Raw genomic sequence first — 45636 nt, forward strand, 5'->3', positions numbered from 1 at the left:
TCCTGCGATCGTGGGATATTGATATAATTTTGTTATTGGAATATCATAATGAAATTTTTCATTTAAGGAAGATATTGCTTTTTGAGCAAGCAAAGAATTTCCTCCCAGCTCAAAAAAATTATCACCTGTTCCCACCGGACTTACCTCAAGAACCTGGCTCCATACCCGCGCCATATTTTTTTCAATATCAGACCGTGGGGCTTCAAAAATATTTAATAATTCGGGACGCTCTTTCGAAGGATAAGGCAATAAATTTTTATCAATTTTTCCATTAGGGCTTATAGGTAAGGCCTCCATGATGGTAAAATGTTCGGGCACCATAAATTCGGGCAAAGATGTGCGTAACCCTGTACGCCATCCTGTTATTAACATCGGATGAGCTTTTTTGTCAATCTGATGCTTTAATGTAACATATGCCGATAAGAACAACTCTCCTGCTGTATTTTCTTTTGGAACAACCACGGCCTCTTTTACGGCAGTTTGTAATGATAGCTGGTGCTCAATTTCACCCAACTCAATTCTGAAGCCACGAATCTTCACCTGGTTATCTATTCTGCCGTGATACGAAATATTTCCATCACCTTCAAGCTTTCCAAGATCACCGCTTTTATACATAATAGCATTCCCGGCAGCACTAAACGGATCCTTAATAAACCTTTCGCTGGTTAGCTCTGGCCGGTTCAAATACCCTTTTGAAACACCGGCACCGCCGATGTAAATTTCACCGATCTCCTGGGCACCAACAGGTTTCAGGTTTTCATCTAAAAAATAAACAGGGGTCCCTTTTATGGGTTTACCGATAGTTATTTTATTATGATCTGTTATTTGAGTTAGTATACAGATAACCGTTGTTTCGGTTGGTCCATATACATTATAAAGAGATCTGCATCTTGGAATTAAATCCCGAGCCAATGTAGCCGGCAAAGGCTCCCCTGCTGAAAGTACTGTGGTATCCATTTTATTTTCCCAACCGGCATTCAGCATCAACTTATAGGTAACAGGAGTTGCCAGCATGATACTGGCCTTTTTATCAGCAATGAGCCTTAACAATAAATCGCCTGATTTTGCAGTTTCATTATCAGCAAGTATTAATTCAGCACCATGAATAAGTGATAAATAATTATCGAAACAGGAAGCATCGAACGAGATGCTGGAAACACTCAAGAACTTATCCCGGGAAGTAATATCAAATACTTCCTGCATGCCCTTTAAGAAATGGATCAGGTTACCATGAGTGACCATCGCTCCTTTAGGCTTGCCAGTAGAGCCGGAAGTATATAAAATATAGGCAAGGGCATCCCGGTTATTTTTTGACGCCAGATCTGCATCAGAATATTGCTCCAGCTCAGCTGATATTGCGTCTACCAGAATTTCATTTGTGCCGCGGCTGGCAAACCTGCCGGCAAATTTCTGGTTTGTAATATAAAATAGTGCAGCAGCATCTTCTACCATAAATGCAACCCGTTCTTTCGGATAATTCGGGTCCATAGGCACATAGCAGGCCCCACATTTTAATATTGCCAAAAGTGCAATCATAATTTCGGGGCTCCGCTCAAGAACAAGCGCTACAGACTGACCGGGTTTTAACCCTTTTTGTAATAAATAATCCGCCAACTGATTTGACTGCCTGTTCAGTTGCTGGTAGGTGATGGAGGTATTATTAAATGATACAGCTATGTTTTGAGGATATGCCCTGGCAGCATCATATATATAATCGGTAACAGTTTCATACTCTGGTAGCCGCCAATTACTCATGTCATTAATTTAAAAAATAAACGATTAGCCATAGCTGTCAAACTATCACGAATGCCTATGGTTATAGAAGGGCTGATCGAATGACAATCAAACCTTTGCAAAGGTATCATAAATAAACATATTTATAACTTTTAACCTATTTATGTTATATTACTTTTGAAAAATAAAATGTTGTCTTATGGAAGTCTGATTGCAATAATATGGAATTTTCACCCATAGTACCCCGCAAAGGTTGCAAATGCAGCAGCTTTTTTAGTGTCTACAACGGCGAATGCTTACCTAATATATTTTCCAAACTGGCTTGTAATTTAGGAATGGATACATAAATATTCTGATGTAGCGCTTTAAATAAATCGCTGCTGATATCCTTATGCGTGTCATCCCAAAATGCAGCATACTGCATATTATTTACTTTAGCCATATAGAGAAAATAATCGGGAGTCCAGCTTGTAGGGAAAAGTTCATATAAAAAAGTACCGGGCCTGCACCAGATAATATTGGCAAATGAAGCGCCATGCGGACCAATTATAAAAGACGCATTTCTGTATATATCAATTTGCTCCTTTACGCTTCTTTGCGTGTCTTCAATGATAATAAAACCCAACTTCTTTAACAGTTGAATCAATTCATCTTCATTTTCAATTTTTCTTCGCCCGTTCCTGCTGATATATATCCTGTTACCAGCCGAAGGTGTGCTATCCGAAATATTTAACCGGGCTTCAATATTCCTTTTTAATGAAAGGATCTCATTTACATTAGGCTTCCAGGTACCGGTATTTCCGAAGATTACTTTTTCAGCAGAAAGTTTATAAGTACGGCTGTCCACATAATTATCTGCGTTAAAACCTAATAATTCAATGTATTCTTTTTCATAACTCCCGCCAAATGAATGATAGGTAATATACATATCCCGGATACCATGCTCTCCGATCGCGTCTTTAATTCTGCTTAGCTTTGCAGCAACCAACAGAACAAAATCGTAATACCCTGTTAATGAGTAGAATACATGCATGTCCTGATGGTGGCTTAATAAAGGAATAACCGTTTTAACCTGCTTTGATAATCGTTTATCTTTTTTCCAGAACCCGTGCTCAAAACCCCGGTGATCCCAGTCTGTACAAAGTACTTTTTTACCGATAATAATAGAGCCATGTTTTGAAATAAACCCATTTTTAAAATCATGCCGCCATACATACACCTCCTCTGATGTAAATGTATACGCCTTGTAGATCCTGTTTTCTGGATCACTTTCATCTTTTACATCCGGCAGGTCTACCGATGATTGAGGCACTACTTTTATACAATAGGGCTTAAGCATCTGTATCGTTTCGGCAGCAGATAATAATAAAAACCCCCTAGCCCGCCAATAAGCATGGCTGATAGAGGTTATGCCTGTTATTTTTTTTATTACTTTAATTATAATTTTAAATACGCTCATTACATATTATAAATAATTAAAATATTATTGTAATGCTATTTTTTATTAGCTAGCTTTGCCTTTTACTAAAATAGCCGATAGAAATGCTATATTACAGATATAAAACGGCGCTAAGTAAAAATATACAAATTTTTGATTAACAAAACATAAAAATCATCATGATAAATATAAAATATATAATATTGTGAGAAAATATTAATTTACACGGTGCTTTTGTGCATTTCCGATTTAAAACCAGACGTAAGCTTATAAAAACATTCTCCAAAACCAATAGCCTTCTTATACATGAAAAAAAACGTCAACAACTTTTTTATTACTCAAATAGATTCAAATGACCGTGTGCCTGCAGTAGTCAATTTTGGTAATAAACTCATTAAAAAGCTTGGGTATAATTACAAAATAAAAAGAGACATAGATGCATTCCGGGATATGAACACACTAGAGCAGCGGATCAATTTTTTTCATATACTAAGCGCAGTTATAGAAAACAATGTAGAAGGGGCAATTACTGAATTCGGTTGCTTTACCGGGCAATGCGCGATACTCTTTCAAAAAATATTAGATTTTAACCAATCAGATAAAACCCTGCATCTGTATGATAGCTTTGAAAAAAAATTCAGCTACAGTGATAAGGACATTGAACAGGTTCTGATAGAAAATTTCAAGGAACAGGGATTAAAAATACCTGTTATACATAAAGGATTGTTCAGCGAAACATTACCAGGTGAGCTACCTGAACAGATTGCCTTTGCTCACATTGATTGCGGATTTGGAGGAGATAAATTTCAACATAAAGAAATTGTTCTTTTCTGTCTTGAAAACATTTATGATAAAATGACCAGGGGCGCTGTATGCATATTAATGGACTATATTAATATATCAACGAATGACCCCGGGATAGATTGCAATCCCGGGGTCAAATTAGCCTGCGACGATTTTTTTAAAGATAAACCTGAAATTATTATTTCGCTATACGGTAACCAGATCTCACATGCATACTTTAAAAAGCTGTAATACCTCTATCCCTTATATAGCTTTTCGTAATATTCATGAGCCATGCGGTTGCTATCGAACTGAAAGCGGACATCCTGCATGCCATTTTTCATGATCTGGCGCCATGTTTTATAATCTTCGTAGTAAAGCGGCAGTATTTCCCCGGTTAATATTTCGTATAACTTATCCAGATCATATTTATCCTGGTCATGCACTGACATGTTTGCATAATCGGCCTTGGGAATTACGAAGCCGTTATGACCATGATTGATAAATTCCGGGATCCATCCATCATCTGTAGAGAAATTCACCGCCCCGTTCATTGCAGCAGTCATGCCACTGGTACCGGAAGCTTCTCTCGGAACCCGCGGATTATTCAGCCAGACATCTGCAGCCTGTTTCAACCGCTTAGACAGCCCCAGCTCATAGCCAATTAAAACAGATACATTCTTGTAGTTTTTGCTTAAATGTACCAGCTCATTAAACTCACTGATAGCAGGATGATCCATTGGATAAGGTTTACCTGCCCAGATGATCTGTACAGGATATTTCTGGTTGTTCATCAGTTCAAAAAAGCGCTGAGGGTCAGAAGCGATCAATCCTGCCCTTTTATAGCCGGCAAACCTCCTTGCCCAAACCATTGTAAATACATCGGGGTTAAAAAGCTTTCCTGTCTGATCCGCTACAATTTCAAAAGACCGTCTTTTCAGCCATTTTTTACGATCGTCAAAACCATAATCATCTCCTACCTCTTTAAACTTATACATTTGCTTATCGGCCCAGTAGCTCCAGTTTTGAGCATTGGTAATTGAAATGATGGGGCAAATGTTGGAATACTTTCCCCACATTTCCCTGGAAACCACTCCATGCAGCTGAGATACGCCATTAGCCAGCCTTGCAAAGCGTAACGCTACCAGCGAATGATTGAAAGAGTCGCTAAAATCCTGGGTAAGCTGCTTTACTTCATCTACACTCAGGCCGCAGAAATAGGTCATCTTATGGCACAGGTAAATATCATGTTTTTCATTACCGGCTTCTTCAGGCGTATGCGTGGTGAACACTAACCTTTTTCTTACCTCTTCGATATCCCTGTTGTATTTCTTATACAGGTAAAAAGCTGCAGACAAACCATGTGCTTCATTAAGATGGTACAGCTCAGGATTAAAGTTTAAAATATCTATCAGCTTAGCACCGCCCACACCTAATAAAATAAACTGCGCTACTTTTGCAGCTACATTGCTATCATATAATTTATGTGTAATGGTTTGAGAAACGTAATCATTCTCAGGCAGGTCGGTACTTAGTAAAAATAAAGGGGCTGTTTTAAATGTTTCAGGATTCAGGTACCAGGCTTTTACCCAAACCGGGTGATCATGCACATCTATCTGGAATTTGATGCCGGTATCCTCCAAAAAACTATAATATTTTTCATTCCAGGCCACATCTAAAGTCTGATCCTGGTTACGTTCCTGGTCATAATACCCGTATTTCCATAAAATACCAATACCAATAAGATTCTGGCTCAGTTCATAAGCACTGCGTAAATGTGAACCCGACAAAAATCCTAATCCACCACTGTATATTTTTAAAGGCTGGTGTATGGCAAACTCCATAGAAAAATAAGCAACTTTTTTACTGTAGTTAGTATCGATTTCGTAAGGAACTTTAAAATTTTCAAAACTCATAAATAAAATAATTTATTTTAAGCTGGCAAAATAAGTGATTTTGATTGACGTTCAAACATATATTACCGGCTTGTGGACATAATGTGTACAAAATACATGACGAGTACTGTTCGCAGGTTTAAAAGTTCATGGTTGATAGTTTATGGACAAAACAAGTTTCAGGTTTCCAGTTTACAACTAACCTGTAACTAGCAACTTGTAACTGGCAACTCCCTTTTCAACTTTTAAGACTTTAAACTTACAAACCACAAACTTCAAACTTCAAAATCCCACCATTTTTTGTCGCTTTGAGAAGAGGCTACAACGTTTTCTATAAACGCCATACCCCGTAGCCCATCATATACGGTAGGGAAATCTGTTAACGGATCGGGCTCTTTGCCATCCAGTTTTGCGGCGAGAGTTAATGCAAAATTTTTATAGATGTTAGCAAATGCTTCGAGGTAACCTTCCGGGTGGCCACCCGGTGTTCTCGTGTTTATCTTGGCAATATCAGAGAGATAGCCATTACCTGTGCGATATACCTGTGCAGGGGCATCCGGCCATTTTACCATCAGTGTATTAGGCTCCTGCTGGGCCCACTCAAGTCCGCCTTTTTCTCCATACACTCTTATCTTTAAATTATTTTCTTCACCGGCGGCAACCTGGGAAGCTATGAGCACACCACTGGCACCCCTGTCGAACTTTAACAGCATGGCGCCATCATCATCCAACAACCTATCTGGCACCACTATGTTCAGATCAGCACATAGCTTTACAATCTTTTGTCCCGAAATATACTCTGCCAGGTGTGCTGCATGGGTACCAATATCGCCCATACAGCCTGCTTTTCCGCTTCTTGCGGGGTCTGTACGCCATACCGCCTGTTTGTTGCCGTCTTTTTCGCTCGATGTGCTCAACCATCCCTGCGGGTACTCTACATAGATTTTCCTGACAGCACCCAACAAGCCATCAGCCACCATCTTCCTGGCTTCTTTCACTAAAGGATAACCAGAATAAGTATGTGTAAGACATAGCAGAAGCCCGGTTTCTGCTACCTTTTGCTGCAGCTTTTTAGCTTCCTCCAGCGTAAGGGTCATGGGTTTATCCATGACTACATGAAAACCATACTCCAGCGCCATCATCGCCGGCTCAAAATGTGCAAAATTGGGCGTTACAATAATTACAAAGTGTATACGCCTGTCTTCGGGTAGCTGGCTTTCTTTTTGGATCATTTCTTCATAGCTGGTATAAATCCTGTCATCTGGTAAAAACCAATCTTTACCGGATACTTTAGCTTTTTCCGGATCCTGGCTTAAAGCCCCGCAGCATAAATCAATCAGCCCGTCCATATTTAAGGCGATGCGGTGTACGGCTCCTATAAAAGCGCCCCTGCCACCGCCTATCATCCCGGCCCTTAGTTTATATTTCATCTGTATAATTTTTTAATTAGCTTGCATTCCTCTCTTTTTGAGACAGAGCAGGTTGTATATAAAACTTATTCTATAACGTTCCATAACCCTGTCATATTTTTTGACAGGTACGAATATACGGTTTTAAGAAACCACAGACTATATGCATTTAAAAATTTCACCGGCTCAAAATAATTGCGCATATTGCATATATCATGACATATAAATCTGTTTATCCATCATCTTTACTATTGCTAACTGTATTTATTTTTTCCTGCAAAAACAATGAACAAAAAAATATACCCAAAGCTATAGACAGCACTTTAAAAAAAGCTGTTGAAACACTGGCTCCACCACAGGAAGAAAATCTTAAACCATCACTCACCTATCACTGGGTAAAGAAAAAAGAATGGCAGTCAAAAAAAGATTCATTTGAGGGCGCCGCACACCTGGATATTTTAAATGCGCTTAACCGTGTTGATACCACTCATTTAAAAAGGCTCGACAGCATTATTGTGCCCAACGATTTTTCCAAACCACTAAGCAGCTATATGCCTTTCCCCGAACAACTGGATATAGTAAAAGATATACATAAGATCATTTTCTTTTCTTACCCTACGCAAACATTTGCTGCTTATGAAAATGGCCGGCTGGTGAGAACCGGGCCTACCAACATGGGGAAAAAAGCTACTCCCACCCCGCAGGGTTTATTCTTCACCAACTGGAAAGCAAAAAAAACTATAAGCACTGTAGATGATGAATGGGTATTGAAATGGAATTTTAACGTTCATAATAAATGGGGTATTGGCTTTCACGAATATGCACTGCCCGGCTATCCTGCATCACATAGCTGTATGCGTTTATTGGGAGCCGATGCTCAATTTTTGTATAGCTGGGCCGACCAATGGATCTTAAAAAATCAACAGGAGCTCTCTGCAAGCGGCACCCCTGTTATTGTTTTCGGGAAATATCCGTTTGGAGAACCAAGGCCCTGGTTTAAAGTGGTAGAAGATCCTAACGCTATGACCATACCCATTGATACTCTTCAGAGCTATGTAGAACCGCACCTGCCAGCCATTGTAGAAAAGCAAAAACAAAGACAGGAAGTTGCTACGAATAATTAACAGCTTTTTTATTTCGTTTAACGTCCCGGGGGGTGGTTCGTTACAACCAGATCCTGCTATAAAATCTTAAGCGGGTCACGCGCGTCAGGCTACAATTATTGAAATATCTGTGCCAAATTATTTATACGTTCGCGGAACTGCAGAATGACCTATTGCTCGTAGTTTTTCTTTATCTTTAGTAGTATTAGTACTTGTTGAATGAGCGATATTCCTACTATAAAAGAAATAGCAAAAAAGTTGAACGTTTCTGTATCGACTGTATCCAGGGCATTGAATAATCATCCCAGAATTGGCCTGAAAACCAAGCAGGCCATTCAGGACCTGGCCAGGGAACTGAATTACGAGCCGAACCCTAAAGCTATTTTTTTTAAACAAAAGAAAAGTTTTGTTATTGGAGTAATATTACCTCTTATTTCTGAAGACTTCTTTTCAAAAAGTATCAGCGGTATTGAAGATGTGGCAATGGAGCACGGGTATACTATTTTATTTGGCCAAAGCCATGACAGCATTGAAAAAGAGAAAATCGTAATTGAAGCGATGATTAAACAACGCATAGACGGGCTGTTGATCTCTTTATCAAAAGAAACCAATAAATACACTCATCTGGCCGCTCTCGAAAAATATAACATTCCCATCGTTTATTTTGACAGGGTCCCGCCATTTGAAAAGGCAAGCAAAGTGTATTGCAGTGTGTATAAAGGAACAGAGCAAATGATCGAATGGATTTTCCGGCAGGGCAGAAAAAGGATAGCCTTTATCAACGGGCCTGATGAAATTGCCGCCAGTAAAGAACGCTTAAAAGGTTATATCCATGGCATCTCAAAGAAAAAGCTAAAGGTAGATATGCAAATGGTAGAAAAAACGGATCTTTCTGAAGAAGGTACCCAACAGGCTATGAATAAGCTTTTGAATTTGAGAAAACCGCCGGATGCAATTATAAGCTTTAATGATTATGTACATTTAGATGCTGTAAAATTTGCTTTACAGAATGGGATCCTTGTAAATGAAGATATCCTGTTTGCCAGTTACGCAAACATATCCGTTAATAAACATGCGGCCTACCCTCCTGCAGTTTCGCTGGACCAGTTTCCTTACCAGCAGGGACAAACTGCTATGAATATGCTATTAAAAATCATTGAGAAAAAACAGTCCTCAGCCTATGATGATATCCATTTCGAACAGGTAGAAGTTCCGGTTGTGCTTGTATATAGTTAAACGGGAATTTTATACAATCGTTTGCGCATTTTTGCTATCAGACTATATTTTATCTTTATTTGAAATGCAATTGAACTATGGACATTACTGATAGCGTGCTTGGGCGTTACGGTTTCGAGGGAAATGATTATACTATTAAGAAGTTCGGCAGCGGGCTTATTAATAATACATGGCTTGTACTTAAAGGTTCAGAAAAATATATCCTGCAAAAAGTAAATAATAAAATATTTACCAATCCATGTCTTATCGCCGATAATATTGAAAAAATACAGGCACATTTATCGCTTTACAGCAGCCACTACTTCTTTACCACACCCTGTAAAACAATTAAGGGACAATCTATGGTACAGTTGTCGGGCAACTATTACAGGATGTTTCCTTATGTAAACGGGAGCCATACTATTGATGTGGTACAGAGCCCCCAGCAGGCTTATGAAGCAGCAAGCCAGTTCAGCAAATTTACCAGCGTACTATCAGGGCTAGATATTAACACCCTACATATCACTTTACCATCCTTCCACGATCTTTCTTTACGCTACAAGCTGTTTCTAGATGCGCTTGAAAAAGGGAATCAGGAAAGACGCCGCGAGACAACTAACCTGACAGAGGAGCTAAAAGCGCATTCAGCTATTGTAGACACCTATAACCATATCAAAAACAATCCTGCGTTTAAATTAAGGGTAACACATCATGATACCAAGATCAGCAATGTTTTATTTGATGATGATTACAAAGGGATTTGTGTGATAGACCTGGATACCGTTATGCCGGGTTATTTTATCAGTGATGTTGGAGACATGATGCGCACTTATTTATGCCCGGTGAGTGAAGAAGAAAAAGACTTCGGTAAAATAGAAGTTCGGGATGAATTTTATTTTGCTATCGTAAATGGCTACAAAGCTTTTATGAACGATCAATTAACAGCAACCGAAAAGCAATATTTCTTTTATTCCGGAGCGTTCATGATCTATATGCAGGCTATCCGTTTTCTTACGGATTATATTAACGATGATGTTTATTATGGCTCCAGGTATCCCAAACATAACCTGGTGAGGGCAACCAATCAGTCGGTTTTATTAAGACGGTTGATGGAGAAAGAAAAACAATTGTCTGTCTCTTAAAATTGTTCATTAAAAGAGCTTTTTAGTTTTTGATTATTAAAATAAATTCCTTTACATTTGCAGCCCATTCGCTAAAGCGGTATGGTTTCGGGGAGTAGCGCAGGCCGGTAGCGCACCTGGTTTGGGACCAGGGGGTCGCAGGTTCGAATCCTGTCTCCCCGACTTTTAAGGAAACCAAGTCCTTTCAATCCTTGTAAATTCTATTGATTTACAAGGATTTTTTTTTGCCGGTATATCAATTTCAATCAAATAATATCAATACTTGGGTGAGTAATTCGGTGAGTATTTCCGGGCATGGAATTTGCACTCACCCAATTGCTTATAATCTATTGTAATCCATACAGTTGTGTCAATTTTTTTGACACTTTTTGAGAGGATTCGAAATGGATTCGAATGTGCGACCACCGATAAGCGTGAAGAAGGAGATCAAATCATTTCAAAAAACTTTTAAAAAGCAAGTGTATGGAAACACATACGTTTAGCGTAAGCTTTCTGGTCAGAAAATGTAAAGCTGACAAAACCCGGGCAGACATTTATGCTCGTATCACCGTTGACGGAGAAGACAAGGAATTTTCAACCAAAGAACAAATTGCTACCAACACATGGGATAGCAAAAAAGGCCGGGTAAAAGGTAACTCCATTGAAGTAAAATCAATCAATGAACACCTAGATAATATAAAAATGGCCGTCAAAGCCAAGTATCGCAAGTTGATTGACGATGAAAAGTTAGTTACCGCTTCATCTGTCAGAGATGCTTATCTGGGCGTGCAGGCACAGTTAAAGGGACGCACATTGAATGACCTTACAAAATTCTATACGAAAATCTGGGAACCTAAGTTAAAGCCCAGCAATTTTAAGAATTACAAAACTACTTTCGCCTACCTGGAGTTATTTCTAAAGAAAAATTACGAATCAGGTGATGTTTATCTGTCCCAGGTAGATGGCCAGTTTGCTACCGAATTTGAACATTATATTAGAACAAACCCGATTAAAGAATATGATCCCTGTAAGGGTAATGGAGTAGGCAAACATATACAGCGGTTCAAGTGTGTGCTTAACTGGGCTGAAGAGGTTATAAAATGGATCAAGCTGAATCAATGCAAGAATTATTCCTGCCCTATTAAAAAGAGCAAGCCTAAAAAATTAAACATTATCGAGCTGGTCAGCTTAGAGCGGAAATCATTTATAAATCCTGAATTAATTTATGTTCAGGAACTGTTCCTGAATAGCTGCTACACCGGTTTTGCATTTGTAGATGCGATGGCAGTTACAGAACACGATTTTGAATGGGATGTGGATGGTACGGTTTGGTGCAAAATATACAGGACCAAATCTGATGAATTATGTACGGTACCCATTCTTCCCTCTGCTGCAAAGATCCTTAAGAAATACCGGGCTGATGCGGTCAGCAAAGGCAGGGGAACTATTTTCCCGCGTGTCACCAACCAGCACGTCAACGATTGTTTAAAAATCATACAGGAGGCATGTGAAATTAATACCTATCTGACCTTCCATGTCGCCCGTCATACATTTGCAAAGACGGTCGCTTTGAAAAATGGAATCCCCTTGGAAACCGTACAAATGATGATGGGGCACACGAAAATTACAACAACACAAATCTATGCGGATGTGGACGAGGAAAAGATTGCAGATGATATGGAAGGGTTGGAAGAAAAACTAAATAGAAAAAGAGATATCGTCATAAACGGCGCTTTGCAACGTACATGGTAATGATCAAAAACCTTCTTCCAAAAGTTTTTTGATGTCATCTTTATTGTAATAAAGTGTTCCGCCAACTTTTTTTGTTCTCAAATTGCGGCTAATCCGAAGGGATACTAATTTGTTGGTACTGCACCCTAACATCTTTCTTACATCGGAAGTTTTATAGCCTTCCGGCCGTTCATTGATGGAAGAAAGGTGCTTTATTAGCATCAATTCAATCGCTGAAATCAGATTGGCTTCAAAAGCCTTTAGATCCTCTTTTGTCAACACCTCAATTTCCATCACACACATTTTTAAACACCCACAAACAGACAAACCCCTTTCGGGTCTTATCTCATTAACAGAGCTCCCGTCAATTAACTTACCGTTCCAGTTCCATCAAATACACCAGGCTCCCCAGGATGGGGCTATACGAAGGCACATATTTTATATATCCATATACCTCCAACTCTTTTATGCATTTATGATAGGTGGTTCGCCCGATCTTGGCAACTTCGCGCAACCGGGCTTGGGTAACTGGTACAGGGCCGTTCCCGTTTTGTATGCACCATTCTTGAAATATCGCTACATACAACGAAACATGATGAGGCCCGATGCGGTGATCCCGGCTGGCCCTGATAAAAAAGCTGATCAACTGCGTCAAAAACATACTTCACTGCTTTTATGGGTCATAAATATCAGGTTATCTCGATAGTTCCTGCCCGTGAGGGTCTTTGCCCATGTTTGGCATTTTATCTATCAACTCTTTCAGCGTATATGCTTTCCATATATCAGGCTCTGTTGCACATTTCAGGTCCTTTTGCAAACAAGCTATAGAATAAATTATATAACTTCTTTTAGGAGAACTATTTTCATAGGCGAAATGATGCGCATCGGAAGCTGTAGTAAATCCAATAAATCGCTCTTTAGGTATAACTGAGGCATCGTTTTCAAAAACGATGAAGCGATCTCCATTTCTTTGCATTACATCAAGAATTCCCTGTACTTCAGAAATATCTTTTTTCATTATACATCCACCCAACACACTATTTAACAGTTCAGGATTAGAGAAAAAGGATGGCGCTTTTACTGAATATTCAGGAACATGCTGTTTCCACAGTCTCTTTGCTTCATCAAGTCCCCCTTCTAACCTCGATAATAGTTTAAGCTCCTCCTTTATTTCGCTGATCTCATTAAAGCCGTTACGCCATACCCTTTGATCATCTGAATAATCAAAATACCAATCCGCTTTAGCCATTTTGCTGGAAAGAAAGTCTACAAACGCACGCTTTAATCCCTGTTCATCCAGTATCCCTAGCTCTTTGTCCATGATAATTAGTTTAATTCTTATCTTGATAAATGCCGGTTGTGGGTTTTTATCTCCTGGCCATTTTCCAGCAGTATTTTTTGCTGCATACGTTCGGCTATGTCAAGCAATTGCTTTATTTCTTTCTGCATATTGAGCAGCTGAAACCTTTCGCTGTTGCTAAGTAATTGATCTATTCCATTTTCAATAGCCTTAATGGAGCGCACTACATAATAGTGATCATGTGCTGTCGTCTTGTCATAAGCATGTTCATGGGCTTCAAAAGCGGTTTTGAAAACCGCAAAATCTTCCTTTGTTAAACCTTGCTTTCCCGCCTCGAAAGACACAAAACGATTCCCGTTTGCTATTTCTGTACGCAGCATATTCCTTATTTCCTCCACATCTTCCTTGTACACGGCTCCATTGGACATAAAATTTCATTTTACCATTAATACTATTTTCGCATTGTTCGATCCAGTTATGGTGTGCCTGCTCTCCAGCATCGTTGCAATAAACCGTTAGCCTAAAATGACCGAATTAGGCATTTACCGTTCAATATCAAATTCCTTTTTCATGCCAGCTTCCTGCTCTATTTCGATGACTTTGCCCTCCAGTATCTGCTTTACATCCTTTTCAAGCGAACTCATTGAACAGAGCATATAAAAACCATTCGCCGTTGGAGCTAGAAATATATGCCTGGTCGCCTCAAAAGGAGTTCTGCAAAAAGCCATGTCTTGTTCTAAAAGGCTATCTCCTTTGATCTGTATCGCCGCAAATCTGTTTCCCAGCGCGCTTTCTTTGTCCAGCCTTTTGCCAAACGATTCTATTTCCGACCTCTCAATGCCTTTAAAAATATCGCTGCCCATAATCACCTATTGAATTAATGCATTTTGAACACTTCTTTCATAAAATCGCTTGCGGCAGCTCCACTGGCTACGCTAAGGTCAGTGATAGCGCCGCTGATATCAATGGCAGTTACAGCAATCCATTTTCCGACTCTTTCAAAAAGTCGCTGCGGGCTGGCTTCTTTGGCAACAGCCATAGAAGTTTTAAATCCATTTGAATTATTGTATTCAAGCAGTGCATTGCCATCATACCAGCCTGTTAACTCCGGCTGCTGTATCCACCTGTATCCGGAGTACCTGGCTATGGATGCCGCTTTTAAAATAGCTTCCTTATCTGCACCGCGCATATCACTTCGCAGTACGTCCTGTTCAAAGCTTTTGATGGCTTTTTTCAATTTCGGATAAGTACAACTATCTGTTGAAGCATCCGTTATCACTTTAATAAGAAGGATTAATTTTGCTTTTGCCGAATCACTCCACCTGGATGCGTTAATGAACCTGTGGATATCTGTAGCCGCCTCTGTTACAACCTGCGGAATTGGATTCAGATGCTGTTCGGGTAATTCAGGCCAATTTTTCATACGATAGAATTTCCGGATATAATTACAGGTGCTGGCAAAACCGATACAGCCGCCAGCCTTTCTTTGCTGTTCGACAGAATCAAGTATTACATTGTGCCAGTAACCAAAATCATCATAAGGGTTCTGCAAATTCGCAGGTTCGTTGTCTGATATTGCTGGTAGTGGCTCCTTACTATCGTTTTTAATACAGCCGGTTGAAAAAAGGGCAAGTATGGCATACACGATTATAATAGATTGAAATATTAGCTTCATCTTGTTGATTTATTGAGTGTAAAATGGTTTGTGGGTAATAATGAAAACAGCATGTTCGCTGTTTGTTTTGATTAGTGTAGCCTGTGCGCCTTTAGAAAAAAGCTGCTGTTTATAGGAAGCACGATCATACGTCCCCCGCTTTCATCGCTTGCCTGCACAAATAGCCGCTGATTCTTTGGTACAGTGAATGCTTTAAAGCTCACAGGCCACACTGTTGATGATCTATTTTTTACATGGTAAAGTGAAGGCAGGAATATTGGAAAAATCTCCGTTTCATTTAGGGCGGTACGTTTTACTCGTTTTTTGTCGCGGAGAAAGAAGCGCAGGTACGCCGGTTGAAAATCTACCTGCGAATGATTCTTTATTTCGAGCTTTAGCCACAGATTTTCGTCAGTATAAAATACACCGTTAAGCCGTAACCGGAGCGCCTGGTTATACTGTTTCAAATACATAAATGGACGTTTGGCGGCTACCTGTAAGGCTTCCTGTTCAAGTTGTTTTGCGCCAGGAAGATCACCGGCGAGTTGTACCGGTTTATCTGCTGCAAAATTGATGTTCAGGTTGGGGGGATTATCGGCATAGCTTAGAACAAAAGAGTAGAATTTGCCATCTGCTGTCACTACAGAAATATTTGTGGGCCGGAACTGTTCGGTGACTGCTTTTAGCTGCAAAATGTTCTCAACACCTTTGGCTTTTTGGGCCACCACTGCATCGCTGCCAATATCAACGCTTTTTACGGTATAAGGAAAGATCAGGTTGGTGGTTTGATGATAGCTGACAGCTATCTCATAGGGTGCAATAGTTGTCGCTGGTATCTCATTAGTCTGCGCAGCACCAGTTTTAACCGCAAAAAGAAAAAGGATTCCCATTAACCGGGACACACATAATCTGTTCATCACATTAAAATTTAAAGTATTAAAAATTATTTGTCTTTCTGGTTATCGTCTTTTAGTAATATAGGGTAACCGGCTGCCAGCGTAACCCGTACCAGTTTAGCACTTCGACCTACCAGGTTCTGTGCCATATTTAACCCTGCCGTTGCCATTTGTGCGCCAAATGAAGGATCAAGCGTGCCCAATGTGCCAATACCCTGTACGGATTGAGCGGCAGACTTTTTAGCAACATCCCTTGTAATGGCTCCGGGAATGTTTATCCCTGCAAGGCCATCTTTTTTATCATATACCGTAAGCGCTACAGGTAATATTCTATTGTTGTACCCAACAGATGAAACGGCAATTTGTAAACGTTCGCCGTTTAAAGAAGCCTTGCCATATACAAAATGGTTTTTTGGCACTTTAACACCAGCTATATATATATCTTCCATCAAACGCATTTTCACTGTAGCCCCACTCACCAGGGTTTGGGTTTCTGGTATCACGGCTGATATGGCTCTTCCTGCTCTTGCTTGAACGGTAGATTCATCCAGGGAGTAAAACCGGTTGTTACCCATATAGGATTGAAAAGCAGCTGGTAAGGTATCACCATTGTAACGGTAGAGCATATTTGAGAGATGCTGACGTGATTCCAGCCGTGAGATCACATTTTCGGGTGGCGCGTCCAACGTGAATGTCTGCTTTTTATTTTGCTCCGACTGCTGCAGGAGCCTTTCCTGCACCCGCTCGGGATTTTGTATATCCATTATTTTGCCCAGCATATCATTTAGCTGGTTTAATTCTACATCAGGCTCCCTGTTACTTTGCATCTGCTGCATCATATTTTCCAGCCGCTCAATATCAGGACTGACAGAAGATGCTGGTCGATGCTGTTCCGACAACTCACTTTCCGGCTCCCTGTTGAGTTCATGTTGCAGCCTCGCCAGCTTCTGATATACTTTTCGCTCGTTACGATCGGGTTTATTGAAGTTCCCTGGTGAGGGAATGCCATATTGTATTTCTGCAAAATCCGCTTCTGATACGCCATCCATGCTGAGTTCTTCGTCTCCGCCTGCTTCTAAGGATCGGAAAAACGGGTCATTGCGCAATTGTGATTTTAGCTTTGCTGAATCCTTATCTGCCTGTTCATAATACCTTAGCTTGTTCCAGTTACTGTCTTTCGCGGGGGCAGCAGCTGGCAGGTCAGGATTGAGGCCCTGAGAGGCAATTAACGCCGATTCTGCATTTGAATTACCCACCAGGCCCGTCGTCCACAAGAGCAGTATTAAAAAAGGTACGATTAGCGCGGGTGCTATCAATAAAAATTTCCGTTGCCGCAGGTACTTATGCGAGTGCTGCGATCTTTCTTCATTTGTTTTTTCCATCTTCACTTGTTTTTATTTGTAATTGATATGTTTGTTCGATAAAGGTCAGGCTGTCGAACAAGCCTGGCCTGTAGCGTGCAAGACTGTCATACATGGCGGTTCCTCTTTTGGTTTGCCGCAGGCTTTCAAGAAAATGACGAATCCGAATAATGCGGTTTAGCTCCTGGCTGGGCGAGCCCATATTACTATTTGTTTTGTTATAAGGAACAATCGTATGGGCAGGAACTTTCATTCCTTCAATGCGGATAGTGCCGGATGCAGATTGGAGTGAGTGCCAGATGGTAAAAGCAGAGCTGCCACCAAACAGCAGGCAAAAAATAATAAGTGCCGTGATCATTTGCCGGTGCTGCCATCCCGCCGTTTTCCGGTTCAGGTAATCTGCTGCACGTCTTTGGCTGCGCTCCACAGCGTGACCTAACTTCTGAAATACCCCATACATCACTGAAGGTTTGTTCCTTCTTTTCCTGAATATCTTAAACATCTCTTTGCTTTAACGACTTTCTGTTTTAATGTCCTGGTTACTGATGATCTCCCACCGTTCAATCAAAAAACCGTGGTTATTGTTATCGCTTTGTACCATACCAACACGCACATAACCTTGCGTAACAATGCTGCGTGTTGCTACAGAAGTTGGCCGGGTGATATACTGCCTGCCGGAACAGCGGAACCGGTAAGGCGTTTTTGCCATGTCCAGCTCAATAGTGTCGATCTCTATCGTTTGAGAAATATTGCCGGAAATCAGGTTGTTGTAAAAGCCAGCTTCTTTTAGATTTTGATATTGTCTGCGGGCAGAGCCATCAGCCAAGTACAGTGCTTTCGTAACCTGGGATTGTATCGCCTTCTCGTCAGGAGAAAGTGTAAAAAAAAGCGTATGAAACGTCCGTATATGATCGCGAAGTTCTACGGGAATATTTCTTTCCATCGCAACCGCTTCTACTAGCTTGCCATTTACCATTACCAAGACCTTCCCCCTGTTGGCAGTAAGTGTTACATTAGTACGATATACAACGTAAATACAGAAGAGCAGGCTACCGATTACGATCACTATTGTAAACAAACGTATATGGCGAAAAGCCGTATCTATATTTTTCATTTTTCTGAACATACACTACTGTTTTTCCTTATCATTTTTACCGCCTTTAAGTTTATCGTACATATAAGCGCCAGCACCACCTATTTTGCTGCCAATATCAGCCGCTGTACCTGAGCCTCCGTCTTTGGCCGAATACCCCTGATGTATATTGTAAGGCGCTTTCATAATATTTCCGGCTCCGGCAACGGCACGGCCTGTCATTGCACCCGCGGCGCCACCAACCATACCGCCTACTGCCATTGCAGCACCTGTGGCCCTACCCGTAAGGGAATCGCCACCGCCAACCCAAAGTACCTGGTTGGCAATGTTGGGTACGGAGAAATAGCCAATAATGCCGATAATGAGAAATATCATGTACCCCAGATCGGTTCGGCTGAAAAAAGTATCACCTGTTTCTGCCACCTGGCTGATGTCAATTTTTAACATCTGCTCCTGGATCTTGCCGATCACCGCCCCGAACAAATTGCAAATAGGCAGCCACAAAAACACATTGATGTAACGGGCCAGCCAGTGTTTGAGCGTATGACCGAAGCCATCAAATACACTCAATCCAAAAACCAGCGGCCCCAGGATAGCAAGGATAAGTAGATTAAAAGTGCGCATGGTATTAATGGTAAGAGAAGCCGCTACAAATAGGCATTGCAGCACTTCGGCCATTACTTCCTTTATGCCGTTACGGAAATTATAACCAAACTTAGCAGCAGCAAAACGAATATCATTGCCGATGCTTTCGATCATGCCCTCGTTATCAGGGTTTTCATCTGGATGCGTGTACTTATACCATTTATCCCTGTCGCCTTCTCCCGAGGGCCCTACATACATTTGATAGACATCTGAATTTTTAACCGCTTCTTCTTTTTGCTTCAACAACACTTCTATAGCGGCATCAGATTTTTCCACCATACTTTTGGTGCCATTCACTACTGGCTGCATTACTCCGCCTATTAATGCAATCACAGATGGAAAAATCGCAACTGCAAATCCAATAACGAAAGGTTTGAATAAGGGATAAAAATCAATTGATTCCGCCCTTGAAATATGGCCCCATACTCTTGCAGCTATATACCAGAGCGCTGCAAACCCTGCAAGGCCCCGCCCCACCCCAATCAGTTCACTGCACAAAGGCAACATCTCTTCATGGAGCTGCTCCAGCACACTGTGCAGGCTCTGAATTTCGTTAACCCAGTCACTAACGGCCTGCGCCTGGGTGGTTATTGGCAATAACATGCCCACTACTGCGACAAGCGTCGCAGCTTTCCAAATGCTCCTCATTTTTATTCAAGATTTAATCTCTCACAAATCCAACTCCACTATCCGCATCCAATCCCGGTCAATCAAGGGTTTCTGTATAATCCTTTCAAAACTTTTACGTCTTTGCTTTCTTTGGCCCGTTGCAAAGCCAATACCTGTGCCTGGTTACTGAACCGGTGCAGAAACGTTAGTTTACCTGCCATATCTTTATAAATGTCATCTATTACAGCCAGCCTTTCTTCGTCCGACATCCGCAGTTTGTTTGCTGTAATGATTACTAACAAGTCATCTATGTTTTCCAGACTTTGGGTTATAAGATTATTATATACTTTGCCGATATAGCCAATCTCTTCATCTGTAAACTGTTCACTTTGCTTAAACCGGCTAAAAGCCAATTTATATTCTTTAACCAAACGTAGCTGATAGTCAATTATATCGCCAACCCTTTTGTATTTCTTTACGGATGGGCTTACTTCCATCAGCCCATCCAGAAATGCCTGGTGCAGTTTGAAATTACCTTCGGAAATATTTTTAATGGTATTATACCCGCCTGTCAAAATTTCATAACCCTTTTTCAAATCAGAAAGAATTTGTTTAAACTGTGCGAGCTTTTCAACATTCAGTGCCAGTTGCGCCAGTTCCGTTGCCTGTGCGGGAACTTTCAAAGAAGAAACCAGACAGGAGAAGAACAATGCTATGAATAACCACCACTTTTTCTTATTTCGTTTCATTGCCTGTAGATTTTTTGTATGGTTTTTACATCCTTTAGTTCGCGGCTGCGTTGCACCTGTAGTTTTTCAAGGTCATTGCAATAGCTATTGATAAAGCCATAACGATCTTTCATTTCAGCATACACCCCGTCAATCCGTTTGATCCGTTCATCATCGCTCAATTGCAATTCTCCGGGGCTGAGGATTTGTATGAGTTCATCTATCAGTTCACTACAATTATCCATTACGTTTCTAAAAACCTTTTCAGAATAACTCAATTCACTATGGTTAAAACCATCACTTCTTTTTGCTGCTTTCATTGCCGCTCCTGAAAGTTTTATTACCTGTATATTCAGTGTAATGATATCTGTTACACGCGCGTATTGCCTTATCCTGGGATTGATCGTTCTTAATTCGTCAAAAAACACCCGATCTAATCTGAAATGTCCGTCTTTAATGTCGCCAATTGTATTTAGGCCGCCCTGAACAATCCTGTAGCCTTTTTGTAATTGGCCGGTATATGCTTTTAGCGCCGCGATCTGCTGTATAAGGTACTGGGTTTGTGTTTTTTTCTGACGAAACCATTGATTGATCCCTTGCCCCTGTGCCGCAGAAACCATCATCATGGTTATCATCATTAGCCCAAACACACGTTTCATAAGCACGATTATTGAATATTATAGAAATTTTTTACTGTTTGCAGCTCCTGCAAATCTTTGGAACGTTGCAGGCTCAAACGGATGTTTTGTGAGTTGAACATACGCAGGTCGCTTAGGGTTTCATCAATACCTTCGGCGGCACGGGTAATAATTTCCAACCGTTTACCATCCGTCATTTTGGTATTGAGGGTGCCCACTGCCAGGAAGAGCTGATCCAGGTTCTTCAAACTTTCGTCTACAATTCCCGAATAGACTTTTGACATGTAGGCGATCTCGTCAGGTGTAAAATGTTTATCCTGCTTAAATAGGGTAAAGGCCCTTTTGTATTCTTCGACCACCCGTACCTGTTTTTCCATGATGGTTTTCACCCGCTTATACCCGGTGATCGTTTCTTTTATCTTGCTTAGCTCATCGTAGTACTCTGCATATTGCTCCCTGTTCTTTTTCACCCAATCTGAAATCTCATCCAGCTTCACTTTAGACAATGTATTCTCCAAAGTCTTTTGGGCGTTTTGCAGCCAGATGGTTTTATTCTGCAACCGCTGCACAGCCAAATCCATTGCCTTGATAGCTTTTACCAGCGCTGCTTTTACCACTACCCATACAACCGCATGGCTTTTTTGTGTTGGCATCAAAGCAAGAGCCATAGAAAACATAAATACCATCACTAACTTTTTCATCACATTTCCTTTTATTGATAAACTATGAACTATAAGATACTTTACTTATCTATAAACCGAAACCTCAACCAGCAGCTTATTTTACTTTCATTTCCATTGCCAGCGCTTCAATTCCCTTTTCAATGCTGCCATATTCGGCAGCATACTGCTGCACTTTTACTTTTTCACGTTCTTCAGTTGTATAAGCCAAATACTCTTCCAGCGATACCTCCGTTCGGTACACTTTAGAGAGCATTCCGCCGAGGCTGATAAATACCTCTTTGTATTTCCTGGCGGGATCGTTCGCTTTGTTTACCGAGAGTACCAGCGCCTTTTCCTTTTCTGTCAATCCTAACAGCTCCTGTATCTGGTCAAACTTATTCTGGTACTTACTTTGATCCAGCAGTATTTTACAATCGCTGTTATTAATAATAGCTTGCTTTACAACCGGCGAAGAAATAATATCCTCAACTTCCTGTGTTACTACGATCGCTTCACCAAAAAACTTCCTGACCGTTTTAAACAAATATTTGATGTACTCTGCCATTCCCTCCCTTGCTATGGCCTTCCACGCTTCTTCTATCAGGATTATCTTACGGATGCCTTTCAGCTTACGCATTTTGCTGATAAAAGTTTCCATAATAATCAGCGTAACCACCGGGAATAAAATGCTATCCTTAATATTGTCCAGCTCAAATACGATAAAACGTTGCTGCAACAGGTCAAGATTCTGGCTGGCGTTCAGCAGGAAATCAAATTCACCTCCTTTATAGAAAGGGCGAAGCACAAACAGGAAATTGTCTATATCGAAATGTCTTTCCTTAACCTTGTCCTGCTCCAGGATTTTTAGAAAATCTGTTTGGACATACTCATAGAAAGTATTAAAACAAGGAAAGATGCTTTTATCCTTTTCCAGCCTGTCAAAGTACCCCTGCAAAGCATTGGATAGGGCCACGTACTCGCTGCGCGTAAAGGATTCATCATCCTTTTTCCAAAGAGCCAACAATAGCGTTTTAATACTTTCTTTCTTTTCGATATCAAGCGTGTCACCGGCGCCTATATAGAAAGGATTAAATTTGATCGGGTTTGTTTCTGAATAGGTGAAATAGTAACCATTCACCAAATCACATAATCCCTTGTAAGAATGTCCCACATCCACCAGCACTATATGTGCTCCGATTTCGTAATAGCTCCGCACCATGTGATTGGTAAAGAAGCTTTTACCTGATCCAGAATATGCCGGGCCACTCAATTAAGAATGACCCGGCACGGGGAGGGCCCCAAAATGAATTTATTCCTGTTCGTGCAAATTCCTTTTCTTACGGGTTCATCGCTGATGTCTGTGTGTACAGGCCTTCCGGTCAGCCGGTCGCCAAGCCTAATGCCGACTTCACTATAGCTATCCTGGTAATTGGTTTCAAGATTCAGAAAGCAGCAGGCTTGTTCCGCGAACGTATCAAATGTATCGTTCATCGGGAAGTCGGCCGCATTGCCAGGAATACCTGCCCACCATATCTGTGCTGCCCCGGCAGTTTCCATCTTCACAGCAGCTTCCATCTGCGCCAACCCTGATGTAACCAGGTTCTTAATGTCCTTTAGCTCCTCCGGTTTGTCTGTCCATGCCAGGATGTTGAAATGTGCTTTTACCGGTAATCGCTGTTCACTGATGGATTCATTTAGAAAATCTCCCACTGCATCCCGGGCAATAGCGTTTTCCCTAGAATAAGCTGCAAGCGATTGCAGCCGCAGTCTTTTACTTTCCAGTTTCTTCATCGTTTGGCCTGCATCGTCTATAAAAATGTATTGATTGTACACATGATTGCATGGAAGCAGTAGGCCCAGTGTGGAAGCGAACCCGATAGAAAATTTTGTACGGTCTGTACTATACTTATCATAGTTAATACGCGAACCACACAAAGAAGGAAGATCAGTAACGTCTGCCAAAGTATAAAGCTGGCAGTACTGATCCCCAATTTTTAACTGCTCCTTTAGTTGCAGGTCTTTTAACACCAGGTGCCCGGGGCTTTCTGATAATGTACAATACCGCTCAATGAGTCCCACTTTATTTTTCTGGCTGACTATATCTTTTTCTTTCAACCGTTCTAATACCATACCGCCGTCTGAAAGAATCCGTGCAAATTGGCTGGCACTATCTTCAAACTCCCGGAGGATAACGGGACTGATAGTCTGTTTAGGAACAATTGAAGGCCGTACAAGACTATTGAAAACAGAGCTGGACGTTTTACGCCCGGAAGGCTTTTTGGTAAGTATAATGTAGCAATCGTGTTGCAGGTAAGGCCTGCCATTAAAAAACTGATCACTACTGCGCGATAGAAAACTGTTTTTGTCTTTACCTGTACCTGGTTCAAATTTCGATTGAACAAAATAATCCTGCTTATGAAAAACTGTATGCTTCGGAAGTACCTTAACGGCTTTGACCAGCGATTGGTGCAGCGCTTCATAATTATTGTCCGACTGCGTAAATACTTCCGGCAGATTTACCTTAAATACGATGGAGATATCTCCCTGTTTACTTAATATACAATGATGTTCCACATCCATGATGGGCGTGATTTCATTTAACCATTTTTCCATGACACACTATTTTCTTTCTTCACTAATGGTAGCGCCTTTTAAACGCACACCTATCTATTTACGCATAAACACTTTGCGGCTATTGTTTTTGATCAGCTCCGACACACCGCGTTTACCCATTTTTTTCATTAATCCGTGCTCCCCATATTTACGGCTCATACTATACACTTTCCGGAATAATATGCTGCCTGTAATTGTTATGATGCCCAGGCAAACGAACATATTCACACCGCAGATATATAATATGGCAAACCCTATCAGTAGCACAACCAGCCCGCCGCCCAAATACCATATATATTGGGCTTTTAAACCTTTAAACATTACCGGTTGGTTAACGCCCCTGTTGATTTGATAAACACTTGACATATTCATTTTTTTAAAGGCCAAAAAAGGAGCGCAACACCGTTGCCACTATCACCAAGAAAATGCAGCTTCCGAACCAGCTTGCCGCAATCGAACCGGTCTGCGGATCTCCGGCGCTCCATCGCTGGTAAACTCTTACAGCCCCGATCAACCCTAGCACGGCACCCACTGCATACATAAGATTAATGCCTACATCGAAATACTGCCGTACAAGCGTATTGGCTTTCTCTATACCGGCGCTGCCGTCCTGTGCAAATGCAGGCAGGCTATATATTAAAAGAATTACACTTACAAAGGCGCATAATTTCGCCTTGCTGCTCAAAGCAACCACTCTCCACATTTTCATACACACATCTGCTTTTTATAATTAATAAGAACTTCATTCTGCACTATTTCCCGCACACGCTGTCTTAAACTATAAGCAGGCGATACTTTTCAAAAAAACTGCCGCAACCTGCGTCTTTGAGAGACGATCAGAAACCAAAGAGGCAAAGCTGCTGGCAGCGTTATTTGAGGCCTAAATATTCCATTTAGCTGGCACAACATAAATGGAACATCTAACCATGATCTACATTTATTAAAACCTGCCGCAGCCCTTTCCACCGCCGAGACGATCTGAGAACGAACGGAACGGGCAATGCGGGCAGGTTTATAATTATTGGCCCCGGCTCCTGAACTCACACCTCAAACCTTATTGCCACACTGTAGGAGACCAGGACCATAATTTTATGGCTTAGCGCCAGATACTATCTATTTCATTATCAGGTAAAGTCATCCCCAGCCGGTGCTCCACTTCCTGCACAATATGATTACTCATTGCAACCTGGAATGCCGTTCCTTTGATCTGGGGATATTTTTGTACAAGAAGGCGAAGCGAATCAAGTAAATATTCCCTCGTTATCTCACCTCCCGCCGCTGCATGAAAAAGCGGCTTGCACTCTTCCATTAATTCGCGCACACTGTTATACAAAATATTTTCAGGCTCATCATTATCCGAAACGGTGACACGGCTTGAGAGATAAGGCACCATCGGGTTTTCTTTTTTTTGAAAAAAAGCTGAAAATGGCAGGTCATGACGATAGAAGATAAAAAGTATAAGGGCATAGTATACAAAAACAAGACCCACCAATGATACGAGCAACTGCTCCCATGTAATCACACTTTCCATAGACACTGTATTTTAACAACACAAAATTGGGTATCCCAATCCCAATTTAATAGTCCAAAAAGCAATAAAAACAGTCCAAAAAGCAATATTCAGGAAAAGCCCTTTTCCACATGAAAAACGTGCCCTCCAATCATCATCCCGTATCAATACTGCGCGATGAACCACTATGGCAATTCACCGCGATATTCCTTAGGTGTTAAGCCGAACATGGCTTTGAATGCTTTGCCAAATGCGCGTGGTGTTTCAAAATCCAGTTCTGCCGCTACAGAATGTACCGCTTCCCCCTGCCGCAGGAGATCTTTGCCTCTTTCCATGCGCAGGGTGTTATAATACCTGTAAGGGGATATACCAAACAGTCGCTTAAAGCCATAATTAAAAGTAAAATGGTTAAGAAAGGTTTTGCGGCAGAGTTGCTTATTACCCGGATAATAAGGAATACTTTCGTCAATCAGTCTTTTTACTTCGTATAAGGCGCTTACCTGGGTATCGGTCAAGTCCTGTATCTTCATATTTGACTGGGCTATATCCTCCAATGCAGCAGTAAGTATATTACCAATATTATTTTGTAATAACCTCATCTTACCGGCAATGCCGTAATTATTGTATATAACGCCCTGAACAGCTTCCAACATCAAAGACGAGCACCGCATTGGCGAAAGGGGTAAATTAACGGCCTTTTTTTTCTCCGCCTCGTTCATAAATTGTTCAAACAAACCGTAGTCCGTTCTCCAGGTGCTTAAATAAACAGGATCGAACTGAATATCAAAAGTTTCATATTCCATCCCACCGTCAAAATGCGCATGTAAATTTCCAGTTGCCACAAAAAAAAACTGAAAATGCAAGGCCGGTAATTCTATTTTTAATACATCGTTCCAGGCCCTCACTTTATTACGTACCGCGATGCACAGGTCAAATGCAGGATCGAGGCCGGTTGCATGTATTATCGTTTCAGCGTTTACGAAGTAACGATTGATCCAAACTACAAAACCATTACCCACAAATTTCTGTAGAAGCGCTTTAAATCCTTTTCCTACCAGGCCGAGCGGTGAGGATGACTGCAAAACATACCGGCTCAACTCTTTAGGAATATTTTGTATCAGTTCAAGCATACCAACTCCCTCCTGTACAATTTGTACAACCAATATAATTTCCATGATAGAAATATTAATAAGTTAGCAGAGAACTATCTGTAAAACAGGAAAAACCGATTGTTAATGCCTGCAAAGGGCCGACTATCGTACGGGTTTACTGAAACCAAAACGTTGAAATACAGCATTGCTATCAGTGGGGTACTGCTTCTTTTTTAGGATGGAATTAATAATTACTGCATTGCGGTATGGCCCCATACCCAGGTCTGGCGCATTAAATCCGTGGGTGTGCATTTCGGCATTTTGTACAAATATGGTGTGGTCATCATCTATCGAATAATCAGGGTTTACTTTATAACGGTTGCCCGGTAACCAGCGAATACGGTGGCGGATATTTTTAAGAAAAGCCGGTTGCACATTGGTATAGCCCGTTGCAAGAATCACGCAGTCGGAACGCAATACATGGGTAATGTTTTGCCGGTGATGGTGCAAGTGCAGGCAAAATGATTGGCTGCCTGCTTTTTGTATTTTTTTTAATGCAGTACTTGTTTGTATGAAGGGTGTAGCAAGCTCCAATTCAAAATGTAGCTCATAGAGCTTGTCGTAAATATTGTTGAGGAGGTTATGATTGACGCCTTTATACAGGTTGTGTTGATGAGATAAAACATCATCTTTCTGAGTTTGGACCAACCCATAGAAGTAATTTATATAGTCGGGTGAAGTCATTTCAAAAACCATTTTGTGATCTTCCATTGCATATAGCCTATCCGATTGGGTGATCCAGTTCAGACTTTTGGAAGGATGATGGCAAAGAAGATCATAAAAGATTTCCGCGGCGCTTTGGCCGGAACCGACAACCGTAACAGTACCAGCCTGCTCAACTTCCTTTTTATGAAAAAGATACTCGGAGGAGTGAAACAGATTGCCAGCCATATAGTCGTTTGCCAGCTGAGGTACAAAAGGTTCTGTCCCGGTGCCAATAACTAATTTATAGGCTGAAAAAATGTACGGGGCATTATTTGCGTCTTTGCAAATTATCTTGAAACAGTTCTTATCCTTTATGTAGGCAATATCTGTAACTGTATAACCAAATCGCAGGTTTTCCAATTGATTGCACACCCATTGGCAATACCTGTTATATTCTAACCGGGTAATGTATTGCGCATCCCTGATGCCAAATTGAAGCAGGCGATTATGGTGTCTTAAAAAATTAAGATATGTAAATGGATTGGAAGGATCAGCCAATGTTACAAGATCGGCTAAATAAGGCACCTGCAATGTGGTGCCGGGTATCAGCATCCCCTCATGCCAGCAAAATTTTTGCTTTTGTTCAAAAAAAATAGTCTTCAGACCTTTGATTGGATGGCACAAGGCGGCAAGCCCCAGGTTAAAAGGGCCAATACCTATAGCTCCAACGTCGTAAATAATTTCAGTTCTCATGTGCGTAAATTTTATTTTAAAGATTAAGCCGGCCTTACCTTTATTTTCTCAAATACCTTTGCCAGGTAAAAGCTTATTATTGTTGTGACTGCCATTGCTGGTAAGGTTTGTGCAACATTTAGGCTGTTATAGCTAAAAGCAGGTATCATCCATATAATCACCACCCACTGGATAAAATAGATAGAAGTAATGCGGCCGCTTAGCCATTCCAGGAAGGAGAAAACAGTATTAGGTTTTACATTGGAGGCAAAAAATATAAATAGCGCCATCCAGCCTATTGCTGCACCAAGATGATAAAGCGTTCCGCCTGGCCCCAGCCTGTAAAAACTTTTATTCCAGTCCAAAGGCTCTAAACTGGCTATGGCTACCCCTGTTATGCTAAACCCGAAGGATATGGCCAGCCAGACCGATATTTTAAAACCCCGGCATTTTTTCCATACCTGCGAAATAACCAGGCCCGCAAGCGGATAACATACCCAGGGAAAAAAGGGAAAGAATGCGCTGGGCGGATGGCCATTAAATAGCCCAACGGTAAACTGCAAAACAGTACTGCCAGGTTGCATTGTCCAAACTAAGGGACTAATGAGCGCTAATACAACTAGCAGGATAATTTGCAAATAGATACTCTTTATGTAATGATGAACAAGCTGGCAAAACAGATACCCTAACGCCGCAAACTGTAGTATGTCGCCCATAAATAATAAGTAGAGGACGGTATACTTATTATTGGGTATATTATTATCGTTTAAAAAGGCTTGTGGAATACCGCCCCACCAATGGGGCAGTACAAGCCTTAAAAAATTTAACAGGTAACCAGCTGCAAATAATATTACAAAACGTGTAAAAATTGCCGTGAAGGTTTTTTGCCTGCCCATCCCAATAAACAAACCCATTTGCAGCATAAACAGTTGTGCGCCGGGCTGTTCTGCCAGTACACCTAAAACAAACCCCAGCCAACCTGACTTCACCTCATCATTGCTATAGATTAATACCGTATGCACAGCCGGCATGATAAAGACAATAAATCCCCTGGCAAGAGACAAGCCCCTGCTTACTAATGGCCACATAATTTTTGGTTTAGAAGGTTAGTAAATATTTAGAGGTAGTTAAAACCCCGGATGCGCTCTTTTAAAATCATCTTTTTCATATAAATACAGGTTTGCTTTTTTGTAGGACATTTGTATTTCTTTGTGAAACCTGAAACCTGCTCTTTTTACCAGCTCGTTTGCTTTACCGTTATCTTTATCCGGCTCTCCGATGACTCGTTTAATGCCTTTTGAGAATAAATAACCTAATCCGGTGAGGAAAACATTTAAACTAAATCCTGAAATTTTCTTCTTTACAGGCGACATTAAAAAATGGATGCCTATATCATCCTTTCTTACTTTATAAAGCTTGGCTATCTCGTTGTTTTTTGCAGCATAAATTTCCATCAGGGCAGCCGGTGCCACATCGCCTTTTAGGTAAAACATTACCGGATATCCCAATACCTTATCTATCATATTTTTATAGTAATAATAAACCTGCTCGTAAGTGCCAGGCATTTGCCAAAACGCCTGTGTATAAGCCATATTCACCCATTCGTGTATAAACAACACATCTCTTGTCAGGCAGAGTGGCTTTACCTCGATAGTATATTCATCAAAAATTTGATTGTGGAGGACTAATTGCTGTCTGTTGTGGTCAAAAGGGAGTAGCCTTTCCATTATACATGTTCTTTAATAATTTGATGCTATTATTCAGTTGCAAGCTAACATCAAAACGGGCCATTTTGTGTGACCATAAGTGAAGTTTTGGTGACCGTTTTTTCACCAAAAAGTGCAAAATGTTTAACTTTGAATAGAGGGGGTGCTGGCCATGAGTGAATTTAAGATTATCTCCGCTACAAATGAATCGGTTGAATTAATTCCTATTGAAAAAGAAATTCGACCCCGGCCCAAATTCATTGAAACCTTTGGTTCGGTAGGCGATTACGGTAAAATTGTATTTGAAAAAATTGCGCTTATCGACCTGGTCATTTGGATAAGCCGGTATAAAATGTTTAACGAGGTCAGGTTTTATGCAGAAGTTCCCCATCCAATTTTAGAGGCACATACTACGCTCGAAAACCGGATGGTGCAATCCCTGGGAAAGAAAACCGAATCCATTTTAGAACGTGATGAGTTCAATATTACCTACGCGCCTTATATGGAAAACAGCGTATTATTTCCCAAAGGCGGAGAATATGTAACCTTTGATATTCACCCATCCGAAAAATTGCTGCAAAAATTAGCTGCCGATTTCCATGAACTGGAAAGGTTTATAAACAAGCGCGAGCAGGAGCCGCAAAAATTACATCAGCTGTTTAAGCAAAGAAATTTTTTGAATACCGAAATGCTTTCGCTGGTAGCGAGGATCATTCAACACACTAACGATCCTCATTGCAGCAGGCCGCTTACAGAGTTTTTAGCATCTGAACTGCTAACGCTGCTTCTTTTAAGAACGGAAGGCGGTTGGATGCCTGAAAGGTACAACAGCAGAAACCATGATGCTTTGATGTATGCCAGGGATATCGTTCTGCATGAAGCACGGCACTTTGACGATGAAGACCTGTTTTCAACAGAGTCCCGCTTAGCTGACAGAGTGGGCTTAAGTATATTTCAGCTACGCCAGGGCTTCAGGAGAGCTTTTGGAATCAGCCCGTATCAAATGGGCCTGGAAATTCGCTTAAAAAAAGCTGAACAGATGTTGAAAGAAGAACATATTACTGTTTTGGATGCCGCTTTAAAAACCGGTTTTAGATCCAGGGAAGGGTTCTCCCGGGCGTTTAAGCGCGTTAGAGGGGTCAATCCCGGAACCAGGCTATAAATAACTACTATTAAGCGTTTCTTTTTAGAAATTAATTCTTATTCTTCACCATAGGTCACACAGCCTACCGCACTATAAGGTGAAATTTGTACCAGGAAATCGCTCATGAAGATTTAGATCAGCCCAACTAAACCGTCAGCATGCAGCATAACATGATTTTTCTTTTTTGTGAAGACAGCCATGTTACAAAAATCAGGTTGTCGAATGGGGCAAAAAAGCCGTTTCGACATAATAACAAGCGATATGCAACCATATAAAAATAAAAACCCGCTTATAAAGGAGCTAAGCAACCACACTGGCAAAGCGGGTTATTTGCGAATATGGGGTATGCTGTAATATATTACAAGTATACCCGTAAACCCGATAGTTAAAATGTTTCCAAAAAATTATCATTCAAATTAAAATTACAAAAGATGAAAACAAAAATGTTAACAATAGTGTTGCCGGTATTTGCGCTGGCATTTCTAATCAGCATAGCATTCGCCTTTAAACCTTTAAAAGGTTCTAAAACGGCGGAAACCGTTACGCTGACTTTCAGATACGATGGGGAAGCTTACGACGAAAATAATGTTACAATGCCTAGCAACTGGACGCTTATAAACAATGAACAGGCTTGTGCTCAAACAGCAGATGATATCCCTTGTTCGTTTTCTATTGAAGTGGATGAAAACAATCAGGCGCTTTATTTAAACGGCACCGAACCGTCAAGCCAGGTTATTATTGAGGCAGATGAAAGTGCGCTCACTGCCAATAATTATTATGTCTCAGATGTTAAGGAAAATATTACTGGCACCCCTTCTTTCACTGGAGACATTAGTAACGTTCAGGAGTGATATCTATTTTAGTTATGTCATAAAAGCGGTTTAGTAAAACCGCTTTTATATTAGTTATATGGGATTTTGCTCTAACCCAAAATCTTCAACAAGTGTATGAGGTATGGGTAATGCGTAATAATTGGCGTTAGGCAGTAAGGTATAAGTATCACCTTCAAAAACTCTGGTGAGTATGATGTTTCGCCCTTCTTTATTGAGCCTTTTAATATCGCTCCACCTGATCCCTCTAAAAAGTAACTCTTTTCTGCGCTCGCTTAAAATTCTGTTTAACAAATCACCTGAGTTATTGTAAGCAAGTGGCGTAAAACCAGCTCTATTATATCGATGTTTTAGTAAATGGTTGAGATTGGATGTAGCGGCTTCCAATCCGCCATGCCCCTGGCGGGCCAGGCACTCCGCAAGTATCAGCCATATTTCATCTGTCGCTAACCCGGAAAAGTTGCTTGTACTTTGAGCATAACTACCTTTAAAATTGGGATAACCTCCACTTATTGCAAAAAAAGCTGTCCTTCTAAGATCATTGACTTCATAAATGTTGTACAGCAGGGTATCTACCTTCGCCCTTAAAGGTAAGATTAGAGGAAATGCGCCTCCTGTATTCATTTCCACATAAAAGATTGTTTCCTTATTAAAACGCTTAAAGGGGTAGTTAGCTGTTAAATTACCCACATCACTATCCCCATTATAATCCATCAGGTCGCTTTTTATGTCGAGGCAAAGACCAGCGTATCGGTAGGCACTATCATACAAACGCATTGATAAATAAGTTCGTGCAAGTAAACCATAAGCGGCTGCTTTTGAAGGTCGATATGGATGCTCTGGCAACGGTGGTAAATACTCGGCGGCTAACTTTGTATCGTTAATGATTTGGTTATAGGTTTCCGTTGCCGTTGCTCTTTTTGATGGTATATTGAAATCTGAAGTGAGCCTTAAGACAATACCCAGGTCCTTTTCAGATGATGATTCATCATAGGCTTTTGCATACACCCATGCCAATTGTTGAAAGAAAAATGACCTGAAAAAGAGTGCGCTGCCATATACATTGTTCCATTGTGCCGTGTTATCGCTCGTTTTTTCGTTTTTTTGCAACATTTCAAGACAGTAGTTGGCATTATACACGGGGGTATAAGCCATTGACCAATCGTTGGCATATCGTAGCTCGTAAGGCAACCTTTTATAAATGTGCCTGCCCCACTCGTTGATACTGGTAAAAAAATTAGCAGGTAAAAAATAATCGTCAGATGAAGCTTCGCCTGTAACAGGGCTTACATTGGTATTCATAACCCTGTTTGCATTATCAAGCAATGCCTGCAAATCGGATAAGGTACTTGGAGTAGTAATTGCATTACTTGGCTTTTTATCCAGATATTTAGTGCAAGCGCTCAATCCCGCCAAAATTGTTAAGAGGGTGGCGTATAAAAAATGTATTTGCCTTTTCATCGATATTTTTTTTAGTTAAAAATTGGTGCGAATACCTACTGTAAACTGTTTTGGCGGTGGTGTACCTGTGGGTGAATCAGGATCGACTCCTGAACGGTTTGCACGCCATATAATACCCAGATTGCTTGCGTTGGCATACAATTGCAGGCTTGAGAATAATTTATTTTTGATTCCCGATCTGTAACTGTAAGCAATGTTGATATAGTGTAGCCTTACCTGATCACCTTTTACCACATTTACCTCTGAATTGTTATAAAAAATATCTCTGTCTCTATATTGTGGATAATCAGCATAAACAGTGGCTGGTATATTAGTTACATATTCATCTCCCGGTTGTTGCCAGCGTTTGTAGTAATCGGTATGTGCAATGCCGCCGTTTATAACGCTTGAAGAGGTATAAGAACTCTTTCTAAAGTAATAACCAGCCTTGTAGATGAGGTTAAAAGAACAACTGAAGCCTTTCCATTCCAGCCGGTTAATAAGAGAGCCAAAATGGATTGGTGTGGCAGACCCGAAGAAAACAATATTGCCGGCAGTTAAGCCACTATCGCTCACGCTGCGTGCAATAGCTGCATAATCGGTACTAAGCTGTCCGTGCAGGTAGCCCTGAGGATCTCCTTTAGCATTTAAACCACCCCAACGATATGCTGTAATGGCGTAAAGCGGCCTTCCAATTACCGGGTAAATGCTATTTCCGCTATTAAGGCTATAAAAGTCTTGAGCCTTTTCAATATGATAGGCGGTAGTTTTACTGGTATTATAATTATAAATAAACCCGCTGCTCCATTTTAAAGCACGGTTTATATTTACAGTGTTTAGTGAAAAATCTATTCCTTTTCCTTCCATGTTAGCGATATTAGCCACTATAAACTGGTCTCTCCCCCAGGTTGTATAATCATAAGGCGTTTCACCATAGAGATCGATGCCTTTCTTATGATAGTATTCAATAGTACCCGACACAGTTTTATCGTGATTTTCAAAATCTATACCCAGGTTGACCTGCCTGGATTTTTCCCATCTTAAAGAAGGATTGTTGAGTGTGCTGATAGATTGTATAGGAAAGCGCGTAACACTATTTGTGCCAGCGCTGCTAACTGGCAGAGGTGTACGCCTTGTATCCACATTACCACTATATCCATAGGTGACCCTCAATTTTAAAAATGGAATGTTTGAGTAATGATAGAAATTTTCGGAAGATATAAGCCAACCGACACCTGTTGACCATAGTGGATTCCATTTATCATTAGTTGAAAGTCCGAATACGTTTGAGGCATCTTTACGAAAGCTACCGTTGATACTATACTTTTTTTGAAAACTGTAGGAGGCGTTTGCATATGCGCTCACAAACCTTGTGAGGTCGTATGAGCCTATACTTCCGCCTCCTCCCGGCAGATACTCCATATTGCCTGTTATATATGTTTTATAAATCCGTGTCCCGTCTACCGATGAGTAGGATAAGGGGTCTTCCTGATAACCAAAAACGGTAAAGCCTTCAGCACCGCCATTAAGGGCTTCCCTTAGCTCACCTCCGGCCAGGGCAGTAATGCTATGTTGTAACCAGGCTTTTGAAAAATTGAGTTGCCCGCGTAAGTTGGTGGACGCGAAGGAAGAAAAGGATCTATTTATAATATCTCCTAAAGGTATAGGATAGGTGGCCGGCTGTATGGTACTGGCTGGTAAAACGGTAAACTTGTTAATTAAGTTGCGTGTATAATAACTTTCCATATCGGAGTAAGAAGTGCTATTACCCCACTGTTTCTGGTATTGATATTGTACACTGGCGCTTAAGCCGCTTATAATTTTATAGTCTGCTGCCGCTCTAACAAGTATATCCTGCCTTTCCGCATTTGTATATTGATGTATGTAATCATTTAGGGGGTAGTAATTCCAATCCAGCAATCTTCCAGCACCTGCGGTGTCTATATAACCTCTTCGATACTGGTCAAGTGGTACGGCATTGCCTTCTTCGTCTTCATAAGTCAGGTAAGGTACATCTCTATTATTGATTTTAGATACGATGGGAAAGGCTGACGTTCCGCTTTTGGAATAGCTGTGTGTATAGTAAGCATTTAAGTTGATCGTAAGGTTTTTTACCGGCTTTATCTGGTTGTGCAAATGAAGGTTCACTTTATCCGATACGGCTTTGTTGTTGTTTACCACATTATTATAATTACCTGCTAACAACCAGGAGTAATTTTGACTGCCACCGCTCAGGCTTAGCGAATGTTGCTGCGTTAGTCCGCGCCTTAAAAAATGCCGGGAATATTCTTTACGTGTGTCGATAGAGCTTAATTTTCGCATACCTGATGCTGAATCTTCGGCACTGATAAGGTTCGCACGGCGTTGCAACAGCAGTTCTACTGCCGGGGTTAATGGTGGGCGGGTTCGCGTGTCATTAATGGTTTGATCAAAATATCCTTTATTAAACAGAAACTCTTCCATTATGAGATGGTCTGCAACTGCAACTTGAGGCTGATAAAAAAGATCTGGTATATTAGTAACTGAAACGCTTGAGTTCATATCAAGGCTTAGCATTTTATTCAGCTTTCCTGCTTTTGTAGTTATAACTATAACTCCATTTCCGGCACGGGCACCCCAAATGCTCGCTGCTGCTGCATCTTTTAAAACTGTAATATTTTCCACATCATTAGGGTTAATGTTTTCAATATTTCCATCATAAGGAAAATTATCTACAATGATAAGTGGTGCCAGGGGGCCGTTAATAGTGCTCAGGCCCCGTATAGACATAGCATTTTCTTCGTTGCCAGCACTATTCGTTTTACCTGTGTTAAAAATGAGACTGTTAGTTACACCTTTTAAACGCTCTAATATATTTGTACCAGTTTGCTCATTAAGTGTTTTATTATCAATAACTGTGAAAGAGCCGTTTACTTCGTTGGGTTTTAGCCGTTGATAACCGGTGTTGATGGTAATGCCCTCTAACTCCGTCTCGTCTGGAGACATCTGTATATTAAAGATACCTGTATGGCTAACAGCAAATTTTTGAGGCGTAAAACCGGTGTGAGATACTATTAATGTATCGGGTAAAGCCGGTAGCTGGATAAGGTAGCTACCGCCCTGTGCCGAAAGTGTAAACCTTCCGCTGCCTTCACTTTTAATGGTAGCCCTTATCAGCGCCTCCCCGGTACCCGCATTTGTAACTGTGCCATTAACCGTAAAGCGTTGCTGCGCCAAAGTGGTTAGCGAAGGCGCAACGCATATTAGAAGTAAAATAATTTTATTTGACATAAGCGAAATTTTAGGGTTATTTAAGCTTGCGGCGTAGGTATCCACGCAGGTATACTTCCTCCTGCATTTTTTTTAATACCTGTTCAATAACAGGAGCAGAAATGAAGGCTGTGGATGCATAACCCATATTAACCCTATCGGTTGCTATCCAGGCATAGTTTGGGCGGCTGGTTTGGTTGAAATAGGCTTGTAGCTGTTCATCGCCCGTAACGATGGGTATGCTTAACTTTCTTTTGTGCTGCTGCTCCCACTTAGCAATAAACGGTGCAACAAGCGAATCGTGCTCAAAAGTTACCATTAATATTTGCAGCCGGTCATTAAACTCTTTTTGAAGCGAATCCAGCTTGGATATTTGTTTGATGCAAGGAATACAACTGGTAAACCAAAAGTCCAACAGCAGCATCTTAGTGTTTCCACACTGTAGGTTATCAACTGTAGTAGTAGTACTTGTATAATTAAGCAAATTGTGAATAGTAAGATCAGGTAACCTTTCGTTAATAGAAAGCGGCCTTATATGCTGTTGCTGTGCATTCATATTTACACATAAGAGTGCCATTACGCCCAGCAGCGTTAAAATTTTCATATCGCACACAGTTAAAGATGAAGTAAATAATTAGGTAAAAAAGCCGGGACAGGCAGGCCAGTGCCCCATGAGAAAAAAGCTGCCTGCCGCCCGGCGGCCGTTGCTAACCATCATTCTGGATTACGCGGGTGGCTTGCGTACCAGAAATTATACTGGGCAAGACCGTTACCTCCTAAGTGGTAAGATGATACCCGTTTAGTATATACATATATATGTATTGCAGGACTTAAAAAAACAGCCCGAGAACAACTAAATAATATGAATGAATAATCTGGCAAGCGTACTCACATTTAGAAATGTAAGTCTCGCGTATGTTTATTATCCTCAATTTAAAAGAGGTTGGAACCTACCGTTCCTACTATCCACACAGGCCGTGACAAGCCCCCGCCTTTCGGCGGCTGGAACATAGTAGTAGTAAGTAGGCCCAACCTATAAGATATATAGAATTGGGCGCCTTAACTTACTCCCGCGTTCCAGAATTTGTCACGTTCGTGTGGGCGAGACTCGTTATGCACTAACAACCCTATTAATTGTATAATGGCGAATATATCACCAAAAATCAATTATAAGTATTGCATTTTTCTAAGCCAAATATACTTACAAATAATTAAATATAAAGTAAATTTTGTAAGAAAAAAAGTATTTACCGTAAATATCTATCATGAATAAACCTTTTTTAAATATGTTTTAAATAATCGTGCATTTATTTGTATAATGGCGTTAGACAAGAAGAAAATAAATGTAAAAAATCTAATTGAAAAAGGTCATATCCAAACCTTTAAAGAGATTCTTGAGTATTATAATATTACTCCTATTATTGATCACTTGGGATCAAGCCATCAGCGTGTTACAAAACTGTTTAATCAAATAGGCTTATTTAAAATCCGCGAAATAGACAAGCTGGCCGATTACTTTAATGTAGACGTTAAGCTCATGTTCAATTTGGTTTACAATCAAATTATTGAAGAAAAGAAAAATCCACCGACTCCTCGAGTTAGGGCGGTTAAAAAAAAGCCGGTAAAGAAAAATTCAACCAATTAATTCAATGTCAAATTTTATAAATTCCATACAAATTGAAAACTTCAAATCAATTCGGTTTTGCGAAATTGAAGGGTTGCGGCGTATCAACTTATTTATAGGACGCCCTAATGTAGGGAAATCTAATATCATAGAAGCGTTATCATTATTTAGCATACCATATTTACATGAAGGAGCTTCACGGAAATTGTCAAACCTTATTAGATTGGAAAATGCGCCAGAATTGTTTTATAACGGAAGTGTTACTAAAGATGGAAGAGTAGCTTCAAATATTGGTAATTGCCGATTTGGCTATAACCCCAAAGAGGGCCTAAAAGTAATATTGGATTTTGATGGATTTTCTTTTAATTATTTGATAGATGATAAATTAATAACAAAAGGGCTCAGAAAACTTGATGTCTTTGAGCCACCGGTAAAACGTTATAATTATAGACTGGATATCGCTTATAAAAAATCTCATTCTAAATATCTCATTCCTCCTTTTGGGTCGAACATGCTCAGTATCATTGAGGAATATCCTGAACTTAAAAGTCAGGTTATAAGCTTATTTGAAGAATATGGCCTTGAGATCGCATTTGACAAGAGCAGCCAAACTATTAAAGTAATTCAATCTGATGACAAGAATGGAATTTTCTTAATACCGTATAACTCAATTGCCGATACCCTTCAACGGATCATTTTTTATAAAACGGCAATTGCATCAAATAATAATAGTGTTTTGTTATTTGAAGAACCTGAAGCCCATTCATTTCCTCCATACATGGCTCATATTACACAGGAAATGATTCACAAACCCGACAATCAGTTTTTTATTGCAACTCATAGCCCGTTTATCTTAAATGATTTGCTTGAAAATGCCAGGAAAGAATTAGCGGTATTTGTAGTACATTACGAAGACTTTGAAACAAAAGTTAAGCACCTTTCTGATGGGGAATTACACGAAATATTTCAAAGCGGTGTAGATTTGTTCACCAATAGTGAAAGTTTTGTATGATGGATTTGGCAATTATTCCTGAATGTTTTGTGGATACTAACCTGATAGAAACAATTGTTCCATCGCAACAGTACAATCATCAAAAGGGATGTGGTACTGTAACTAAGGTTATGAAAGAGAAATTTGCTAATAGCTTTGCTGTTGGCATTATTGATAAGGATAAGAAGGAAGTTGACTATTTAAATGAATTTTTAGAAGTTACAAAGTCCAACTCCTTATTTCTTTACAAGCACCCAGCCAAGCACCACTATATTATTCAAATTCACCCAGCAATTGAAACATTTATCCTTTCTGAAGCCAATAATAGTGGTCTAAAAGTTTCCGATTACAATCTACCAACGGAACTCCATAGGTTTGCAAAGGCTGCCAAAACAATTTTAAGCAAGAAAGATCAGCGATTTAAGCAACTGTTTAAAACTCTACTACAAAATGATGCACCGGAAATTAAACGATTATCAGCTTGGATATCGTACCTAAAAGAAGCAAGGTATGCCGCCGACATTGAAGTATTAAAAAGAATATAGTAACTACGAATGTTATAAAACTTTGTTTCAATAAGTAATTACTTTTGACTTATGGAAACATTGCTTGTCAAAAATTTTGGGCCTATTAGAAATGCTAATATTAAGCTCGCTGATTTTACAATTTTTTCTGGGGTAAACGCAATCGGAAAAGGTCTTTTACTGCAATTATTGAAATTAATCATAGATAGAAATAGTGTTTCCGAAACTCTCACTTTAAATAATTACCAATGGGGTAAAAGTAAGAATAAGTTCCTTGAATTATATTTTGGTGAAGCAATGTCTTTCATCTGGAATGAGAAAACTAAAATTCGGTTTAATAATGAACCATTTAATATTGCCAGTATTGTAAATGAAGCATTGCCTTCGGGCAAAAAATCAATAAAAGAAAAATTGTTTTATGTTCCTGCTCAACGGGTAGTAACAATGGCGCAAGGCTGGCCGCTCGCATACCAAACCAGAGCAACAGGTGACACGTCAGCAAATAACAGAATTGTTTTAGATATATTACTAACAAAATAGCTTATGGTAACATTTGAAGAAATTAAGCAACACATTCAATTATATACACGCGATTCTATAGTATTTAGAGCCTTGGATTTTTTACATCAATTAGAAAAATCAAGGGAGTTTAGAGAACCGGTTTGGACAATTTTTTCTCTCATAAGATGGGCATACCTCTATACTACCGATTCGGCAATGAAAAGCCCAATTACAGATATTAAATTTAATGAGTTACTTAAACTAATCAGGGAGTTGCAGGCAGGCCACAATGAGATTAATTTTAAAAATAGGAACAATGTAAATCGCTCTTTCATGATAATTGGGTTTCAGCAATTTCAACTTCAGGAGCATATATCTAATATACACCTGGAGCGACAGATAATGCTTTACCTGAAATTGAGCCATAAGTTCAATATAGATGAAGAATTTATTAAACTTACCGGATTGCCAATTAAGTCGTTCCTTCAGTATATCTACACCACATATCTGTATTTGCACAATGAGCGCACCGAAAACCCAAAGTATATTTATGATGGGATTTTAGATGATCAGTATTTTTCTTTATTTTATGAATGTTTCGGGAGGGGTGAAACTGAAAAATATCTCAGGCTTCTTACCGGCTCAAAGAAAGAAGATTTTGAGGGACTTCAAAAAATGACCGATGAAGTATATCAATTATATGAAACAACTTTTTTTGCTATTAAACCATTCATCCGTTTCAAAGGAAAATTTCATCTGATTACCCGGTCTGTCTTTAATCAAACCGTTAAGCATTTCATTTATCAATTTCTAAAACAAAAGTCACCACAATTTCCGTCTGAGTTCGGAAACCGAATGGAAAAGTACATTGAGCTGGGAATTAAAGAAATGGATAGACCTTATTTAAGAGAAACCGACTTAAAGAGAAGATTTCCGCATAATAAAGTATGTGATTTCGCTATTGATAACAAAATCTTACTTGAAGTAAAAGCTATTGAATTACCTACTCGCTTAGGTGTAATCCGTGACCAGGAGTTAATGGAATCGGATCTCAAGACAAATATAATAAAAGCATACTCACAGCTGATTGAAGTAGGTAACCTTCTAAATCCGCAAGCAGCGTTTTACGGAATAATTGTTACCTATAAAGATATGTTCCTGGGCTTTGGAATAGATGCATGGGGAGAATTTTTGAAAAGTAAAATAACGGAAGAGTGTTTACAAAAAGGCTTTAGACTTTCAGTTCTTCCACCTGAAAATCTTTTTTTCCTGAGCATTGAAGATTGGGACAGAACTGTTCAGATCGTAAAAAATAAGATGGCCACTTTGGAAGAAATTCTACAATATGCATATCATCGGAGAATTTTGCCTGACATTACTCAAAGTATAATGTTTTTTAATCAAGCCCTTGGAAAATATAAGTTTGATCAATATTCTTTAACATACGTTTCCGGTCTTATTAATGAGCTGTATTTAGAAAAAAGGAATGAGTCATAAAATTTTTCCGATTTTTCTAAACTATGAAATCAAAAAATAATTTATTGACCCTAATATATTTAAAGTGCATAATATCAGTTTGATTTTTACAAGACATGAAACATGTGGAAATTGCAATGCAATGGAATTGCATAGAATTATTGAATTAATAAGCCCGGAAATAATATTTGAGGAGCTTTGCCATTCTAATTTTCATAAAAGTTATGTGGGGGAGCGTTTAATTACCGTAGAAACAAATGCAATCAAGCTTTATTTGCTAAACCATGATATAACGCATATACCGGTAGATACGCTCCCGCTACCAAGTTCTTACTACGAAGAGCTTGATTATATGTATAAGAAAATTAGGAGCCATAGGAGTAGTGAAAGCCACAGCTTTCGCATTTCGGTTGAAAATCAAATATCGTTGACAAGCCAGTATGGATTTGCCTTTCTTAATAGTGATCAAAATGACAGTTTGATTGACCAGTTCAAAGTTCTAAAGGAGAAAGTATTAAATAATATAAATGATGAGAATCTATACCGGATTTACAAAATGGAACAGGAAGTAATAGATAAGCGGGAAGAAGAAATAATCAGGAATATTTATAATTATAGCAAACAGCACCAATATAAGCAGGCCCTGCTGCTTCTTGGCGCAGGACATAGGGCATCATTTATCAAAAAAATTGAAAAATATAAAGTCGAGGAAGAGTTAAAGTTGAATTGGGAGATTCATACTAAGTAAATTTTTTATGAGTACAATTTAAACAGCGTTTAATTTAATCATCATAAAAATGATTGGATTGTACCTCAACCGCTTTCTTTTCACCAGCCCGCAGTTCATTATACCGTTCTTTTAAAGTGATATGGGGACAATGTAAATTCAATTTGTAACTTTATACAGTGCTTCCTTGCATTAATAACATCAAATATGAAATTTAACACGATGCCAGATCCAGATATTATATTCAAAGGGTTACTAAAAAAGCGCTTTTTGAACACCATTACCACGAAAGAGCAGGCAGTGTTAGCCACACTTTTTTTTCTATACTCCAATGAGGAAATTGCTGGGTATATGACGGAAATTGAAATAGACAATCCACTACCAGGGGAGAAATTAAAGCCGATCGACCCCGCCGATGTAGAAGCAATGGTAGCCTATATATTGAATAGTAGTAAAGAACCTAAATCCACCGTTAAAAGATAGCCGCACCAACTCACCGTTAGAAGATGTACTTGCAGCTAAGGCATTCTAAATTTTAATTTATTAAACTAAAAAATTATGAACGAAGTAAAAAGGTTTGTTGTCGTATACGATTATAACAGCTTAAGCTCTTACCTATGGCTGAACAATAACAAAAAATGGTTTATGTTCCCGTTTTTGGATGGCCGTGATGTATACCCCGATATGAAGAAAAACTTTAACAGGGTTAATTACGAAACCTTACCGGAAAGATTGCGAAAAGAAATTGAACTGGATAATTTACATGAAGATATAAAGGCCATATATGAGGTGTAAATGATGTAAAAGCATTGTGTTTGCTGTATCCTCTCGGATTAAAAGTAAAAGTTTTGCACGCTAAAAGTTTGAAGACAGTGTTTCAATTTATACCTGGTTAAAATTTTTTGTCTAAAAAACACTTTCGACAGCCGCCATCATTTCTTTTATGCTAAATGGCTTACTAATAACGTAATCTGCACAAGCCTCATGTATATTACTAAACTCATACGCCGACATAATAATCACAGCTATATGGCTTGTTAAGGCATTTTCTTTTATTTGTTTACACAACTCAATGCCGTTACCATCAGGCAACATAATATCCAGTATAATAACGTCAGGAAATTTTGCGGCCAGTTCCACTTCCAGGTCATGGGCAGAAGCTCCCATTCTTACTTCATAATGCGCTCGCTTTAAAATATATTCTATCGAATAGCGTATGTCGTTATCATCCTCTATAATTAAAATACTTTTTTTCACACCCAATAGTTATTAACTTCAAAATTACTTAACTTCTCTTTTGTGGAATCGTAAATGTAAAAGCCGCTCCGCTGCCTTCCTTACTATGTACCCGGATGGTACCTCCATGCCTGTGGACTATTTGGGCCACTATATACAACCCCAATCCTATTCCGGAAGAAGCTCCCTTTTTATAGGAAGTAACACGAAAGAAACGTTCAAATATTCGTTCCTGGTCGGCCTCAGATATACCATAGCCTTCATCCTGGATGGTAATCGCCACCTGATGAGAATCACACTCTGCTAAAACCTTTATAGTGCTTCCTTTCGGAGAATATTTGATCGCATTGGACAGAAGGTTGGTTATTACCTGCCCGATACGTTCTTTATCAGCAGTAACCATTGCAGGCTCCTTTATATTCAAATCAAAGCAATGATCGGTGGTGCGTTTGATCTCATCAACCCGTTCTTTGATCAATTCTGTAATATCGAAGGTCTCATAATCCAATAGTAATTCTCCTTCCGCTATGCGGGTAGTATCCAAAAGCATATTTATCAGCGTTACCAACCGGCGTATCTGTACAGTAAGCCTGCTGATCAGCTCATTGTCATCCTTATTTCCTGCCTCCTTCAATCTTTCCTTTAATATCTCTGCATACACTCCCATGCTTGTTACAGGAGTTTTCAATTCATGACTGGCTACACTAATAAATTCATCTCTTAGTTTAAGCAATTTTTTTAGGCGCTGCTCGCTTTCGCGGAGGGCTTCCTCGGCCCGAACGCGCTCAACCCTGGTCCAGATACGTTCACTGAGTTCACGCATTAACCCGATTTCGTCCTCCTTCCAGTCCCGTGGCTGATTATCACTCACTGTTAAAGTTGAGTGCCACTCACCATTGTGTACGCCCGGTGTATTCACATAAGCGCCAATATGTAGTGAAGCATACCTGAGTGCAACATCTTTCGGAAACAATTTCGTATCCCGCACAATCTCTGGCCTTCCGGAGCGCATTAATCGCCTCACTTCATCACTGTGATGCGCTTCAATATGATATACATCGCTGGGAATAACGCCATCACCTGGTTGCCACATTTGCAAGCGGGTTACTGTTCCTTTAGATTCATCTACCTCAGAAATCGCACAAAAGGCAGCATTGAAGTGCAAACAAATCTTCTCACAAAGCAGGTATAATGTTTTATTAATGTCTGTAGTTACAACCAGTTCTTCACCTACCCCGGCAAGTAGCGCAAGCGCCGCTTCGTGACGTTTACGCTCTGTAATGTCGATCGTTGACAGCAGAAATCCGTCTTCCACTTTAGCTACGGTTTGCAAAAACCAACCGTCGAATTGTTCATATTTGTAGTAGTGCTCTTGTGTTATAGAAACGCCGGTTTCAGTTACCCGTTTGAAGTCGTCAAACAATCCAGTTTCGATAACTGCCGGGTTGTATGTCAACAGCCGCTTTCCCACCATAGCACCATATAGTTCGTTCCAACGCTTATTGGTCATCACCCATTCAAA

General features: G+C 40.0%; 47 protein-coding genes and 1 tRNA gene (1 of these 48 cut by a window edge). 16 read left to right on the plus strand and 32 right to left on the minus strand.

Translation table 11 applies throughout. From position 1 onward, the window contains the following. Positions 1-1755, minus strand: partial view of an amino acid adenylation domain-containing protein gene (locus tag ACYVBM_RS19120; protein WP_460687303.1) — the 5' end (the start) only. The gene continues 4869 nt to the left of window position 1, outside the view; the window shows 1755 of its 6624 coding nt (coding positions 1-1755); its start codon is at positions 1753-1755; the stop codon falls past the left edge of the window. Between the two features lie 259 nt (positions 1756-2014). Next, entirely contained in the window at positions 2015-3193 is a 1179-nt protein-coding gene (locus ACYVBM_RS19125; protein WP_460687304.1) for a glycosyltransferase family 61 protein, read from the minus strand. A 285-nt stretch (positions 3194-3478) separates the two neighbouring features. Between ACYVBM_RS19125 and ACYVBM_RS19130 the strand changes: the two genes are divergently transcribed. Beyond that, entirely contained in the window at positions 3479-4207 is a 729-nt protein-coding gene (locus tag ACYVBM_RS19130; RefSeq protein WP_460687305.1) for a TylF/MycF/NovP-related O-methyltransferase, read from the plus strand. A 5-nt stretch (positions 4208-4212) separates the two neighbouring features. Here ACYVBM_RS19130 and glgP read toward each other — a convergent pair whose 3' ends face one another. Next, on the minus strand, positions 4213-5871 hold the full coding sequence (gene glgP, locus ACYVBM_RS19135; RefSeq protein WP_460687306.1) for an alpha-glucan family phosphorylase: 1659 nt from the start codon (positions 5869-5871) through the stop codon (positions 4213-4215). Between the two features lie 254 nt (positions 5872-6125). Further along, positions 6126-7280, minus strand: coding sequence for a Gfo/Idh/MocA family protein (locus ACYVBM_RS19140; RefSeq protein WP_460687307.1), 1155 nt, complete (start codon positions 7278-7280; stop codon positions 6126-6128). A 194-nt stretch (positions 7281-7474) separates the two neighbouring features. Between ACYVBM_RS19140 and ACYVBM_RS19145 the strand changes: the two genes are divergently transcribed. The 5 genes from ACYVBM_RS19145 (at position 7475) to ACYVBM_RS19165 (ending at position 12450) form a co-directional block, all read left to right on the plus strand. Beyond that, positions 7475-8383 (plus strand): L,D-transpeptidase, encoded by a 909-nt coding sequence (locus tag ACYVBM_RS19145; protein WP_460687308.1) that lies wholly within the window; start codon positions 7475-7477, stop codon positions 8381-8383. A 198-nt stretch (positions 8384-8581) separates the two neighbouring features. Next, positions 8582-9598 carry a LacI family DNA-binding transcriptional regulator gene (locus tag ACYVBM_RS19150; RefSeq protein ID WP_460687309.1) on the plus strand — a complete coding sequence of 339 codons (1017 nt, stop codon included), beginning with the start codon at positions 8582-8584 and terminating at the stop codon, positions 9596-9598. 77 nt (positions 9599-9675) lie between these two features. Beyond that, positions 9676-10719, plus strand: a complete 1044-nt coding sequence (locus ACYVBM_RS19155) for a phosphotransferase enzyme family protein (protein WP_460687310.1) — start codon at positions 9676-9678, stop codon at positions 10717-10719. An 88-nt stretch (positions 10720-10807) separates the two neighbouring features. Then, positions 10808-10881, plus strand: a tRNA-Pro gene (locus ACYVBM_RS19160). 300 nt (positions 10882-11181) lie between these two features. After that, positions 11182-12450, plus strand: a complete 1269-nt coding sequence (locus ACYVBM_RS19165; RefSeq protein WP_460687311.1) for a site-specific integrase — start codon at positions 11182-11184, stop codon at positions 12448-12450. A 3-nt stretch (positions 12451-12453) separates the two neighbouring features. On the opposite strand, the gene ACYVBM_RS19170 is transcribed toward ACYVBM_RS19165, so the two are convergent. The 23 genes from ACYVBM_RS19170 to ACYVBM_RS19280 all read right to left on the minus strand — a co-directional run bounded on the left by ACYVBM_RS19170 (position 12454) and on the right by ACYVBM_RS19280 (position 30393). Then, the gene (locus ACYVBM_RS19170) at positions 12454-12723 is read right to left on the minus strand and encodes a helix-turn-helix domain-containing protein (protein WP_460687312.1); all 270 of its coding nucleotides are present in this window, start codon (positions 12721-12723) and stop codon (positions 12454-12456) included. Positions 12724-12802: 79 nt separating this feature from the next. Continuing rightward, a complete protein-coding gene (locus tag ACYVBM_RS19175) occupies positions 12803-13090 on the minus strand; it encodes a hypothetical protein (RefSeq protein WP_460687313.1) in 288 nt (95 codons plus the stop codon). Between the two features lie 33 nt (positions 13091-13123). Next, positions 13124-13750 carry a hypothetical protein gene (locus tag ACYVBM_RS19180; protein ID WP_460687314.1) on the minus strand — a complete coding sequence of 209 codons (627 nt, stop codon included), beginning with the start codon at positions 13748-13750 and terminating at the stop codon, positions 13124-13126. A 17-nt stretch (positions 13751-13767) separates the two neighbouring features. Further along, positions 13768-14157, minus strand: coding sequence for a hypothetical protein (locus tag ACYVBM_RS19185; RefSeq protein ID WP_460687315.1), 390 nt, complete (start codon positions 14155-14157; stop codon positions 13768-13770). A 114-nt stretch (positions 14158-14271) separates the two neighbouring features. Continuing rightward, positions 14272-14592 carry a hypothetical protein gene (locus ACYVBM_RS19190; RefSeq protein WP_460687316.1) on the minus strand — a complete coding sequence of 107 codons (321 nt, stop codon included), beginning with the start codon at positions 14590-14592 and terminating at the stop codon, positions 14272-14274. Positions 14593-14606: 14 nt separating this feature from the next. Next, positions 14607-15404: a hypothetical protein gene (locus tag ACYVBM_RS19195; protein ID WP_460687317.1), complete on the minus strand. Its 798-nt coding sequence runs from the start codon at positions 15402-15404 to the stop codon at positions 14607-14609. Positions 15405-15475: 71 nt separating this feature from the next. Beyond that, complete coding sequence (traN, locus tag ACYVBM_RS19200) at positions 15476-16300, minus strand: conjugative transposon protein TraN (protein WP_460687318.1); 825 nt, start codon at positions 16298-16300, stop codon at positions 15476-15478. A 26-nt stretch (positions 16301-16326) separates the two neighbouring features. After that, entirely contained in the window at positions 16327-17661 is a 1335-nt protein-coding gene (gene traM, locus ACYVBM_RS19205; RefSeq protein ID WP_460687319.1) for a conjugative transposon protein TraM, read from the minus strand. After that, positions 17645-18142 (minus strand): hypothetical protein, encoded by a 498-nt coding sequence (locus tag ACYVBM_RS19210; protein WP_460687320.1) that lies wholly within the window; start codon positions 18140-18142, stop codon positions 17645-17647. The genes traM and ACYVBM_RS19210 overlap by 17 nt, the downstream gene beginning before the upstream one ends. Positions 18143-18151: 9 nt before the next feature. Continuing rightward, complete coding sequence (traK, locus tag ACYVBM_RS19215; RefSeq protein WP_460687321.1) at positions 18152-18766, minus strand: conjugative transposon protein TraK; 615 nt, start codon at positions 18764-18766, stop codon at positions 18152-18154. Between the two features lie 3 nt (positions 18767-18769). Beyond that, positions 18770-20026, minus strand: coding sequence for a conjugative transposon protein TraJ (gene traJ / locus ACYVBM_RS19220; protein WP_460687322.1), 1257 nt, complete (start codon positions 20024-20026; stop codon positions 18770-18772). Positions 20027-20088: 62 nt separating this feature from the next. Then, positions 20089-20736, minus strand: coding sequence for a TerB family tellurite resistance protein (locus ACYVBM_RS19225; RefSeq protein WP_460687323.1), 648 nt, complete (start codon positions 20734-20736; stop codon positions 20089-20091). Continuing rightward, entirely contained in the window at positions 20733-21374 is a 642-nt protein-coding gene (locus tag ACYVBM_RS19230) for a hypothetical protein (RefSeq protein WP_460687324.1), read from the minus strand. Before ACYVBM_RS19230 ends, ACYVBM_RS19225 begins: the two co-directional genes overlap by 4 nt. A gap of 8 nt (positions 21375-21382) precedes the next feature. Continuing rightward, positions 21383-22054, minus strand: coding sequence for a conjugal transfer protein TraI (locus tag ACYVBM_RS19235; RefSeq protein ID WP_460687325.1), 672 nt, complete (start codon positions 22052-22054; stop codon positions 21383-21385). Positions 22055-22130: 76 nt separating this feature from the next. Then, entirely contained in the window at positions 22131-23234 is a 1104-nt protein-coding gene (locus ACYVBM_RS19240; protein WP_460687326.1) for a TraG family conjugative transposon ATPase, read from the minus strand. Positions 23235-23281: 47 nt separating this feature from the next. Beyond that, positions 23282-24628 (minus strand): TraG family conjugative transposon ATPase, encoded by a 1347-nt coding sequence (locus ACYVBM_RS19245; protein WP_460687327.1) that lies wholly within the window; start codon positions 24626-24628, stop codon positions 23282-23284. 54 nt (positions 24629-24682) lie between these two features. Next, entirely contained in the window at positions 24683-24994 is a 312-nt protein-coding gene (locus tag ACYVBM_RS19250; protein ID WP_460687328.1) for a DUF4133 domain-containing protein, read from the minus strand. Between the two features lie 10 nt (positions 24995-25004). Further along, complete coding sequence (locus tag ACYVBM_RS19255; RefSeq protein WP_460687329.1) at positions 25005-25337, minus strand: DUF4134 domain-containing protein; 333 nt, start codon at positions 25335-25337, stop codon at positions 25005-25007. Positions 25338-25724: 387 nt separating this feature from the next. After that, the gene (locus ACYVBM_RS19260; protein ID WP_460687330.1) at positions 25725-26159 is read right to left on the minus strand and encodes a hypothetical protein; all 435 of its coding nucleotides are present in this window, start codon (positions 26157-26159) and stop codon (positions 25725-25727) included. A 164-nt stretch (positions 26160-26323) separates the two neighbouring features. After that, positions 26324-27313 carry a helix-turn-helix domain-containing protein gene (locus tag ACYVBM_RS19265; RefSeq protein WP_460687331.1) on the minus strand — a complete coding sequence of 330 codons (990 nt, stop codon included), beginning with the start codon at positions 27311-27313 and terminating at the stop codon, positions 26324-26326. A gap of 78 nt (positions 27314-27391) precedes the next feature. After that, entirely contained in the window at positions 27392-28687 is a 1296-nt protein-coding gene (locus tag ACYVBM_RS19270; protein ID WP_460687332.1) for a lysine N(6)-hydroxylase/L-ornithine N(5)-oxygenase family protein, read from the minus strand. Positions 28688-28710: 23 nt separating this feature from the next. Further along, the gene (locus ACYVBM_RS19275) at positions 28711-29754 is read right to left on the minus strand and encodes an acyltransferase family protein (RefSeq protein WP_460687333.1); all 1044 of its coding nucleotides are present in this window, start codon (positions 29752-29754) and stop codon (positions 28711-28713) included. Between the two features lie 39 nt (positions 29755-29793). Next, a complete protein-coding gene (locus ACYVBM_RS19280) occupies positions 29794-30393 on the minus strand; it encodes a GNAT family N-acetyltransferase (RefSeq protein WP_460687334.1) in 600 nt (199 codons plus the stop codon). Positions 30394-30544: 151 nt separating this feature from the next. Here ACYVBM_RS19280 and ACYVBM_RS19285 point away from each other — a divergent pair, with 151 nt between their 5' ends. Next, the gene (locus tag ACYVBM_RS19285; RefSeq protein WP_460687335.1) at positions 30545-31534 is read left to right on the plus strand and encodes a helix-turn-helix transcriptional regulator; all 990 of its coding nucleotides are present in this window, start codon (positions 30545-30547) and stop codon (positions 31532-31534) included. Positions 31535-31947: 413 nt separating this feature from the next. Further along, complete coding sequence (locus ACYVBM_RS19290) at positions 31948-32367, plus strand: DUF6520 family protein (RefSeq protein WP_460687336.1); 420 nt, start codon at positions 31948-31950, stop codon at positions 32365-32367. Positions 32368-32421: 54 nt separating this feature from the next. Here the strand turns inward: ACYVBM_RS19290 and ACYVBM_RS19295 are convergent, their stop codons facing one another. Genes ACYVBM_RS19295 through ACYVBM_RS19305 form a run of 3 tightly spaced genes read right to left on the minus strand, consistent with a single transcriptional unit; the run spans position 32422 to position 37639 of the window. Further along, positions 32422-33807 (minus strand): RagB/SusD family nutrient uptake outer membrane protein, encoded by a 1386-nt coding sequence (locus ACYVBM_RS19295; protein WP_460687337.1) that lies wholly within the window; start codon positions 33805-33807, stop codon positions 32422-32424. Positions 33808-33822: 15 nt separating this feature from the next. Continuing rightward, a complete protein-coding gene (locus tag ACYVBM_RS19300; protein WP_460687338.1) occupies positions 33823-37056 on the minus strand; it encodes a SusC/RagA family TonB-linked outer membrane protein in 3234 nt (1077 codons plus the stop codon). Positions 37057-37072: 16 nt separating this feature from the next. Next, positions 37073-37639, minus strand: coding sequence for a TlpA family protein disulfide reductase (locus tag ACYVBM_RS19305; RefSeq protein WP_460687339.1), 567 nt, complete (start codon positions 37637-37639; stop codon positions 37073-37075). Positions 37640-38353: 714 nt separating this feature from the next. Between ACYVBM_RS19305 and ACYVBM_RS19310 the strand changes: the two genes are divergently transcribed. From ACYVBM_RS19310 to ACYVBM_RS19345, 8 genes are all read left to right on the plus strand, one after another. Then, positions 38354-38680: a hypothetical protein gene (locus tag ACYVBM_RS19310; protein ID WP_460687340.1), complete on the plus strand. Its 327-nt coding sequence runs from the start codon at positions 38354-38356 to the stop codon at positions 38678-38680. A gap of 4 nt (positions 38681-38684) precedes the next feature. Continuing rightward, positions 38685-39671: an AAA family ATPase gene (locus ACYVBM_RS19315; RefSeq protein WP_460687341.1), complete on the plus strand. Its 987-nt coding sequence runs from the start codon at positions 38685-38687 to the stop codon at positions 39669-39671. After that, a complete protein-coding gene (locus ACYVBM_RS19320; protein WP_460687342.1) occupies positions 39668-40195 on the plus strand; it encodes a hypothetical protein in 528 nt (175 codons plus the stop codon). The genes ACYVBM_RS19315 and ACYVBM_RS19320 overlap by 4 nt, the downstream gene beginning before the upstream one ends. A 51-nt stretch (positions 40196-40246) precedes the next feature. Further along, on the plus strand, positions 40247-40714 hold the full coding sequence (locus ACYVBM_RS19325) for an AAA family ATPase (protein WP_460687343.1): 468 nt from the start codon (positions 40247-40249) through the stop codon (positions 40712-40714). Positions 40715-40717: 3 nt separating this feature from the next. Beyond that, a complete protein-coding gene (locus ACYVBM_RS19330) occupies positions 40718-42172 on the plus strand; it encodes a hypothetical protein (protein WP_460687344.1) in 1455 nt (484 codons plus the stop codon). Between the two features lie 121 nt (positions 42173-42293). After that, entirely contained in the window at positions 42294-42899 is a 606-nt protein-coding gene (locus ACYVBM_RS19335) for a hypothetical protein (protein WP_460687345.1), read from the plus strand. Between the two features lie 249 nt (positions 42900-43148). Further along, complete coding sequence (locus ACYVBM_RS19340; protein ID WP_460687346.1) at positions 43149-43361, plus strand: hypothetical protein; 213 nt, start codon at positions 43149-43151, stop codon at positions 43359-43361. A gap of 75 nt (positions 43362-43436) precedes the next feature. Beyond that, on the plus strand, positions 43437-43673 hold the full coding sequence (locus ACYVBM_RS19345) for a hypothetical protein (RefSeq protein ID WP_460687347.1): 237 nt from the start codon (positions 43437-43439) through the stop codon (positions 43671-43673). 111 nt (positions 43674-43784) lie between these two features. Here the strand turns inward: ACYVBM_RS19345 and ACYVBM_RS19350 are convergent, their stop codons facing one another. Continuing rightward, positions 43785-44135, minus strand: coding sequence for a response regulator transcription factor (locus ACYVBM_RS19350; RefSeq protein ID WP_460687348.1), 351 nt, complete (start codon positions 44133-44135; stop codon positions 43785-43787). Between the two features lie 28 nt (positions 44136-44163). Next, positions 44164-45636, minus strand: a 1473-nt coding sequence (locus ACYVBM_RS19355) for a GAF domain-containing sensor histidine kinase (protein ID WP_460687349.1), incomplete at its 5' end; no start/stop codon positions are given.

Source organism: Niabella aquatica (genome assembly GCF_054779315.1).

Coding starts and splice junctions, on each gene's coding strand:
- ACYVBM_RS19125 (WP_460687304.1), bottom strand. CDS start 3,193: ATGAGCGTATTTAAAATTATAATTAAAGTAATAAAAAAAATAACAGGC.
- ACYVBM_RS19130 (WP_460687305.1), top strand. CDS start 3,479: ATGAAAAAAAACGTCAACAACTTTTTTATTACTCAAATAGATTCAAAT.
- glgP (WP_460687306.1), bottom strand. CDS start 5,871: ATGAGTTTTGAAAATTTTAAAGTTCCTTACGAAATCGATACTAACTAC.
- ACYVBM_RS19140 (WP_460687307.1), bottom strand. CDS start 7,280: ATGAAATATAAACTAAGGGCCGGGATGATAGGCGGTGGCAGGGGCGCT.
- ACYVBM_RS19145 (WP_460687308.1), top strand. CDS start 7,475: ATGACATATAAATCTGTTTATCCATCATCTTTACTATTGCTAACTGTA.
- ACYVBM_RS19150 (WP_460687309.1), top strand. CDS start 8,582: ATGAGCGATATTCCTACTATAAAAGAAATAGCAAAAAAGTTGAACGTT.
- ACYVBM_RS19155 (WP_460687310.1), top strand. CDS start 9,676: ATGGACATTACTGATAGCGTGCTTGGGCGTTACGGTTTCGAGGGAAAT.
- ACYVBM_RS19165 (WP_460687311.1), top strand. CDS start 11,182: ATGGAAACACATACGTTTAGCGTAAGCTTTCTGGTCAGAAAATGTAAA.
- ACYVBM_RS19170 (WP_460687312.1), bottom strand. CDS start 12,723: ATGGAAATTGAGGTGTTGACAAAAGAGGATCTAAAGGCTTTTGAAGCC.
- ACYVBM_RS19175 (WP_460687313.1), bottom strand. CDS start 13,090: ATGTTTTTGACGCAGTTGATCAGCTTTTTTATCAGGGCCAGCCGGGAT.
- ACYVBM_RS19180 (WP_460687314.1), bottom strand. CDS start 13,750: ATGGACAAAGAGCTAGGGATACTGGATGAACAGGGATTAAAGCGTGCG.
- ACYVBM_RS19185 (WP_460687315.1), bottom strand. CDS start 14,157: ATGTCCAATGGAGCCGTGTACAAGGAAGATGTGGAGGAAATAAGGAAT.
- ACYVBM_RS19190 (WP_460687316.1), bottom strand. CDS start 14,592: ATGGGCAGCGATATTTTTAAAGGCATTGAGAGGTCGGAAATAGAATCG.
- ACYVBM_RS19195 (WP_460687317.1), bottom strand. CDS start 15,404: ATGAAGCTAATATTTCAATCTATTATAATCGTGTATGCCATACTTGCC.
- traN (WP_460687318.1), bottom strand. CDS start 16,300: ATGAACAGATTATGTGTGTCCCGGTTAATGGGAATCCTTTTTCTTTTT.
- traM (WP_460687319.1), bottom strand. CDS start 17,661: ATGGAAAAAACAAATGAAGAAAGATCGCAGCACTCGCATAAGTACCTG.
- ACYVBM_RS19210 (WP_460687320.1), bottom strand. CDS start 18,142: ATGTTTAAGATATTCAGGAAAAGAAGGAACAAACCTTCAGTGATGTAT.
- traK (WP_460687321.1), bottom strand. CDS start 18,766: ATGTTCAGAAAAATGAAAAATATAGATACGGCTTTTCGCCATATACGT.
- traJ (WP_460687322.1), bottom strand. CDS start 20,026: ATGAGGAGCATTTGGAAAGCTGCGACGCTTGTCGCAGTAGTGGGCATG.
- ACYVBM_RS19225 (WP_460687323.1), bottom strand. CDS start 20,736: ATGAAACGAAATAAGAAAAAGTGGTGGTTATTCATAGCATTGTTCTTC.
- ACYVBM_RS19230 (WP_460687324.1), bottom strand. CDS start 21,374: ATGAAACGTGTGTTTGGGCTAATGATGATAACCATGATGATGGTTTCT.
- ACYVBM_RS19235 (WP_460687325.1), bottom strand. CDS start 22,054: ATGAAAAAGTTAGTGATGGTATTTATGTTTTCTATGGCTCTTGCTTTG.
- ACYVBM_RS19240 (WP_460687326.1), bottom strand. CDS start 23,234: ATGGTGCGGAGCTATTACGAAATCGGAGCACATATAGTGCTGGTGGAT.
- ACYVBM_RS19245 (WP_460687327.1), bottom strand. CDS start 24,628: ATGGAAAAATGGTTAAATGAAATCACGCCCATCATGGATGTGGAACAT.
- ACYVBM_RS19250 (WP_460687328.1), bottom strand. CDS start 24,994: ATGTCAAGTGTTTATCAAATCAACAGGGGCGTTAACCAACCGGTAATG.
- ACYVBM_RS19255 (WP_460687329.1), bottom strand. CDS start 25,337: ATGAAAATGTGGAGAGTGGTTGCTTTGAGCAGCAAGGCGAAATTATGC.
- ACYVBM_RS19260 (WP_460687330.1), bottom strand. CDS start 26,159: ATGGAAAGTGTGATTACATGGGAGCAGTTGCTCGTATCATTGGTGGGT.
- ACYVBM_RS19265 (WP_460687331.1), bottom strand. CDS start 27,313: ATGGAAATTATATTGGTTGTACAAATTGTACAGGAGGGAGTTGGTATG.
- ACYVBM_RS19270 (WP_460687332.1), bottom strand. CDS start 28,687: ATGAGAACTGAAATTATTTACGACGTTGGAGCTATAGGTATTGGCCCT.
- ACYVBM_RS19275 (WP_460687333.1), bottom strand. CDS start 29,754: ATGTGGCCATTAGTAAGCAGGGGCTTGTCTCTTGCCAGGGGATTTATT.
- ACYVBM_RS19280 (WP_460687334.1), bottom strand. CDS start 30,393: ATGGAAAGGCTACTCCCTTTTGACCACAACAGACAGCAATTAGTCCTC.
- ACYVBM_RS19285 (WP_460687335.1), top strand. CDS start 30,545: ATGAGTGAATTTAAGATTATCTCCGCTACAAATGAATCGGTTGAATTA.
- ACYVBM_RS19290 (WP_460687336.1), top strand. CDS start 31,948: ATGAAAACAAAAATGTTAACAATAGTGTTGCCGGTATTTGCGCTGGCA.
- ACYVBM_RS19295 (WP_460687337.1), bottom strand. CDS start 33,807: ATGAAAAGGCAAATACATTTTTTATACGCCACCCTCTTAACAATTTTG.
- ACYVBM_RS19300 (WP_460687338.1), bottom strand. CDS start 37,056: ATGTCAAATAAAATTATTTTACTTCTAATATGCGTTGCGCCTTCGCTA.
- ACYVBM_RS19305 (WP_460687339.1), bottom strand. CDS start 37,639: ATGAAAATTTTAACGCTGCTGGGCGTAATGGCACTCTTATGTGTAAAT.
- ACYVBM_RS19310 (WP_460687340.1), top strand. CDS start 38,354: ATGGCGTTAGACAAGAAGAAAATAAATGTAAAAAATCTAATTGAAAAA.
- ACYVBM_RS19315 (WP_460687341.1), top strand. CDS start 38,685: ATGTCAAATTTTATAAATTCCATACAAATTGAAAACTTCAAATCAATT.
- ACYVBM_RS19320 (WP_460687342.1), top strand. CDS start 39,668: ATGATGGATTTGGCAATTATTCCTGAATGTTTTGTGGATACTAACCTG.
- ACYVBM_RS19325 (WP_460687343.1), top strand. CDS start 40,247: ATGGAAACATTGCTTGTCAAAAATTTTGGGCCTATTAGAAATGCTAAT.
- ACYVBM_RS19330 (WP_460687344.1), top strand. CDS start 40,718: ATGGTAACATTTGAAGAAATTAAGCAACACATTCAATTATATACACGC.
- ACYVBM_RS19335 (WP_460687345.1), top strand. CDS start 42,294: ATGGAATTGCATAGAATTATTGAATTAATAAGCCCGGAAATAATATTT.
- ACYVBM_RS19345 (WP_460687347.1), top strand. CDS start 43,437: ATGAACGAAGTAAAAAGGTTTGTTGTCGTATACGATTATAACAGCTTA.